Annotated in this window: 39 protein-coding genes and 4 pseudogenes (1 of these 43 cut by a window edge); 35 read left to right on the top strand and 8 right to left on the bottom strand. The window is 41.8% G+C overall.

The window, feature by feature from the left end:
- From MHB80_RS26440 to MHB80_RS26405, 8 genes are all read left to right on the top strand, one after another.
- Positions 1 to 1,081, top strand: partial view of a CdaR family protein gene (locus tag MHB80_RS26440; protein WP_341279755.1) — the 3' portion only. 368 nt of this gene lie to the left of the window's left edge; only the last 1,081 of its 1,449 coding nucleotides appear in the window; its start codon lies beyond the left edge, outside the window; its stop codon occupies positions 1,079 to 1,081.
- A 75-nt stretch (positions 1,082 to 1,156) separates the two neighbouring features.
- Positions 1,157 to 2,497, top strand: a complete 1,341-nt coding sequence (gene glmM, locus MHB80_RS26435) for a phosphoglucosamine mutase (protein ID WP_341279754.1) — start codon at positions 1,157 to 1,159, stop codon at positions 2,495 to 2,497.
- A 528-nt stretch (positions 2,498 to 3,025) separates the two neighbouring features.
- Entirely contained in the window at positions 3,026 to 3,295 is a 270-nt protein-coding gene (locus tag MHB80_RS26430) for a hypothetical protein (RefSeq protein ID WP_341279753.1), read from the top strand.
- 80 nt (positions 3,296 to 3,375) lie between these two features.
- The gene (glmS, locus tag MHB80_RS26425) at positions 3,376 to 5,208 is read left to right on the top strand and encodes a glutamine--fructose-6-phosphate transaminase (isomerizing) (RefSeq protein WP_341279752.1); all 1,833 of its coding nucleotides are present in this window, start codon (positions 3,376 to 3,378) and stop codon (positions 5,206 to 5,208) included.
- Between the two features lie 180 nt (positions 5,209 to 5,388).
- A complete protein-coding gene (locus tag MHB80_RS26420) occupies positions 5,389 to 5,736 on the top strand; it encodes a helix-turn-helix transcriptional regulator (protein WP_341279751.1) in 348 nt (115 codons plus the stop codon).
- Between the two features lie 122 nt (positions 5,737 to 5,858).
- A protein-coding gene (locus MHB80_RS26415; RefSeq protein WP_341279750.1) for an IS630 family transposase occupies positions 5,859 to 6,898 on the top strand; the annotation gives its coding sequence in 2 pieces (ribosomal slippage) (positions 5,859 to 6,356 and positions 6,359 to 6,898; 1,038 coding nt in all).
- A gap of 724 nt (positions 6,899 to 7,622) precedes the next feature.
- Positions 7,623 to 8,729 carry a UDP-N-acetylmuramoyl-L-alanine--D-glutamate ligase gene (gene murD / locus MHB80_RS26410; RefSeq protein WP_341279749.1) on the top strand — a complete coding sequence of 369 codons (1,107 nt, stop codon included), beginning with the start codon at positions 7,623 to 7,625 and terminating at the stop codon, positions 8,727 to 8,729.
- 352 nt (positions 8,730 to 9,081) lie between these two features.
- Positions 9,082 to 9,882 (top strand): hypothetical protein, encoded by an 801-nt coding sequence (locus MHB80_RS26405; RefSeq protein ID WP_341279748.1) that lies wholly within the window; start codon positions 9,082 to 9,084, stop codon positions 9,880 to 9,882.
- A 1,253-nt stretch (positions 9,883 to 11,135) separates the two neighbouring features.
- Here the strand turns inward: MHB80_RS26405 and MHB80_RS26400 are convergent.
- The gene (locus tag MHB80_RS26400; RefSeq protein ID WP_341279747.1) at positions 11,136 to 11,624 is read right to left on the bottom strand and encodes a DUF1153 domain-containing protein; all 489 of its coding nucleotides are present in this window, start codon (positions 11,622 to 11,624) and stop codon (positions 11,136 to 11,138) included.
- A gap of 397 nt (positions 11,625 to 12,021) precedes the next feature.
- On the opposite strand from MHB80_RS26400, the gene MHB80_RS26395 reads away from it, so the two are divergent.
- Positions 12,022 to 12,330: a hypothetical protein gene (locus tag MHB80_RS26395; RefSeq protein WP_341279746.1), complete on the top strand. Its 309-nt coding sequence runs from the start codon at positions 12,022 to 12,024 to the stop codon at positions 12,328 to 12,330.
- Here MHB80_RS26395 and MHB80_RS26390 read toward each other — a convergent pair.
- Positions 12,322 to 12,816: a helix-turn-helix transcriptional regulator gene (locus MHB80_RS26390; protein WP_341279745.1), complete on the bottom strand. Its 495-nt coding sequence runs from the start codon at positions 12,814 to 12,816 to the stop codon at positions 12,322 to 12,324. The two genes, MHB80_RS26395 and MHB80_RS26390, sit on opposite strands and share 9 nt — an antisense overlap.
- A 259-nt stretch (positions 12,817 to 13,075) precedes the next feature.
- Between MHB80_RS26390 and MHB80_RS26385 the strand changes: the two genes are divergently transcribed.
- The 18 genes from MHB80_RS26385 to MHB80_RS26300 all read left to right on the top strand — a co-directional run bounded on the left by MHB80_RS26385 (position 13,076) and on the right by MHB80_RS26300 (position 45,216).
- A complete protein-coding gene (locus MHB80_RS26385; RefSeq protein WP_341279744.1) occupies positions 13,076 to 13,912 on the top strand; it encodes a TnsA endonuclease N-terminal domain-containing protein in 837 nt (278 codons plus the stop codon).
- 74 nt (positions 13,913 to 13,986) lie between these two features.
- Positions 13,987 to 16,074 carry a Mu transposase C-terminal domain-containing protein gene (locus tag MHB80_RS26380; RefSeq protein ID WP_341279743.1) on the top strand — a complete coding sequence of 696 codons (2,088 nt, stop codon included), beginning with the start codon at positions 13,987 to 13,989 and terminating at the stop codon, positions 16,072 to 16,074.
- Positions 16,067 to 17,818, top strand: coding sequence for an ATP-binding protein (locus MHB80_RS26375; protein ID WP_341279742.1), 1,752 nt, complete (start codon positions 16,067 to 16,069; stop codon positions 17,816 to 17,818). Before MHB80_RS26380 ends, MHB80_RS26375 begins: the two co-directional genes overlap by 8 nt.
- Before the next feature lie 63 nt (positions 17,819 to 17,881).
- Entirely contained in the window at positions 17,882 to 19,606 is a 1,725-nt protein-coding gene (locus MHB80_RS26370) for a TnsD family Tn7-like transposition protein (protein WP_341279741.1), read from the top strand.
- Positions 19,607 to 19,749: 143 nt separating this feature from the next.
- Positions 19,750 to 21,696: a TnsD family Tn7-like transposition protein gene (locus tag MHB80_RS26365; RefSeq protein WP_341279740.1), complete on the top strand. Its 1,947-nt coding sequence runs from the start codon at positions 19,750 to 19,752 to the stop codon at positions 21,694 to 21,696.
- Between the two features lie 391 nt (positions 21,697 to 22,087).
- On the top strand, positions 22,088 to 23,011 hold the full coding sequence (locus MHB80_RS26360) for an ATP-binding protein (RefSeq protein ID WP_341279739.1): 924 nt from the start codon (positions 22,088 to 22,090) through the stop codon (positions 23,009 to 23,011).
- 36 nt (positions 23,012 to 23,047) lie between these two features.
- Positions 23,048 to 29,350, top strand: coding sequence for an ATP-binding protein (locus MHB80_RS26355; RefSeq protein WP_341279738.1), 6,303 nt, complete (start codon positions 23,048 to 23,050; stop codon positions 29,348 to 29,350).
- Positions 29,316 to 29,966 (top strand): hypothetical protein, encoded by a 651-nt coding sequence (locus MHB80_RS26350; protein ID WP_341279737.1) that lies wholly within the window; start codon positions 29,316 to 29,318, stop codon positions 29,964 to 29,966. The genes MHB80_RS26355 and MHB80_RS26350 overlap by 35 nt, the downstream gene beginning before the upstream one ends.
- 30 nt (positions 29,967 to 29,996) lie before the next feature.
- Positions 29,997 to 30,299 (top strand): hypothetical protein, encoded by a 303-nt coding sequence (locus MHB80_RS26345; protein WP_341279736.1) that lies wholly within the window; start codon positions 29,997 to 29,999, stop codon positions 30,297 to 30,299.
- Positions 30,300 to 30,517: 218 nt separating this feature from the next.
- Entirely contained in the window at positions 30,518 to 31,996 is a 1,479-nt protein-coding gene (locus MHB80_RS26340) for an AAA family ATPase (protein WP_341279735.1), read from the top strand.
- A complete protein-coding gene (locus MHB80_RS26335) occupies positions 31,989 to 33,290 on the top strand; it encodes a hypothetical protein (protein WP_341279734.1) in 1,302 nt (433 codons plus the stop codon). The genes MHB80_RS26340 and MHB80_RS26335 overlap by 8 nt, the downstream gene beginning before the upstream one ends.
- A gap of 702 nt (positions 33,291 to 33,992) precedes the next feature.
- Entirely contained in the window at positions 33,993 to 34,886 is an 894-nt protein-coding gene (locus tag MHB80_RS26330) for a GyrI-like domain-containing protein (RefSeq protein ID WP_341279733.1), read from the top strand.
- Between the two features lie 15 nt (positions 34,887 to 34,901).
- Positions 34,902 to 35,792 (top strand): alpha/beta fold hydrolase, encoded by an 891-nt coding sequence (locus MHB80_RS26325; protein WP_341279732.1) that lies wholly within the window; start codon positions 34,902 to 34,904, stop codon positions 35,790 to 35,792.
- A gap of 282 nt (positions 35,793 to 36,074) precedes the next feature.
- Positions 36,075 to 36,338 carry a helix-turn-helix transcriptional regulator gene (locus MHB80_RS26320; protein WP_341279731.1) on the top strand — a complete coding sequence of 88 codons (264 nt, stop codon included), beginning with the start codon at positions 36,075 to 36,077 and terminating at the stop codon, positions 36,336 to 36,338.
- Positions 36,339 to 37,338: 1,000 nt separating this feature from the next.
- Positions 37,339 to 39,870 carry a LuxR C-terminal-related transcriptional regulator gene (locus MHB80_RS26315; RefSeq protein WP_341279730.1) on the top strand — a complete coding sequence of 844 codons (2,532 nt, stop codon included), beginning with the start codon at positions 37,339 to 37,341 and terminating at the stop codon, positions 39,868 to 39,870.
- A gap of 125 nt (positions 39,871 to 39,995) precedes the next feature.
- On the top strand, positions 39,996 to 43,946 hold the full coding sequence (locus MHB80_RS26310; RefSeq protein ID WP_341279729.1) for an InlB B-repeat-containing protein: 3,951 nt from the start codon (positions 39,996 to 39,998) through the stop codon (positions 43,944 to 43,946).
- Between the two features lie 291 nt (positions 43,947 to 44,237).
- Positions 44,238 to 44,732 carry a hypothetical protein gene (locus MHB80_RS26305; protein WP_341279728.1) on the top strand — a complete coding sequence of 165 codons (495 nt, stop codon included), beginning with the start codon at positions 44,238 to 44,240 and terminating at the stop codon, positions 44,730 to 44,732.
- A gap of 334 nt (positions 44,733 to 45,066) precedes the next feature.
- Positions 45,067 to 45,216 (top strand): hypothetical protein, encoded by a 150-nt coding sequence (locus MHB80_RS26300; protein WP_341279727.1) that lies wholly within the window; start codon positions 45,067 to 45,069, stop codon positions 45,214 to 45,216.
- A 232-nt stretch (positions 45,217 to 45,448) separates the two neighbouring features.
- Here the strand turns inward: MHB80_RS26300 and MHB80_RS26295 are convergent, their stop codons facing one another.
- The 5 genes from MHB80_RS26295 to MHB80_RS26275 all read right to left on the bottom strand — a co-directional run bounded on the left by MHB80_RS26295 (position 45,449) and on the right by MHB80_RS26275 (position 48,804).
- Positions 45,449 to 45,874: a hypothetical protein gene (locus tag MHB80_RS26295; protein WP_341279726.1), complete on the bottom strand. Its 426-nt coding sequence runs from the start codon at positions 45,872 to 45,874 to the stop codon at positions 45,449 to 45,451.
- Positions 45,874 to 46,074 (bottom strand): ATP-binding cassette domain-containing protein, encoded by a 201-nt coding sequence (locus tag MHB80_RS26290; RefSeq protein ID WP_341283086.1) that lies wholly within the window; start codon positions 46,072 to 46,074, stop codon positions 45,874 to 45,876. The genes MHB80_RS26295 and MHB80_RS26290 overlap by 1 nt, the downstream gene beginning before the upstream one ends.
- Before the next feature lie 44 nt (positions 46,075 to 46,118).
- Positions 46,119 to 47,141, bottom strand: a complete 1,023-nt coding sequence (locus MHB80_RS26285) for an iron ABC transporter permease (protein ID WP_341279725.1) — start codon at positions 47,139 to 47,141, stop codon at positions 46,119 to 46,121.
- Entirely contained in the window at positions 47,125 to 48,108 is a 984-nt protein-coding gene (locus MHB80_RS26280) for an ABC transporter substrate-binding protein (RefSeq protein ID WP_341283085.1), read from the bottom strand. Before MHB80_RS26280 ends, MHB80_RS26285 begins: the two co-directional genes overlap by 17 nt.
- 78 nt (positions 48,109 to 48,186) lie before the next feature.
- Positions 48,187 to 48,804: a DJ-1/PfpI family protein gene (locus MHB80_RS26275; protein ID WP_341279724.1), complete on the bottom strand. Its 618-nt coding sequence runs from the start codon at positions 48,802 to 48,804 to the stop codon at positions 48,187 to 48,189.
- A gap of 254 nt (positions 48,805 to 49,058) precedes the next feature.
- Here MHB80_RS26275 and MHB80_RS26270 point away from each other — a divergent pair.
- The 4 genes and pseudogenes from MHB80_RS26270 to MHB80_RS26255 form a co-directional block, all read left to right on the top strand.
- Positions 49,059 to 49,892 (top strand): annotated as a pseudogene (locus MHB80_RS26270) (HAMP domain-containing sensor histidine kinase); the annotation flags it as partial.
- A 170-nt stretch (positions 49,893 to 50,062) separates the two neighbouring features.
- Positions 50,063 to 52,216 carry a serine hydrolase domain-containing protein gene (locus MHB80_RS26265; protein ID WP_341279723.1) on the top strand — a complete coding sequence of 718 codons (2,154 nt, stop codon included), beginning with the start codon at positions 50,063 to 50,065 and terminating at the stop codon, positions 52,214 to 52,216.
- A gap of 57 nt (positions 52,217 to 52,273) precedes the next feature.
- A complete protein-coding gene (locus MHB80_RS26260) occupies positions 52,274 to 53,215 on the top strand; it encodes an alpha/beta hydrolase (RefSeq protein WP_341279722.1) in 942 nt (313 codons plus the stop codon).
- A 238-nt stretch (positions 53,216 to 53,453) separates the two neighbouring features.
- Positions 53,454 to 54,914, top strand: coding sequence for an IS1182 family transposase (locus MHB80_RS26255; RefSeq protein WP_341277701.1), 1,461 nt, complete (start codon positions 53,454 to 53,456; stop codon positions 54,912 to 54,914).
- 319 nt (positions 54,915 to 55,233) lie between these two features.
- Here MHB80_RS26255 and MHB80_RS26250 read toward each other — a convergent pair.
- Positions 55,234 to 55,506 (bottom strand): annotated as a pseudogene (locus MHB80_RS26250) (transposase); the annotation flags it as partial.
- Between the two features lie 518 nt (positions 55,507 to 56,024).
- Between MHB80_RS26250 and MHB80_RS26245 the strand changes: the two are divergent.
- From MHB80_RS26245 to MHB80_RS26230, 4 genes and pseudogenes are all read left to right on the top strand, one after another.
- Positions 56,025 to 56,120 (top strand): annotated as a pseudogene (locus tag MHB80_RS26245) (nucleosidase); the annotation flags it as partial.
- Positions 56,121 to 56,226: 106 nt separating this feature from the next.
- Positions 56,227 to 56,352: a hypothetical protein gene (locus MHB80_RS26240; protein ID WP_341279721.1), complete on the top strand. Its 126-nt coding sequence runs from the start codon at positions 56,227 to 56,229 to the stop codon at positions 56,350 to 56,352.
- Positions 56,353 to 56,473: 121 nt separating this feature from the next.
- Positions 56,474 to 56,620 (top strand): annotated as a pseudogene (locus MHB80_RS26235) (transposase); the annotation flags it as partial.
- 361 nt (positions 56,621 to 56,981) lie between these two features.
- Positions 56,982 to 57,635, top strand: a complete 654-nt coding sequence (locus MHB80_RS26230) for a nucleotidyltransferase family protein (RefSeq protein ID WP_341279720.1) — start codon at positions 56,982 to 56,984, stop codon at positions 57,633 to 57,635.
- The last annotated feature ends 36 nt before the right edge of the window (positions 57,636 to 57,671 follow it).

The following is a 57,671-nucleotide window of genomic DNA, read 5'->3' as shown; positions in this document are numbered from 1 at the left end:
GCGCACGGTGAAGGTAGATATCGAAGAAATTCAGACGAGGTCCTTTGATCTCGGGCTGAAGACTTCAGGCACGCCTTCAAGCGGCTATATTGTCGGCACACCATTATTGGTGGGCAAAGAGACAGCCGCGTCCGTTAAAGTGACGCTTCCGAAGGATGAAATGGAATATGTCGGTTCGGTCAGCGCGACTGTTAGTGTGGAAGGCGCCAAATCAACGGTTGAGGATAAAAAGGCGAGTGTTGTTGTTTATGATACGGAAGGTAAAGTGATGGAGCATGCCATTACCAATCCGAAGATCGTTGATGTGGAGGTTCCCGTCACTCCGCCAATCAAGATGGTTCCGCTCCAGATCAGCTACACAGGCAGCTTGCCGGAAGGTTTAAGCATTGCTTCGATTAAACCGGAAATCGACAAGGTTGCCGTTTATGCGGATCAGAAAACGCTTGATGCCCTCGAAGTATATAATGGGGTGACGATTGATCTTGGAGCTGTAGAGCAGTCGGGCACAGTGAAGGCGAAAGTAACGAAGCTGGACGGCATCGTGCTCGTTGAGCCTGCTGAAATTAATGTTGAGGTTAATGTCGTTTCATGGGAATCGCTGACTTTGACGAGAGCGATTCAGCTAACGAACGTTGGCGAGGGTCTTTTCGCCGAAATCAGCAAGCCGCAGAGCGGCGAGGCGAGCCTGAATATTCACGGTGCGCCAGATGTGCTATCGGCGATTAGCGACAAGGATTTGCAGCTGACAGCTGATTTGCAGGGGCTAAAGGCAGGCACGCACACGATCAAGCTCACGACAACAGTGCCGCGTTTTGTGACCGTAACTAACGAAGAAGCGGCATTTAGCGCAACGGTAGTTATTGGTGAGAAGTCTGATCCGGTAACGGCAGATCCAGATGCAAGTGGTGGTACGACCGAACCAGAGCCGAGTCCGACGCCTGAGCCATCGGCAACGCCGGATAGTGGAGAGAGCACGCCTAGCGCTGGAGCGGGAAACGATGGCGGCAATGAAGGCACTGGAGCTACGAATGCTGGTGGCGGCGAGCCGAGCAATGGCAGCGCCACAAATGCAAATGGCTAATGTAATGTAAAGAGCAGCAACAAATATTTGGCTGGTTCAGCCAATATCGACATCATAAAAGGGGCTAGAACGATAATGGGGAAATATTTTGGTACAGATGGCGTGCGCGGTGTCGCGAATCAGGAACTGACACCAGAGCTTGCTTATAAAATTGGCCGCTGCGGCGGATTTGTATTAACGGGAGAGGCAGATAAGCCGGTCGTCGTTATCGGACGGGATACGCGTATTTCCGGCCCCATGCTGGAATCGGCGCTAATCGCTGGTTTGCTGTCCATCGGCGCAAGCGTGGTTCGTCTAGGCGTTATATCTACGCCAGCAGTCGCTTATATCACGCGTGAGCTCAAGGCGGATGCGGGTGTGATGATTTCCGCTTCGCATAATCCGGTTGAGGACAATGGCATAAAGTTTTTCGCGGGCGACGGCTTCAAGCTGTCGGATGAGACGGAAATTCGCATTGAGCAGCTGATTGATGCGGAGCAGGATGAACTGCCGCGCCCTGTAGGCGGCGACATTGGCACTGTAACCGACGATGACTCGGCGAAGAAACGTTATCTGGACTTTTTGAAAACGACGATTACAGGTGGCTTCAGCGGCCTTAAAATCGTGCTCGACTGCGCCAACGGCTCCGCCTATGAGCTGGCACCTGCTGTATTCCGCGAGCTTGGCGCGGAAATCATTACGGTAGGGGCGGAGCCGGATGGCCGCAACATTAATGCGGGCGTCGGTTCGACGCATCCGGAATATTTGCGTGAGCAGGTGCTGGCGCATAAAGCGGATCTGGGATTATCCTTTGACGGCGATGCCGACCGCCTGATCGCCATTGATGATCAAGGCGAAGAGGTCGATGGCGATTATATTTTGTGCATCATTGGCGATGCAATGAAACAGGCTGGAAAGCTGAAGCATGACACGGTCGTTACGACGGTTATGGCGAACATTGGCTTCTTCAAGGCTGCGGGGCAGCTAGGCCTGCAAACCGCACAAACCGCTGTTGGCGACCGCTACGTGATGGAAGAAATGCGTCGCGGCGGCTTCAATCTGGGCGGCGAGCAGTCCGGCCATGTTATTTTTCTAGATTATATTACGACGGGTGACGGCATTCTGACCGCTTTGCAGCTGGTTGATACGATTAAAGCTTCCGGCCGTAAGCTCAGCGAGCTGAAAACCATTATGCGCAAGTTCCCGCAAGTGCTCGTTAACGTACGCGTGGAAGACAAGAGCAAATACCTGGGCAACCAAGCGATTGAAGCAGCAGCGGAAGAAGTGTCCCGTGAGCTTGGCGACAACGGCCGTGTGCTGGTTCGTCCATCAGGTACGGAATCGCTTATTCGCGTCATGGCAGAAGGCCCAGACAAGGATCAGGTTGAAGCATACGTCGCAAAGATTGTTGATGTGGTGAAAAAAGAACTCGGTTAATCATTAATGGTCTGAGTATTTAGCGGCAGCAATCGTAAACGATAGTACACGTTAACGACCGAAAACGTCGAAGGAAATTCATATTAATAGCAGTAATCTTAAACGGGACTTATTTTTAAGGTTAGCAATTATAAACGTCAGTAATGTTAAGCGATATAAAAGATTGGTGCCCTAAATGATTAATGCCGCTTGCATTCGGCGATTCAATATAAGCATGTGCGCTAAAGCTTCAGCACAGGCTGAGAGGATTGGCAGAATGCCGGCGGCTAGGCACCGATACGCTTTTTGAGACATAGAATGAAATAGGCAGTGGTGGCAATCGGTGGGTATAGCTGCTTATGAATGGATACGAGCCCGATGTTGTTGCATATTTGCCTGAAAATGAATACAATAGAGATTATGATTTCATTCCAGAAGGAAAGCGAGGATCGAGGTTATACTGCAATATAAGCGCCAGAGCTTGCGTGATGATTCGTTTCGACGCTCTACGTAACCGATGAATGGGCTGCAGGATGGATGTGCAGACAGTTGGTTATGGAAGCAGTCGGGGCGATCATACGGGAAGCTGACGAGGTGGAGGTGTTCGAAATGTTCGGCGGGGGCCTCCCGGTTATAGCATGCCAACCGAAAGCTGAGACGCAAAATGATTGGGCGACCATTCATACAAACGTTCAGCAGGCATCAACAGACGAAATAATTGAACTTTTATTCCCGTATGTCTATGGTGCCGCCTGTGGGGCTGGTACGGGCAGAGGGTTACACAACTTCTTTGTACAAAAGCTAAAGCTGAATTTGTGACAACCGAATAGCGCCTGTGCCGCATATAGGCAGGCATCCGTCATAAGGGCATTATACCTATAACGGAGGTCTATTAAATTATGTGTGGAATTGTAGGATATATTGGTAAACGTGACTCGCAGGCAATTTTGATCGAAGGGCTGAAAAAGCTGGAGTACCGCGGCTATGACTCGGCAGGCATTGCTGTATTCACGGACAACGGTCTTGAAGTATCCAAGGCAAAAGGACGTCTTGCGAATCTTGAAGGCAAGCTGCAAGGCGAGCCTTTGCACGGTTCCGTGGGCATTGGGCATACACGCTGGGCGACTCATGGCAAGCCATCTGATGTGAACTCGCATCCGCATACGGACAATTCGGCTAAATTTTCGGTCGTTCACAATGGCATCATTGAGAACTACTTGGATCTGAAGGATGAATTGACTGTGAAGGGTCATGTATTCGTATCGGAGACGGATACAGAAGTGATCTCGCATCTCGTAGCTGATGAGTATGACGGCAACATCATTGAAGCGGTGCAGCGTGCGGTTAAACGTATGCGCGGAGCGTTCGCGCTTGGCGTATTGACGGAGTTTGAACCGGAGAAGCTGGTAGCGGTTCGTTTTGCAAGCCCGCTTGTAATTGGCGTAGGCAAAGGCGAAAACTTCATTGGCTCGGATATTCCAGCGATTTTGGAGCATACGCGTGACGTTTATATTTTGGACGACGGCGAAATGGCTATTTTGACACGTGATGGTGTCGAATTGATGACGACAGAAGGCGCAGCTATTTCCAAGGAAATATTCCATGTCGACTGGGATCTGGTAACCGCAGAAAAAGCCGGATTTGATCATTTTATGCTGAAAGAAATTTATGAGCAGCCAAAAGCATACCGCGACACAATGCTCGGCCGCGTTGCAGACGATGGCAAATCGGTACAGCTATCTGAGCTGACGATGACGAAGGATTATATTAAAACGATTCGTAAAGTGCATATCGTTGCTTGCGGAACAGCTTACCATGCTGGCCTTGTTGGTAAAACGGTTATTGAGTCCATTGCCCGCATTCCGGTTGAAACGGATGTAGCTTCGGAATACCGTTACCGCTCGCCAATCATTACGCCGGATACGCTCGTTATTGTAGTCAGCCAATCCGGTGAGACAGCGGATACGCTTGCTGCTTTGCGTGAAGCGAAGCGCAATGGTGCTCACGTACTGGCGATTACGAACGTAGTGGGCAGCTCGATTGCCCGCGAAGCGGATGATGTATTGGTAACGTTGGCAGGACCGGAAATTGCGGTTGCTTCGACAAAAGCTTACACGTCGCAGCTCGTAGTATTCTACCTTCTCAGCTTGTACTTTGCAGATACATTGGGAACTAAAAATACAGCTGAGGTGAGCGAAATCCTTGCTGCGATGCAAGAGCTTCCTGAGCAAGTGGAAAGCATTTTGGAGCAAGCGCCGGTGTTGCGCGATATCGCTGAATCGATCTCCTCGCATCCGAGCCTGTTCTTTATTGGCCGCGGCATTGACTATCCTGTGGCGCTGGAAGGCTCGCTGAAGCTGAAAGAAATATCGTATATTCACTCGGAAGCTTACCCAGCTGGCGAGCTGAAGCACGGTACGTTGGCGCTGATCGAAGAAGGCGTTCCCGTTATCGCATTGGTCACGCAGGAAGAGCTGTACGAGAAAACATTGAGCAACATTAAAGAAGTGAAAGCGCGTGGTGCAAATGTGCTCGGTATTGGCAATGTTGGCTATGAAGAAGAAGTGAGCAAATCGGTCGATACGTTGTTCTCGATCCCGCGCACACTGCCGATTCTGACAGCTGCCCTGTCCGTAGTACCGCTGCAATTGATCTCTTACTACGCGTCGCTTGCGCTCGGACATGATGTTGATAAACCGAGAAATTTAGCGAAGAGTGTGACGGTGGAGTAGGGGAGAGTAATAATTTTCCCTTTTTGTCTGGTGATAAAAAAGTGTGGAACCAGTAAAAAAAGTCTGGAACCTATGTTAAAAGTGTGGAACTAGTGACAAAAGTATGGAACCGCTTGAACAGTCCCGATGATGCTTTGTTTAGATCATCGGGGCTTTTTTATATAAAGGGGGTTGTCACCAATGCTTGGAGAGAGAATACGTGAAATTAGAAAGAAAAATCAGATGAATCAAATGGAATTTTCTAATCGTGTTGGTGTGTCTCAAGGAACTCTAAGTGAATTAGAGCAAAACAAATACAATCCGTCACTAGAGACATTATTAGCAATTATAAAGGAGTTTAACGTACACGCCACATGGCTTTTATTCGGAGATATGGCAAGCCAGGACGAACACAAAGAAGTGGTGGGGGAGCTTAATCAGGTGGAGAACAGTCTAATTATCTGCTTCAGGAAGTTGTCTGCTCGAGACCAGCGGGAAATTGTAGAAATTATTGAATTAAAGAATGATCGTAGAGTAGATAAATTTTAAATGTGAAAAGAAAATAAAGTACTATATAAGTTGAATCAAAGTTCTTAGCAAACCTTGGCAAGGAAAAAAGAACCATTTGTCGAATAAGAAACAGATCAATATACAGACAAGTGGGGACTGACATGGACAAGCATACCGAACTGGAAAAAGTAACAGTAGCTATGAAACAAGCGAAAGAGCGGCGGATGTATGAACGCTACCAAGCCATTTATTTATACTTAAAGGGTACTTCGATGTCAGCGATTGCTGACATTCTAAATCGAAATCGAATGACGGTGAGCAGTTACATTCATACCTATGAAAATGGTGGATTGGCAGCCTTGCAGTTCAAGCACTCATCTGGCGCACCTACTCGGTTAACGAAGGAACAGCAAGAACAATTGATACAAACCATCGCCTATTCGGTTCCCGATGAGGTCGGCTTTACGGCCAAGCATAATTGGACGCTTGAGCTTATTTCTGCGTATGTGGAACGAGAATGGGGCCACCGCTACTCGCTTCGTGGCGTTTCCAAGGTCATGGAACGATTAGGGCTTAGCTATACAAAACCAACCTACACGCTCGCGGCAGCAGATCCCGAAAAGCAACGCCAATTTGCCGAAACGACCTTTCCTGACTTGAAAAAAAGGTACTGAACGACGAGATTGATCACCTGCTGTTCGAGGATGAATCGATGATTCGGGATTATCAAGCGATTCAGAAAACCTGGTTTCTTCGCGGAAAGCAACGAATCATTCCAACCACAGGTAAACATCGCGGGGTCAAACTACTCGCGACACTTGACTATGAAACGGGACGAATCGTTTGGCAAGAAGACGAACACTATACCGCCGAAACCTTTTTGATCTTTCTACAGAAGGTCCTGGGTGCCTATCCAGCGGGGAACATCGTCATCGTATTAGACAACGCTCGAATTCATCATGCGAAGCTGTTACAACCTTTTCTGAACGAACAGAGAGATCGGCTTGAACTCGTGTTTCTGCCACCTTACAGTCCTCAGTTGAACATTGTGGAAGGACTCTGGCAATGGCTTAAATCCAGCGTGATCAACAATGTGTTTTATTCCACTGTTGCTCAAATTCGACTGCGTGTCAGGAAATTCATGGAAGAAATAATGAAGCATCCTCATGTAATCATTGATCGCCTATGTGTTCGTCTTTGATTGTTAGTTTCTTTCGTTCAACTTATATAGACTGAAAAATAAAGTGTGAGACTTGGAAAATAAAGTTGTAGACTGAGTTAAATAGAGTATCGTAAATAGAGGATAGTTAGTTCATTATATGAGCTAATATCCTCTATTTTTGTTTTAATAAAAAGATAAACTATAGATTTTAAGGTAAGTATAAATTATCTAGTATATAAGGGAACTAATGTTTAGAAGGGAGTGCCGATGTGAGAGTACAAGAAGTAATTCTGAATGATCGTTGCTTCGCTAAAACGTAAGATGAAGAAGCTCGAAAAAGAAAATAATAAGTTGCGAGAACAACTTAAGTTGTCCTATGCGGAAATCTATCAAAGGTATTTGAGAGATTGTCTATTACCCTATTCAACTACCATGAAAATTCATCCTCTGTGGTGAGCGCTGATTATTGCACTGCATGAATGGCTAACGGGTAGGCAGAATGGTACCAATATGTGGTATATTTGATTTAATGACATTCTCTAAGTAGAGGTGCTTATGAATCCTGCTTTTGACACCTATATCCAATCGCTGGCCGGTCGGTACGTGACCATCATCGGCGCTGGCGTCAGCAACTCACCGCTGATCCGCATGCTGTGCTCAGCAGGAGAGCGCGTCACCGTTCGCGACCGGGGAGGAGTGGGACGATCTAGGCGTCGGGTTGTGCCTAGGGGAGAATTACCTGGATCAGGTTGGGGGAGATATTGTGTTCCGTACTCCGGGCATGCGCCCAGACCATCCGGCGCTGGACTCGGCCCGCGCTGACGGCAGCCGTGTGACCAGTGAGATGGAGGAGTTCTTTGCGTTGTGTCCTTGTCCCGTTTTCGGTGTGACTGGTTCAGATGGTAAGACCACTACCACATCGTTAATTGCAGACATGCTGGCAAACGGGGGGCATACGGTACATCTGGGCGGTAACATTGGCACACCGCTGCTGACGCGCGCGGGCGAGATGTCGCCGCTGGACGCATGTGCGGTCGAGCTATCCAGCTTCCAGCTGATGGACATGACGCGCTCTCCCCATGTGGCGGTCATTACCAACCTCTCGCCCAATCACCTCGACTGGCACCGCGACATGAATGAATATAGCGCTGTCAAGCGCCGCTTGCTGGATTTTCAGAGTGCTGACGACCTTGCCGTCCTTAACGGCAACAACCCGACGACAGCAACACTGCGCGGGCGGGGGCGGACCAAGTATTTCGGCGGGCACACAGTCCGCGATGGAGTAATCGATGGTCTGGTACCTATCCGTGATATTCGTTTACCGGGGTGGTATAACGTGGAAAACGTTATGGCTGCCATGACCGCTGTGAGAGGGACCGTGCCGGACGAGGCAATTCTGGAGACGGTACGCACCTTTGTCGGCGTGGAGCACCGAAACCAGTGGGTGGCAACTGTGGATGGCGTGCATTACTACAACAATTCAATCGGTTCTAGCCCCACCCGTACCATCGCCACGCTACACGCGCACGTGGGCCGAGTGCTGCTGATCGCCGGAGGGAGAGATAAGAAGGTACCGTTTGACGAGATGGTGAGGCTACTGCCTGATCATGTCAAGGTTTTGTTGTTGATCGGTGAAGCGGCCAGTCAAATCGAGGATGCAGCGCGCAGAGTGCCAAATTGCCCGCCTATTTTTCATTGCGAAGACATGGTCGAGGCCGTGGTGCAGGCGCACAAGCTGGCCACACCGGGAGACACGGTGCTACTGAGCCCTGCTTGCACTGCGTTTGACCAATACCACAACTTTGAAGAGCGTGGGCGCCACTTTGTAGAGCTGGTCGGGACGCTGAGCCGGTCGGAGGGAAAGGTTTGAATAATACATGGCGTTTTCTGGGAAACCCTGATTGTCCGCATGAGTGACTAACGGGGAAAAATAGTTAAGCTTAAAGGGTTCCACATATTAGTCATGTATAATATGTAGAACTCTTTATTTTATCTGATTTTTTATATTTAGCTCTTGATTAACTCAGAAAATAAAGTAATTAGACTGAGGATGCTTCATTATGCTAACGGGCAGGATAGTTACAAATAAATTGCCCGCCATTTTTATAGCCGATTATACTAATTATATCTTTTGTATCTGCGAAGTTCGTGAAAAACTGTTATGCGAAAGAATCTATTAGTATAGTAGGGGAAATGTAAAGGATATTAATGGAGGAAATATAATGAATAAAGAGATACCACTAATTGTGCCCATTGCAGCAAGTTATTTCAAAAAGGCAATGACTTCACAAAATGAGACGTATTATAGAAGTTTAGATATTAGAATATGTCTTGAGAAAATTGCTAATTTAATGATATATGAATTTGTTGAGTCACATATTAAAGAAAAATGGGGTAGGTATGATTTACACGAAAAGTTATTAGCTTCCAAAACTTTTCTTAATAACAAAGTTGTAACAGATTTAATTGGTGCAAAGAAAATAGGAAATAAGGCCGTTCATGAAGGTTTAGAAGCCAATATTACTGAAAATAATATTGAAATTTCATTGGAGGCTGTATCGAATTTCTCAATTGAGATGTTCGTATCATTTTTCAAGGTAAATGGTTTTCATAATAATGGACCAAGTAAATGGGCACCAACAATATTAAGTGTATTACCACCTAAATATCGAATACAAATACTGAATAAATATTTAGAATACGATAAATCATACTTAGTTATAAGAAAGCTAACAATGGCATACTTGAAGAATGGTCAAGACAATGAGTGCTTTCAGTTCATAGAAAAAAGTTATAGTGATAATTTGATTTCTAGAGAGGAAGCAGAAACACTTAATTATGATATGGTATCCTTAAAGCATAGTATTAAATTGTTGCCTATATCAGGAAATCTAGAGAAGGCAAAAGATAATTTTCAGGATTTGGTGAAGTTTATTCCAGTTAATGATATAAATAAATTTGCTCTATTGGTTTCTATGATATTGGGAATTGATTTGGTTGCTTCCACAGATTCCATCTCGTAACACCATATTCACGCTGCAAGCGACCCGATAGTTCTCTAGTAAGAGTACCAGGCGGATAACCCTTCGGTCACTTAAGATCATTACGCTAACTGTGAACGTTAGTTGAACAAGAACAGCGGCAGTCTAGGACTGAACTGCACCCTGTCAAGTAGACAGTATAAATAAACGAAATCATTTAAGCGGCCTTGGTCCTAAATTCCATTGGACTAAGGCCGTTTAATTTTGCTTGTAACCGTTCGTAATTGTAAAAGTGAATGTAGGCTTCAATGGCTTTTTTAAGCTCTTCAAAAGTAGGGTACTTGTGCAAATAATACTTCTCGCATTTTAAGGTCCCCCAGAAGGATTCCATTGGACCGTTATCAATGCATCGCCCAACCCGGGACATAGTTTGAACCATTTTGTTGCCATCCAGAAGCTTGTTAAAGCCCAATGAAGTGTTACTTGGTAGCCTCTATCGCTATGAAGCATAGGACTACTTTCTGGAGCTGCTTGCAAGGCGAGTTTCAACGTTTTGAATTCAAGTGGATTGTTATTTGAATGCCCTAATATATAGGATACGATGGATTTATCATGGAGATTGAGAATAGCGCTTAAATACGCTTTCTGACCATTGCCATACTTGAATTCTGTTACATCGGTGAGCCACTTTGCATTCGGCGTATCCGCATGGAAGTTGCGGTTTAGGACGTTCTCCGCGACCTGTTGTGGAGTGGCGTTGGCATACTTTTTCCTCTTCCTTCTCGAATAACGGACTGAATTCCCATGACCTTCATTAGCCGCTTTATGCGCTTATGGTTAATGGTTTTTCCGGTTTGTCTGCGCATATGCAGAGTTAACTGACGGTACCCAAAGATGCGCTCCACTTTCTCATAGATGGTCATCATCACTTGAATCAGCTGCTCATTCTCATGCTCACGAGAACGGGGTTTGCGATTTAGCCATTTGTAATAGCTTGAGCGTGCAATTCCTGCAATTTCGCATAGAAGTTGAATGCTAGTAGGCTAGTAGGCGCGTCCTTTTGAAGTGCTTGAATGGCAAGGTAAATCGTTTCCTGCCGTGTTTGATTTAGCGTCGCCTTCTTTCTATTTCCTCTAACATTTTTAAAAATACATTTTCTGCCCGTAGTCGCTCCATTTCGCACTCCATCTGCTTCATCTTGAGTTTCTGCTGGTCAGCCTCCGTTAGCGTTTCCGGGGCGTTCTTTCTCCCCTGGCCATCATTTAAGGCATCCTGGCCGCCACATTCGAACTTCTTTACCCATTGGTATACTTGCTGTAGGAGACCTCAAACTGTCCAGTTGTCTTTTGGTAATCACATTGATTGGTCAGACCGTACTGGACGATTTCGATCTGTTCTTGCCAAGTCGTAGTGTGCCCTTTTGTCATAACTGTTGCTTCTCCTTTATTGGCTGTTAAGCTGCTATGACCATTATACTTGTTAATCCAATTGAAGAGCATCCTCATACTTGAAATTTTGTATTTATCTATGATCTGGTACTGAGGCAAGCCTCCCTCAAGGTAGTCTTTTACCGCCTCGTGCTTAAGCTTAGCACTGTACTTTTGCAGATGTGTAGGACGCTCCAGCCCTTCATATCCATGTGTCTTGTATCGACGTTGCCATTTCATTAAAATCGTTTTGTTAATTCCATACTTCTTCGCAGCTTCTAGAAAACCAATCTCCCCGTTCGACACCTCTTCGAGGATGGTGAATTTATCAAAATTGTTATATTTCTCTCTAGACATGAAAAGGCTCCCCTCACAGTAGACAGGCTTTTATTATTTCACCTGTCAACCGTATGGGGAGCATATCAGACTTTATTTTCTTGTCTTTGGCTGCCGCTGCTTTATATTAATGCCTCAGTCTAAAACTTATTACGCAAAAGCTGACGATTCTTCGATTCAAAAACCCCGCTAAATCAACTACCCAAGTCTAATACTTTATTTTCTCCATACAATATGTACTCTCATGGAATATCCTTCCTTTAAAATTGTCTCAATATATCCTGTAAAAACAGTTTAAATAAAGATGTTTTTGTCTCAATTGATGATAGAACTTAAAACTGATAAATTAAAAATCAAAATGTTTAAAATATCGATAAACGGATAAAAATAATAGCATAACGATTATCGGAGTGATTGAATGCAACAATACAATAAAAGAGATGCAAAAGTAACAGGACGGGGGATTCAGGTTAATGAAAAACTATATTCGTGTTCCTTAGCTATTAGAGATGGCTGGTTTGAGAGAGCAATAATAGAAGGGGAATGGGGAGTAATAGCCTTCCAATACCCGTTTTGTAATGAATTTTATTTTATCCAACATGACAATGAAATGATTACCTGCCGTCCTATTGAAATTAAGTCGGTTAATAGCGAAGATCTTGAAGCATATTACGAAATTATTAGAGCATTAAAAGAGTATCGAAGGCATCGTAGGAAACTACAATAATGAGTTGTCCGAGGTAGGCTCATCCGAAATTTGTGTATTAAGCAATATTTTCGTTCTTTCCTCTGTTTCTCTAGTGACCTCTTGAAGTCTATTGAAGATTGATGAAATTATTTCGTTAAGAAGGCGTTTATCTTGGTTGGTTATCACTTTGTTGTTGATAATCAATACTATTCCGGAATCAATTAGTTTTAACAAATCCCATGAAGCTTCCTTGACAAAAGAGTAATCGACTTGAGGGAATAAGCTCAATTGGCCAAATGAGTCCTGATAATAAGGAGCTGCTACGTCTATAATTCCGAGTAAATAATCAGCGGACACATTTAGGGAGTTGCATAAAAGAACAATTTGTTTGTGATCTGGATTTGCAATCCCCCGTTCCCAGTTAGATATTACATACTTAGAAGTACCAATCTTTTGAGCGAGAAGATCTTGTGTCCACTCCAGCTTTATTCTCAAATCCCTAATTCTTTCTCCGATTTCAGACATACACAAAACCTCCGACCTTTTTATTCATTATATATTATAATAAAATTAATTATATAATTATTCAATTATCTAGTTAATTAATATTTAATTAGCTATTCATAAAGCTGAATACATATGGAATCCTGGTGGGATAGTAACATAGTTGAGTGAATTTTCACAATTGCAATTGACAAGTTAAATGTTATTCGTATATTATTTTTGTTAAATAAAAATTTACTTTATTTTAAATGAGTTAAATAAATATTTACAAGGAGGGCCAATGTCTAAAACTAGAACAAGAACTACTAAAGCATCGATAGCGAGAAGACTAAGGGAAGGACGAGGATCGGGACACTTCGCTGATTATAAGCCATGGCTCACGATTCATGATGTCCCGTCAACAGGTATTGTAACAAGAATACCGGGATGGAAGAGTGGGCGACTTCATCATTATTTATCAGAGCATTTTGAATTGGCGCATCATTATCAGCTGGAATGGTCGGAAGCAGTTATTGATATTAGGGAGCAGTTTCCATTGTTGCCATTAGAGAAGACATTATTTATTTCAGAGAAGCTAGGTATACGTCATCCAATTGATCCTAAGACTAAGCATCCGATCGTAATGACAACAGATATGTTGCTTACGGTCAGAAAAGGAGAGGATATAGGTTTTATCGCACACTCGATCAAGCCAATCAATAAATTGAACAGACGAACACTTGAAAAATTGCAAATAGAGAAACATTTCTTTAAGGACATGGGGATTGAATGGTCATTAATCACTGAGCAACAAATTAATTATGATTTGGTCAAAAATGTCGAATGGATACATACTGCTAAGTCACTTAGTTGTCTAGGTCATATTAACAGAGATATGGTGAACAAAATGCAATTAGTTCTTTATCAAGCACTCAAACAGATGGATGTCCCTCTGGCCAAAGTAACTCTGGCTATGGATGAGCAGTACGCTCTGCCCAAGGGAACTTGTATTCAAATTGTGAAGCACCTAATTGCAAATCGTTTTTGGGTCATTGATATGAAGCAACGGGTAAAAGCAACCTTGGATCCTTTAATAATCAAAGAAAATAATTATTCGATTCGAGGTGGGCTTGCTTGAGTTTATTTGTTAATAACGTTCTGAAAAGTGAATCTCTAGATGGGAAGCTACAGAGTTGTGAGAGAATCCTTTGGATGGATCGCAAACAAGATACTGTTATTACGATTTCCATTATTGACAAAAACGGACTTCCCAAATGGGGTCATCTTTCAGAACTCCAAAATGAATTGGATGCAGGCAAGATTATGAAGTTACCCTATGATCCCTATGCCAAGTTCATGATACCTGAGGAGAAATTAACTCCCAAAGAAATCGAAGTTAGGGATCATGCCTGGTCGTGTATTTCTGACATCGTAGATCGAGAGCCAAGTATCTATGCTAAGAGTGAACGTTTTCAAATGATTAAGGATGTTTGTAAGCGGAAAAATAAAGGGAAAAAGTTTATTTATAAGTACCTGCGATATTACTGGATGGGAGGCAAAAAGATAAATGCTCTGCTTCCCCGCTATAGAAATTGTGGAGGGCCCAATAAGAAAAAAAATCCTACCCAAAAGATGGGGCGAAAGAGGATCACAACTATTATTGCGCCAGAGTTAAATGGTGTTTTAGTAAATGAGGATACAAGAAAGAATTTCGACAAGTACACTAGAACGATCTACTTAAAAGTGAATAGAAGGGATTCCGTCAAGCATACGTACATTGAAATGTTAAAAGAATGTTACGGCATCGAAACCAAAATCGAGCATGGGGTTGAGGTTCCTATTATTCCACCTTACCACAAGATTCCAAGCATTGCTCAATTACGCTACCACATTCGTACTAGATTCACCCGGCAAAAGAGAATAGTTGCTCGAGAGGGAAAAGTTAATTTTGATCGTGATTTTAGACCTTTACTAGGATCGGAGACTCTCAAAGCAACGGGGCCGGGGCAAATATTCGAGATCGATGCTACCGTTGCAGATGTGTATTTAGTCAGCGGTGATGATTCGAATCAAATTATTGGCAGACCGGTAGTCTATGTTGTTGTCGACGTTTGGACGCACATAGTCACAGGAATGTATGTTGGTTTAGAAGGTCCATCTTGGCAGGGAATGATGATGGCTATTGAGAACACGTGCATGAACAAAGTGGAATTCTGTGCGCAGTATGATCTTGAAATAACGGCAGACGAATGGCCTTGCCACCATATGCCACAGCAATTTTTTGCAGACAGAGGGGAAATGGAGAGCAAAAATGCTGATTCGTTGGGCAAGGTTTTGGGAATTAAGCTGAAAAATGCGCCGCCATATCGGGCAGACCTTAAGGGGATTGTAGAGCAACAGTTCAGAACATTGAATCTAACGTTGCAACCTTGGATGCCTGGTGCCGTGAAAAAGGAGTATATGAAGCGCGGAGGACCAGACTATGTGTTGGATGCCAAATTAACGCTAAAAGACTTTACTAAGATGATGATTGAATTAATTTTACATCGAAACAATTTTCACTATATGGAGCACTATCCATTAGATAAAGCACTATCGAAAGATCAAGTTAGGCCGATTCCCAGAGAATTGTGGAACTGGGGCATCGCGCATGATCATTTCCTTCAGGAAGTACCTCTTGATATTGTAAGGCTGAATGTTTTGCCCGAAGCTGAGGTAACAGCAAGTTCTGAAGGCATCTATCTTAAGGGGATGTTTTTTGGTTGTGAAGAACTCGCTAGACAAGGCTGGTTCGTACAAGGGAAATCGATAAAAACAGTAATAGCCTACGACAGGCGCTGTATGAACTATGTCTATGTGAAGGTAAAGGATGGACGTAGCTTTATTAAGTGTCATTTGTTAGATAAATCTTCTCGGTTCTCTAATTTGAGCTTGGAGGAGATTGAAATGAAACGTTTTGAGGAAAAGTTACAGAAAAATTTATATAAATCTACGCTACTTCAACAAGAAGTCAGTTTAAGCGCAAGGCTGGAAAAAATCAAAGCTCAGGCGGAAAAAAGGGCAGATATTCAACGTGATCATTCATTAACTAAAACGGAGAAGAAAGCGAATATTCAGCCTGGAAGGAAAATAGAGCGGGATAAGCTGAGAATAGAGCAGAGCTTTGAACTAGAAAGATTAGTAGAGGCCGAGCTGGAAGAAAATGAAGCAAATACAAATAATCAAGTGGTAGAGACTTACAGACCCAAGTCCAAATTTGATATTTTATCTATTGCCAGGAGGAAGATAGAAAATGACTAAGAAAGTAAATGAGGATTTTATGTATCACTATACTCCGAGTTTAATTGGTAAGCAGGAAGAAGCTAAGTACAAACCACAAGTAATCAGCAGCTACAAGGATAACCCATTTATTGAAGCATTGCCTCCCATTTTTGAGGAAGAGCACGTTGCAATTCATGTTGGTAAATACCCTGATTATAACGAAGAGCAAAGGAAATTAGGGAGTCAAACAAGGCTCCATCTTGTTCAGCAAATCTGTGATTACGTAGAGCCATTGCCTTCTCATTTATTAGTAGAGCAACGTCTTTCCAGATTAATGCGACATGGCTATAAAGCGAGGAATCCTTTTTTTCCTGAAACAATTCGGCAGTTCCATATTGGTTTTAAAGAAATATTGAATGCGGGAGTTGGAATGGATGATGCAAATATAGCGGGAGTACGCTCTACAGCAACTGGGTTTGCCATTTTAGGAGTAAGCGGTCAAGGGAAAACTACGGCTATTGAAAGCTCTTTGTTGTTGTACCCTCAGGTGATTCATCACTCTGTCTATAACGGGCAGCCCTTTATTCGTAAGCAATTAGTTTGGTTAAAATTGAACTGTCCGTTTGATGGCTCACTAAGAGGGTTATGTTTAAATTTTTTTCAAGCGGTTGATTCTCACCTAGCTACGGATTATTTTCGGAAGTTCGCTTCTAAAGGCTCATCCGTGGATATATTGATTCCAATCATGGCGCATATCTCAACCTTACATGGACTCGGCGCGTTGGTCATCGACGAAATTCAAAATCTAAGCTTTATGAAGAGTGGCGGAGCCGAGCGAATGTTAAACTATTTTACTCAACTAATTAATACGATAGGTGTTCCGGTGATTCTTATTGGCACTTTTAAGGCAATGAAACTGCTATCCGGTTCTTTCAGCCAGGCACGCAGAAGTACTGGTCAAGGTGACTTGATTATGGATCGATTAACAGATGGAGAGGAGTGGGATTACTTCATTGAGCGGCTTTGGCGCTTTCAATGGACGTCAAATCCGACAAAGCTTAGTGAGCCAATTAAGAAGACAATGTATGAACTATCACAGGGTATTGTGGATATTGCAGTGAAATTGTATATGCTCTCTCAATGGGAAGTTATTATGTACGGAGATGAAAAGGAACGAATTACAGTCAGCGTTCTTAAGGATGTTGCAAATCGGCATATGCGGCTCATTCAGCCATTGTTAAAGGTACTGAAGCGGAATGATCCTTCAGCAATGATGCTTATAGATGATCTGCGGCCAACATGGGATACGCTAGATGAATTTCTGCAAAAGGCAACAGAGAAAGTGTGTCTACAAGGTGAAATACGTACATTGGAGAAACGAAACGATAAAACAGCGATTAATCAAGAAATGTTCTTAGAACTGGTTAAAACAGCAATTGATTTTGGTGCGACTGCAGATGTTTCGGAAGTAATTACTGAACGTGTGCTACAACGGAATGAGTCTGAAAAGAGTATTGTTACTTTGAGAAAAGAGCTTCTGAAAGAATTGGAGCTCCAAGAAACAGCATCTGATATAGTCAATCCAGACGTAACAATGAAAACGAGCAGCGGTACAGCTACTAAGAGCAGGAAATCTACAAAGAAGGAACAGCCTATTCTAGAAGTGGATGATCTCAGGAATGTAACAAAAAGCACTAACATAAAAGGGGAAGAAGTTTACGAAAAGTTAGTGGAACAGGGCATTGTTCCTTCGGAAGAAGATCTATCCAAACTGATTATTTAAGAGTAATAGATTGTGAGGGAGAAGGGAATACTAACCAAATAAACTCTAAAAAGGGTGATTGTATTGTTAGCGTATTTCCCCTCTTTATACCCAGATGAAATTATATACAGTGGAATTGCTAGATATCATCTGATGTCGGGTAATAGAACGCAGAAACAAACGATATTTGATTTATTTGGTAGCAGATTGGTATGTGCAACTGCAGATTTACCTAGTCATTTGAGTGCTTTGGCTGCTAGGAGCGGAACTGTCTATACCACAGAGGAACTTATCAAAAATCACACCCTTTATCCGTATTATACGTCCTATGGATCAAAAGATAAGGCAAAGGAATTGTTTCGCTTAATGGCAGAAGGGAGTAACAGGGGAGAATCTCATGTATTAATGGGGATTCCTGCTTGCAAAATCAAACTGCCGACCAAGTTGAAATATTGCAGTAGTTGCTATCAGGATGACACCAAGAAATATGGTGAGCCTTATTGGCATCGTTGTCATCAGTTGCCCGGTGTACATATATGCCCGATGCATAAGTCCATATTAAAGGTCAGTACGGTAGAATATTCAACTCTTCATCACAAATTTTCATTTGTTTCTTTAACAAATTATAATGAATCGGATTATACCGAACCTGTTGTTGACTCCAGTTGGTTGGATTATCTAACATTCATTGCTGTTCAATCGAATCTTCTACTACACTCCCAGCAAATAATTAAAGAGGAGAGCGCATCTTATAGAAAGCTACCATCAATGGAAGGCTACCGAACAGTAGGCGGTCGGGTAAGGATTAATCGCCTTATACAGAATTTTCGGAATAGCTACACGGATAAACTGCTGGAATATCTAGACTGTGGTATCGACTCAAATAGCTCTGATACATGGTTACATAAAATAATCAGGAATCAAGAAGAAATTACGCATCCACTAAGGCATTTATTAATTTTCGGCTTTCTTGAAAAATCTGTTGCTGGTTTTTCTGTCACCACCAATAATTTTCCATTTGGTAACGGCCCTTGGCCATGTCTCAATAAAGCGGCTGATCATTACAATCAAATGGTTATTGATAAATGTGTCGTTACTCGCTGCTCGACAACTACAAAGCCAGTTGGGACCTTTCATTGCAATTGCGGATTTATATATTCAAGAAGAGGTCCAGATACTTGCGATGAGGATATGAACCGAATAGGTAGAATTAAAAATTTTGGTTCGATTTGGTTAGATAAATTAAAGTGTCTTAATGAGAGCAGTATAACTCTTCGTCAGAAGGCAAAAATTCTGGGTGTTGACCCGGGGACTGTAAAGAATCAAACGGAGCTTCTCAATAGCAATAAAGCAGCTTTACGTACGAAGAAAAATCAAAATTATCTTGCCAGATCGAAAAGAAACAGAAATAACGAGAAAGGATTCTTACAAACAAAGGTTAAACGAAAAGTGGATTGGAATCAGCGAGACGAGATTTTGTATGTTTTGGTGGTAGAGACAGTTGGACAGATGAAACGGTTACCTAATCCGGAAAGAATATCGTTGGCCTCAATAGCTAGACATACGGATTTGGGACAACTGAAACAAAAACTTATAAAGAATTTAAATAAGCTCCCAAAAACCAATGAATTTATTAATAAGCACATAGATTCTACAGAGGCATATCAAATTCGTAGGTTAATTTGGGCTGCAAATAGGCTTCATGAGGTGGAAGGTAGGATGTCAGGGTGGAGAGTACTGAAGTTAGCTGGTTTAAACCATCCCCTGCGAAAAGAAGTGGAAATAAAATTCATGGAATTACTCAGATAATTATTTTTGATTTGCATAGAAAAAATTTAATAGAAGGTTAACCGGTGTCTCCTTGTTAAATACTCGATTGAAAATAGTTTGTCAAACAAGCAGAAAATTTTAAAAACTTCAATAGACGAATCACTGAAAAAGGAAGGATAATATTGTCGAGCTTAGCATTTTTTCCACCACTGTATCCGGACGAAGATATCAGAAGTATTATCTATAGATACCACCTTATGTCACCTAATCCAGCATTGCGAGACACCAAGGAGGAGCTATTTGAATTAATTTCTCACAAAAATCCAATGTTTCCTACTAACTTGATTAAGTTGTACGAAAAATTACCGTATGGTCATCCGTTTGAACCAGGTTATTTTATTAGCCATCACACTTGGGGAAGACTCATTAGTTGTTTTTTAACCAAGGCAGACCAAGACAATGAGAATGAACTTGTTCGTATTCCCAGTGGAAATTATAAAGCTCACATATATCATGGGACATACCTATTTTCAAAACAGGTTAAATATTGCTCTACATGCCTACACGAAGACTATGAGAAATACGGCGAATGTTACGTTCATCGCGCACATCAATTCGATTTTATTGATTGTTGTCATTTGCATCATGTTGAACTGATAGATGGTTGCCCTAATTGTATGTGTCCACTTAGTAAGGACTACGCAGAAGCCTTGTTGTCGACGCCCAGATGCCCTAGATGCCTAAGTGAAATTAAAATAAATAGAATTCGTAAACAATATTCTATATATGACTATCAGAATACTCTACTTGAAGATCTTTATACATTAAACTCTCTGTCGGACATCATTCATGCTGAATATATACAAAGTAAAATTATGATGAAAATGTGGGAGCTTAATTTTATCCATTATCGAGGTCGGTTTATGCGCTCCGAGTTATTGAAAAAAATAGTAGATAACCATAGTCCTGCACAACTAGAGGTCACAGGATTAAATGCTAGTACACTACTATCGAAACATTTTACCGCACGCTTTTTAAACCCGCATCATATGAAGGCGCACATTCTTTTTTATGTCCAGATAATAAGGTATCTTTTCGGTTCAGTAGCAATTTTTTTGAATTATGAGCATCCTATTGCAAATCCAATTCCATTTGGTCATGGTCCATGGGAATGTCTAAACTCTATATGTATTCAGAATGGAAAGAAAACAATTCAAAGATGTGACCGTAAGTTGAAAATCTCAGGAGGGAGTTCAGTTACAACAACATTTCAATGCGTAGTATGCGGGTTTACTTATTCGAAAAGATGGATGCGTGGAAGACAAGAAACCAATAATCCATTTATTGTTTCGATGGGTCATTTATGGTATGAAAAAGTATTATCTTTATATGCAGAAGGATTCAACTCATATCAAATTCATAAGGAAACCGGATTTTCTGAAACCACAATCTCAAGTTATATTAAAAAGCTAAAAAAATCTAAGTTCATTCTTTCTAATGAAAATCTACTATTAATTCCTCCAGACACCGTAAAGAGCTTTGAACAGATGGTCGATACAACTTCTGATGAAACAAAGGAAATATATCGATTGACTCTGTTACAAACTTCCCAGATTAATCAAACAAATAAGCGACTTTTCCTGCTGCGTATGCATCCTCGAGAGTATAATTGGTTATGTAGAAACGATAGCGCATGGATGGATGAGTGTTTTCCAAGGAAAAAAGCAATTAGAGCAAAGATAGATCTTCACTTTTTTGATGAAATACTATCACAAAAGATACATACAATAGCAGCAGTATTAAAAGAGGATTCAAATTTTCAAATTAGGAAATATACAATACTTAATCGGCTATCTCCTTTAGAAAAGTCACGGTTGCAATCATTTAATGAAGATCGATTGCCTGCAAGTCACAAATCACTAATTGAATCCATCGAGGATATAGATTCCTATCTAATTAGGAGTGTAGAAAGAGTTGCCACAAAGCTTAGGAGCAAATCCAGCTATCAAAATATTTCATTTGATGCATTAATAAGTTATTCAAAATTATTTGAGTCATGTAGTCCCAAATTGAAAATAAAAATAGAGGATTTCCTAAGACAGTACAATGAGGATATGAGTGATATTTAAATCATGGATATATGGGTTGAATGTTCTTCAGTTGAGTCTTAGGAGATTTAAAAGAGGGGGCTCAGCTTGCCGAGAGATAACAAATTGTTTAGGTAATTGGGTAATTTCATTAAATAAAGATCTTGTATTCGTAAAAACGTTATATCCATGCACAGTGAAAGTACAGAAAGCTAGATTAGAAGCTAGCTATCCAAATAAATGATTAGATTGTAGAAAAAAAGGATGAGCAGCATGTGTATTAACACAATCGCCACTCATCCTTTTTAACATACTGCTATAGGCTTATTATTTGGTGAAATTTTGGGTATGAAGTAGGATTTTCTCGTTAGATGTCGAATTTTTACAGTTAACATATAATCCGTTGAGCATAATGTTAGAGCGAGGTGTGTCTATGGATAAAATTATTGAATTAATCGAATACGGATATGAGTGCGATTATCTGGATTTCAAAGAGAAACAGTACCATAAAGACAAGAGTATGGATTTACTAATGGATATAATGGCTATGGCCAACTCTCGGCATAATGGAGATAAATTCATAGTTGTTGGAGTCAAGGATCGACCAGAAGGTAAGGAGATAAAGGGAATAAATCCGAAAGAATTTATAGATTCGTCTAATTATGTTCAGCTAGTTCTAAATAACATCGAACCTGAAATACAGTTTGATTATTTCAAATATGAATACAAAGGATCAGTGTTAGGCATTTTTAGAGTTTTTGAAACAGACAATAAGCCGTATATGATGAGAAAGAAATACGATAGACTTAATGAGGGATATTGCTTAATACGTAAAGGAAGTACGAATATGGTGGCTAAACGCAGCGACTTTGATTATATGTATTTAAACAAAGGACAGTTCGAGATAAGATTCCTAGAACAGGCACTACACGCTGTATACGATGCAGAAGGTTGCGCATCTATTGAAGTTGCGTTTGCTAATACAAAAGAATTACCTATTACGATAATCGGTGGCATATTATATGTTCACAATAATCAAGGAAAAGAACTATCTAGGCACCATGTATATGGATTGGATAAATTTATGGGTGCGGATTTCAAATTAGCGGTACCGCCAAAAACAGAAATAGTTGGCCACTTGATGGTTGGTTTTGAATCATCAGATCCATTTAGATTAAATATTGATGAGCACGGAATATGTGCTGAGGAGTACGTATTCGAACTTCTGCTAGTGGATACACGAGAGAAACGATATTCCGCAACTATGAATAATGCAAGAGTTTTTGTGATCGGCGACTTTCTTTGGAAGGTGAAAGAACAGAAGGGGATTCCACATAAGTTTCGGACGCATAGATGATGAAAGTTGATTCTGACTATAGTTGGGGGATAATTAGTGGAGAACGAACTTGTTAGGTATTCAAGAGCCGGTGACATTTTTCATTACCGTTGGGCTGCCCGCCGGTGTCTGCGTTTAATCTCACCTAAGTCTCGAATAAACCAAATTGTGATTGAGGGTTCTAAGGAGAATAAACTTGCAGGAGAATATGTTATTGATGTTGCTGAATACGCTGATTCGCTAACTAGACAAGGATTTCAAGATGTAGCTTATTATCAGTTGAAACACACCACTGTTCATAAAAATAACCCTTTTGATCTTAGTGATCTTAAGGAAACATTTGAGGGCTTTTCAAAACGGTTTCAGAAGCTTATCAGTGCCAATACTCAAGTCGATAGTGCCATCTTTACTATAGTCACAAATAGACCAATTAATCAAAATCTTAAAGAGAATATTGAAAAATTATCTATTGGTGCGAAAGCTAATGCAAAGTATAAAAACACATTATCAAAATATACACAGCTGCCCGATGAAGATCTAAAAAAGTTTTGTGCTTGTATAAAATTCGCAGATGGTGAAGGGGACTATAATGCACAGAAGTATAGGCTTCATGTAGAAATATCTCAGTTGGTTGCCGGAAGCATCGATAACCCTGAAATAGAAAGCATTACTGGACTAGTTCGTGACAAGGCTTTACCAGATTCAAATGGTGTAATTGTTCGCGAAGAAATACTTGAAAAGTTTAAAGTTACGTCTGAACGTGATCTCTTTCCTGCCCCACCTGAGTTCGAAAAAATTGGAACTCTTGTACATAGAGAGCAGCATAATGACTTGTTGAAAACCATTTTAGCATCAACAGCCCCGTTGATCATACATGCTCCTGGAGGAGTAGGAAAGACGGCCTTTGCTCGACAAATAGCCAAATCATTACCTGTTGGATCTTTCGGCGTTGTATATGATTGCTTTGGTGGTGGACGTTATCGTAATCGGAGCGAAGTGAGGCATCACCATCGCCAAGCATTTGTTCAGATTGTTAATGAATTGGCTGTACAAGGCCTTTGCGATCCACTACTAGTGAGTTCCGGCGCATCTGAAACAGATATATTAAGAAAGTTCTTCGACAGAATTGAAACTGCAGTTATCGCTATGAAGAAATCAAATAGCAATGCAGTCCTAGTGATTCTAATAGATGCAGCCGATAATGCTGAAATGGCCGCGGCGGAGTTCAATCATCATTGCTTTGCTCATGAACTTCTCCGTGAACGTATAATCGAAGGTGTTAAAATAGTTGCCCTTTGTAGAACCGAGCGTATACATTTACTCCAGCCGCCTAGTAACATCCAACAGTTTGAGTTGGAACCATTTTCGGAGAAAGAGTCTTTTGATTATTTAAGGTCTCATTATACGCAAGCGTCTAAAGAGGATGGAGTAGAATTTCATAGACTTACTAGTGGCAATCCACGTGTACAGTCAAATGCTTTAAGTTTAAATCGTAGTACGATTACTGACGTATTCTCCAATCTTGGAAGTGTTGGAACCACTGTCAATGAACAAATAGAAGGACAATTAATGTCAGCAATTGATTCAATAAGTGATAAATTTCATGGTGATTACAAGAAACAAATCGACTCTATCTGTGTAGGTCTTGCGACATTACCTCCCTTTATTCCGTTGAAGATACTAGCTAGGACTGCTGATGTTGAGGAGTCTACTATAAGAAGTTTTGTTGCAGATATAGGACGTCCACTATGGCTTTCTGATTCCTCGGTTCAGTTTAGAGATGAGCCTACGGAAACTTGGTTTAGGGAAACTTATGCAGCATCGAAGGAACAAATTGAGTTTTTTATTGATCAAATCAAACCATTAGCTAACGAGTATTCATATGTGGCTTCTGCTATGCCTTCTCTGTTATTGCAAGCAGGGAAGAACATTGAGCTTGTTGAATTAGCATTATCCGACAATTATCTTCCCGATAATCCCATTGATAAGAGAAATGTTCGAGTGTACCGTCTTCAATTTGCATTTAAGGCTTCTTTGAAACAAGAAAGCTTTGTCGAGGCAATAAAGTTAGCTTTACGAGCAGGTGAAGAGGTAGCAGGTGATAAACGGCAGTTCGAACTCCTTGCAAGCAATATTGATCTAATCGCGCCTTTACAAGATGAACAACGTGTACAGGAATTTGCTTTTCGTCGTTTGTTTAGTGGTTCTTGGAGAGGATCAGAGAATGTTTACTCAGCAGCATTGTTATCAACAGTCATGAATTTTAGAGGGGAAGCCAGAAGCTTTCTTAGGGCTGCTGAGAATTGGTTGAGTTTATACTTTCAGGATAGAGATAAGGAAGAAGAAGTTATTCCATTTCAGCATGAACAATTAAAAAATGAAGAAATTGTGGAACTCGTATACACATATTTTAATTTATATGGGATAGAAAAGGCCTTTGAATTTCTTATTAGTTGGCACCCGGAGAAAGTAATCTATCATATTTCTAGGCAACTGTTTAGACGGCTTATGGACCTAGGGGAAGTATCTGCTGCAACGCAATTAGCAAAACTTGGTTCACGTAATCAGTATTTAATAATTGCTTTTGCACATGAGTCCTTAGATATCGGACATATTCCTAATTCGGATTTACTCTGCTCTTGCCTTGATTTACTAACTACAAAACGGGCTAGAATTTCAAAAATACAAAATACCTTTCAAGACACCACACCTCAATCACTTATCTCATTTCTTGAATCTTGCGCAGCAAACAAGTTACCGAAGGGGAAAATCATCCGGGTTCTAAATCATTATTTTACTCAAAGTGCTTCACGGTCTATTACAAGCGATTATGATAATAAAGATCGTGCCATTTTTATGCGTGCCCTAGCATTAAAAAAAGTATTACTTTCAGACCTTGAATTCGATATTAATGAATTGCTTCCAATGGATTTACAACAGAATAGAGAATATAAGGACGAACAAAAGGTAACAGAAATAAAAGAGGTAATTGGCGGATTATTACCTTGGTATATGCTGCGGATACGCTGTTTAGTAGGGGATATTCTTGATTTTGATAATGAAGTAGCGGAAGTGAAAAAGAAATCAGGATCAGCAACAGCGAGTCGATATAGAGACTATGATAGTTTACCGACGGAAATAGCTAGAATATGTTGTGACATTTTGATGTTTCATAAATTTTCTGGACAAATTTCAATCAAAGGTTTTTATGAAAATTATATAAAGAGTAACGGGATGTTTCTTCCTGATCATCTAAAATTAGTTCGTTCTGCTTTCCGATTAAGCCACTTAGCTGAACAGAAGCGCGATTTTGAACAATATGCTTATGACGTAATCCGTTCTGCTACAGACATTGGCCCAGAGGAACGGGCAAACTGTTACATTGATCTTGCACGAGCATTGATTAATGTAAATCGTGATGATGCCGCGGTTTACTTCAATTTTGCAATCGATGCCGTTTCGAAATTTGGCGATGAAATCGTCGAGAGATGGGAAGCAGTTATTCCCCTAGCCAACCAAAGAAAAGTAGATGAATTTGCACCTTACGATATAGCTTACAGATTTATACGTTGTGCAGAGCTTATAGGAGAAAATGTAGCTCGAGAAAAGTATTGGGACAGAGACGAGGCTGTTAGGACTTGTATTCGATTGTCCCCGGTAACTGGAATCGCTGCACTAAGCAGATGGCGGGACCGCGAAATTGGTCGATTTAATCGTCAATTAATTGCTATGTCCGAGGAAATAGTAAGAAGCGGCTACGTTGTACCAACGGTAGCATGGTCCCTTTCTGCGTTTATGACGGAGTTCGAAATATGGGATTTCTCAAGATTATGTATAGAGAAGGAAACATCACATGAAAATCGGAAGTATATTTTTAAATCAGTCATTAAAGAGCTTAGAATAAACGGAGTTGAAGGGGAAGTTTGGGAAAAGATTGCTGAAACGGCTAAAAAGTACTCTTTACAAAGTAATCTATTGGATGAAGTTATTGCTTATAATCGCGACATTATTGATGAAGAAGGGAATATTCTTAACCAAGAAAGTACTCCCTCGCTTCGTGTACAGTTGGAAGAGAGTGCGATTGATTGGAACGATCTGCTGCATGATTTGAACTTGGTTTCATCTAATGGATTAAGACAAGCTATCCTACGCTATGATGGACTTCCTCGGACTGTGCGAAACAGCGAGTCCTTATGGCGTGAAGTCTACAATCGAATTTCCGATAGTGAAGCGAAGAAATTTTTGTATGAGCTTATTAAAGTAGATGAAGCCGATTTTTATGATATACAGAATGCGCTTTTGCTAGTGCCGGAAGAATGGCATCGCAAAATGAGCATTAAATTAGAGTGGCCCCAAATCATGCAATACGTAGGGAAACGATTTGCTACGTTTTTGCTGGAAAGGGGATCAATCTCTTTTTTCACTAGGAGACTTCATTTAGGGGCGGAAAATATACCTTTTATTCAAAAAGGAATAATCGAAGGATTAGCAACCCAGGGAGATTTGGTTCATGCAACTACATTTTTTGGCTTTGTAACTGTTGCTTCGAAACATATCTCAACACAGGAAGCAACTGATTTACTTGACTTCGCATTATCGAGATTCGAACTACATATTGATTCTGAGTACGCTGATGGACCATGGTCTCAATTGTTGTTACCGCTGGTTCACATGGATAGTGCTTTTACAGGTTTTGTTTGGTCTGCTTTAGGTTCTCCAAGATCTTCAACACGCTGGTGTGCCGTTCACTGTGTTCGTAGACTCGCTGAAGCTCAATGCAGGGATGAGATCGATGCTTTAATTGATTGGATGGAAAGGGATACTGTTGATGCATTTGGGGCTAATAAATTTCCGTTCTACAACTTACATGCAAGATTATATTTATTAATTTCATTTGCTCGAGCATCAATTGATAATCCGCACATATTGCTGCATCGTAGTGATGTTTTCTATAAATATGCCGTACAATCTTCTCCTCATATGCTTATTCAAAAATATGCAGCTGATATTGCACTCAATATCGAGAAGGCTCATCCAGGGACTTACTCGAAAGAAGTAGTTGACGAACTTCAAAAAGTGGGGAGAAGTCAATTTGATAAGGTTGAATTAGAGGACAGTTGGGAAACAAGAGATAGTTATTGGCATGCTAACGAGACGATTGATACTAGTTTGAATTTTCATCATGGATACGATTTTGATAGCTACTGGTTTGAACCATTAGGGAGAGTATTCGGAATTTCCAGTGAGCAAGTGGAGGATATTGCTACTGAAGTTGTTGTTAGTGAATGGAAAATGCTGCTGGATGGTGGATATAAAAATGATCCGCGCCACTCTTTGTGGAGATCGTCGAGAGAACAACAAGGAACTTATCATAGTCATGGGAGTTACCCAAGAATAGACGATTATAATTTTTATCTATCATATCATGCCATGCTTGTTGTAGCTTCAAGGCTGCTAGAGAAAATACCTGTTGTCCACAACTCAGATTGGTATGAAGATGAGTGGCATGATTGGTTACAACGACACGTATTGACTCGCAGTGATGGTTATTGGGTATATGACCGTAGAGATCCTATTCCTTTGTATAGAAGGGAATGGATTAATGAAGTGAGAAATCCAGATTGGCGTGAAGAGATATCAAATAATGATTTTCTTGATGGCATATTGTCTGAAAGAAACGGAGAACTATGGCTAAACGTGCGCGGAGCTTGGGAGGATGGAGATAGTGAAAGATCGGAAAGTTTCTATATTGTAAGCTCTCTCGTATCATCGGACAATGCTCAATCTCTTTTGCATGCATTAAGCACATGTTCGAATCCTCATGATTTTAAGTTGCCTGATTACGAAGAAGATGAAATGGAAATAGACGTGGATACTTTTAAACTTAAAGGTTGGGTATATCAAGAGGAAGCATATAAGCGTCTGGATGAGTTCGATCCGCATTCTGCTAAAGTAGATTACCCGCCTTATAAAATTGGGAACTTAATCGCCGAGAAAATGAAAATATCCTCTGATTATGAGAAGCGGGAATGGACTTTGGCTGATGAGAGGAGAGCGTCAGTAATTTGTGAAATCTGGGCGCCTATTCATGATAGTCATGAAGACGAGGAACTACGCAGTGGTAATCGACTAACAGCATCGCTCTCATTTCTAAAAAGACTTTGTACTGAATTCCAAAGTGAATTAATTATTGAAATTCAAATTAGAAGAAGATTTAGGCAGAAATCATATATGAGAGGTGTGGAGTCAGATGAGTATAAGCCACCGCTTAGCAAATTATTTATCTTCTCAGCCGATGGAAGACTCAGAGATTCAGAGACGCACTATGAACTTAGGCAAAGCTCTAGTCAAAGAGCTTAATTTGGACCCCGGTGTAGATACCACTGCTCGATGGATGGCGCATTATATCGCGGAACAAATTGAGATTGCCGAACACAGTTCAGGTATTCAGAAACAAATGGCGGAAGAACGTTGTTTTGAAACGATACTAAAATTATGGAATCACAAATTATCATTCCCAAGAGGCTCAAGGCCTTTTGAAAACTTTGAGCCTATACTTCGTACACTTGCACGACTTGATCCTGAGAATGATCGCCATTTCTTCTTTGAAAGTAAAGAGGATGCAACGGAAAATGTTCCGGAAGAAGTTCAAAAGTGGATGGATATAGCAAACGAAATAGATGAAGCGGCACGTGTCTGGCTGAAGTATGTTTTTGAAAAAGCTGTAATGGCTGCAACTGATAATTCTACAATTGAATGGTTAGAAAACTCAGTAGCACTTCAGGAAGAAGACAAATTCTCAGTGATCTTTAGAGATTTGCATAGTGATATTGATGATATTTGGGGAGAAGGCCAAAAAGAAAATGAAAGGAAGCGAAAGATTATAATTTCGAGGATTAAGAAACTGGAGGCTTTCGCAGAAATGAACCAATTGTTATTAACGGAATATGGGGATGAACTTAAGAAGTATGAGTAAGCAGCCGCGGCAAACCAGTGGTGCATTATTATGGTGTCTGAACGGTTCTCATTTTACAGCAACATGGGTAAACCGAGAGCCATGACAGGCGGTTCAGAGGAGATAAAGATTTTGATTTCTTTTCTAGAAAATTTATTGAAGGCTTATATTGCTCAAAATGAAGATGATTCTCCTGCGCTAAGCCGATTTACCGGTTTATCATGTGGTTTTTTATTGGAACAACATGAGAATTTAAAGTATCACTCGAAAAAGGGGATATTTTACTATTTAATGGTTAACCGAGTGATTCTTGACGGCTATTATGAGAAAGATTTATATACGGATGTGAAGTAGCTGAAAGATTGGGAGGTTGTTCTGTCTCGGCAGGATCGCTAAAGCGGGTTCACGATCGAAGAATTCAATAGGAAGCGTCTACCGGTTCCGAATTACGTCTCTTGCCATTGAAATTGAAATTACACTACGTATAGCGGATGAGTTTAGTGTTCATAGGTAGATCAGCAAGCTGAAATGTAGCGGTAGGTTCTGCAAATATGATAACAGAGGAGTTTATAATGAGTGAATTTCGATTGGTTTGCTTCAGTTCGGAGATTCTATATGGAAATGATGTTATTGTAGATTTCATTAATCCCAATAAAGAATTTGATAAAAATCTTTTAAGCACTTTAATCATTGGTCCAAATGGAACTGGAAAAAGTCGGTTGTTATCCACAATTTGCGAAGTGTTTAGAAGTCTTGAAAGACTCAAAAATGAGACTTCAAATCTTCAAAATGATCCGTTTAAAGCGGAATTCTATTTAAGTTATTATTATAATGAGAATTACTTTGAGGTAGAACAAAGAAACAATAATTATAAATTTAAATGTAACAGTAAAATTATTGAGCCTAGAGATTTATGGTTACCTCAAAAAGTGCTCGCTGTATCTTTTATGGTAAATGACAAATTCCTTTATAATAAAACTGAATTTGGTGAAGACAAAATATATGAATATTTAGGAGTAAGACATACATCAAATGCTACTTTTGTTAATACAGTAGTTAGAAGAATTATTGATAATATTATTGAGTTATCTGTAAATAATGAATTTATAATAAATCTAAAATCAATATTAGAATTTCTGAAACTAGATAATAAAATTAGGATTTACTTTGGGGCAGGTAAAAGAAAGAAAACAGTGTTTAATAAAAAAATTAACGAAAAGGAAATAGAGAATTTACTAGAGAAAATAAGTGAGAGATCCGATTATAGATCAGATGGGTTAAAAAAATATTCGCGAGAAGATGTATATGAAATCGTTGAGTTTTTAAATAACCGTATTCTTCATTCCAAAAATATAAAGAGAGATAACGGATCTTCTTTATATTATGATATTGATTTGGATAGTGCAGAGAATAACATCGCAATTAATAAAGACTATGATGTTCTGAATAAACTAATAAAATTAGGATATATTCAATATCCTACTTTGCATATTGGGAGAGAAAGTTCATTTGACTTTGAGTTAGCAAGTTCAGGAGAAAAACAGTTTTTATTCACAATGATCAATATTTTATCTAAGATCGAACATGGCTCGATTGTATTAATAGATGAACCGGAAATAAGTTTGCATCCAAACTGGCAAATAAATTATATCAACTATCTTAAAAGTATATTTTCTCATTATAGGTCTTGTCATTTTATTATAGCAACTCATTCACATTTTATGATTTCTGACCTTGAGCCTAATTCATCATCTATTGTTTCCTTGAAAATAAAGAATAATTCTGTTAGGGCACAATTACATGATGAAGATACGTTTGGTTGGTCTGTAGATGACATTTTGTATAATATCTTTGATGTATTTACTACACGGAATCTGTATATTGCTCGTGAGATAGATTCCTTTCTTGCTAAAATTAGTAAAGGTGTTGAAAATAAAGCGCTCAAAAAGGAATTAAGCAAACTTATAGAGATTCGTAGACATTTAAAAGAAAATGATCCATTGAGAGATGTTTTGAATATGATAATAAGTAGGGTTGATGATAATGACTAATCCATATACTTTTACACAGGATGAAATCGATTTAGTAAGAAATAACTTTAATTTTATTGATTCTAAGTTATGGACAAAAGAGATATTTACCGAATTGAAAAGAAAAATAAGACTTTACTTATTGACTCTAAATGATAAGAAATGTTTCTATTGCAAAACTGATTTAGTATCTGGGACCAATACAATACCAATTGAACATATAGTTGATAAAGGGAATCATCCTTTATATACGTTTGAACCACATAATCTTACTATTTCATGTAACTTGTGTAATTCCGGTAAGGGGACAACTGAAGTACTATTTAATCCAAATACAACAGTCTATCCCTTTAATAACAAAGATGCTTTTAAAATTATCCACGCATATTATGATATATATGACTTACATATACGTATTGATAGTAATGTTTTACACGTTGGATTGTCAGAGAAAGGCCATAGTACTATTGAGATTTGTAAGTTATTCCGGAGTAAGCTCGCCGAAGAAAAATTGCTGGATTATAGATTGAGCATCAGTCATGAAAGTGAATTACTAATGGAAAAATTAACTCGAACAAAAGATCCAAATGAAATGGCTAGAATTATTAACTTGGTTTCAAAAATTTTAGATAGGTTTTCTGTAAACGATGATTCAGTTAGGCTAATTTCATTGATGCAACAAGAAGAGAATATACTATTATCTGTAGAGAAGATTAGATCTAAAAGAGTTATCGCTCAAATTATCGATAACATTACAGACATGCAGTTATCATACTTTGAGATGTTCATCAGAAAAATAGATATAATGAAATTTTTGAAAAATCTAATTTCCGATCGTTCCATTAAAAAAATATTAGATGAATTAATTTCTAAAGATGGAATTAATAATATAAACCACTCTCATAGATTGAATAAAATAAGAGATATTATTGAAAATAATTTTAGTAGTAATGATTGTGATCAAATATTTTTGGTGATTAAAAATAAATACTCTTATGAGAAACATGAAATTCAAGCTGAAATAGTAAATTCCCGTGACATATTAATTAATTTGTTTGAAGTTGAAAAAATGTTAAATTTAATATTTAAAATTCGTCAAAATACATCTATTAGACTCGTGGATATTACTGAACAACAAAAAAACCTTATAATTCCATTAGTTGATAAGGTGTTAGATCGACAAAACGTACCGGTATCAGAAAAATCTCTTGCAATCTTACTAAAGAAAATTTTTCTCATTAGAGATTTAATGATTAGGTTTAGTTCTGAAAATTTGCTTGATTATAGAGATGTTGTAGTGAAATTAATTTCATAGTTTCTTAATTGACCGTGTGACAAATTCATAATCTAAAGCTGCAATATGACTCAAACAGTTCGACTTGGCATTTGAGGATTTGGTAAGATATTTTTAGTCTCCCTTGACTATGGTTCCCAACTTTTATTACATGGTAATGTCTAGTGGTTCCAGACTTTTTATTTTGCGTGTTTATCACATGTCGCTGTAAACCCAATAAAATCAACAAAATTAGTTCCAGAGATTTTTATCACCTGACACTTTTTGTCCAGTGATAAAAAAGTGTGGAACCAGTGACAAAAGTCTGGAACCGCTAGAACAGTCCCGATGATGCTTTGTTTAGATCATCGGGATATTTTTATTCAGAAGGGATTGTAGCTAATGCTTGGGGAACGAATTCGTATAATTGTAGAAAGAAAATGAAGTATTAGACTGGAAAATAAAGTTGTAGACTAAGAAAATAAAGATGTAGACCAGGAAAATAAAGTCTTAGACTAACGATACATCATTAACCGAGGGACGGGCAGATTTGTTTAAAACCAGCGAGACTGAGCAATTGCCAGAGGTCGCTCTTTTGGCGAGCCGAAGAGTGTGGCTGATCAGGAAACTATCTACGCTTGGAAAGTAGTGTTAGTTATTGAGTAAAGTGAAATTCCGCAAAAAATATCAAAACAGAGCGTTCCATCTGTCGTAAAGTGAGTATATCGATATGGAGGCATTAAAGTGGATTATAAGGATTTGGTAATCAAGGCCATTACCTATATTGAGGATCATCTGACCGATGAGAGCTTAAGCACCAAGATTATGGAGGCTGCGGGCTATTCGCCGTACCATTTTCACCGGATCTTCCTATCGGTTACGAGAAACTCCGTCGCGGAGTACATACGCAAGCGGAGATTGACACAAGCAGCATACGATTTATTTTATACCAACCAAAGGATCATAGATATTGCCATCTTGTACCGGTTCGAGTCTCAGGAATCCTTCGCCCGAGCCTTTTGGAAAATGTTCTCCATCTCGCCTGGACAATTTCGAAAGCAAAGGGACATGAAGGACACGCTGTTCCGGGCAATGGAGAAGCTTCCTTTGGATGAAGTGGGGCTACAGCATTTGAATAAGAGCGTCTCCCTCGTGCCAGCTTTTGTCTGCCTGAATAAGCTGAATCTGGTCGGTATGTCAATACCGGGTGTCAATTCGGACGAGGTCGGAAAGCTATGGCGGAGCTTTAGGCAGCGTTTGTTTGAAATTGAGCGAAAGCCGGATACGGAAGACATATTTTATGCAGTCATTGAACTTACAGGTAGGAAATGGGAAATCACGTATATCGCTTGTGTCGAGGTCGCTAGCGAGGAGAGTGTAGTTCCCTTGGGAATGGTCGCTAAGCTGCTCCCAGTGGTAACTTATGCGGTTTTTACTCATAAGGGGACATTATCGAGACTCAACCATACGTTCCAGTACATTTATGAAACGTGGTTACCCCAGTCAGGCAGCGTTCGTACTAATTGCCCGGAGTTTGTGCGTTACGACCATCGATATCTAGGACCGATGAACGAGGATTCGGTATTAGACATATATATTCCCGTTGGCTCGCCATATCAGGAGCATGTAGCTCAATGAGAGGAAGAGATCAAGATGAACAAAATAGAAGACATTGTTGAAGTATATGCAGGTTGCTGCGAGGTGCAAATTACCGACAACACATTGAGGGTGACCGTTCCCATGATCGTGATGTATCCGACAGATGCACCGGAACAGACTGATAGGATAGGGCCGTACTCGTTGGAGGTGTCCAGAGACGCAGCACCGCTGGATGGAAAATTTAGGCTAGTCCTCATTTCACACGGTACAGGCGGTTCACCGCTTGTGTACCGGTCGCTCGCTCGGCATTTGGCGCGCAGCGGCTTTATCGTTGGCCTGCTCGAACATCCATTCAATAACCGCAACGATAATAGTTTGGAAGGTACTGTCCAAAACCTCACCTATCGCCCCCGGCACCTTCGCATGGCAGCCGACTGGTTTTTTGAAGATGAGAGGTTTAAGGGGCTTCTCCAGCCGGGAGGCCATTCGGTCATCGGGCATTCCATGGGGGGCTACACCGCGCTTGCAGCAGCTGGCGGCATCCCGACCTCCTTCCCTACTGAGAGCCCGGATGGGAAGCCGCAGCAGATCGATGTTCCTTATGATTCACGCATCCGGTCCCTGATTTTGCTAGCCCCGGCGTCCGTTTGGTTCCGTAATGAGGGAGCATTAAGCAACGTTCGACTCCCCATTCTCATGTTGGATGCCGAGCAAGACCCTTACACACCTCCTTTTCACGCGCAGATCATCATGAATAGTGTTGCTGAACCGCAAATGATTCGCTATCGGACGGTGGAGAATGCCGGACATTATTCCTTCCTGACTCCTTTCCCAGCTGAGATGATTTCACCATCCTTTCCCCCCTCGCAAGACCCGCCCGGCTTTGATCGCGTGCAATTTCACGAAACGCTGAAGGCCGAAGTAGTAGAGTTTCTGTTGACTTAACATTAGGAACAATCACTTTCCGTCGAAATCAAATGTTAACTGAGAGTTCGATTAAATAATCGTTACGCTAACTGGGAAATGTTAGTTCAAAAACAGGCTGAAACAGCAGCGGCAGTCTAAGACTTTATTTTCACGTCTTAGTCCGCCGCTGCTTACTTTATTGGAACAGTCTAAAACTTATTTTGCGAAGGCTGCCAAATTAATATTTGAAAAACCACATTAGATCAACAACTCCAGTCTAGAACTTTATTTTCAACGAACAATAATTAGAAAAAAAATCAGATGAATCAAATGGAGTTCTCGAACCGAGTTGGTGTGTCTCAAGGAACTTTAAGTGAACTGGAGCAGAGCAAATACAATCCGTCACTGGAGACAATATTGGCAATTATAAAGGAGTTTAACGTAAACCCCACATGGCTTTTGTTCGGAGATATGGCAAGTGAGGATGAACTTAAGGAAGTGGTAGGGGAGCTTAATCATGTGGAAAACAGCCTAATCATCAGCTTCAGGAAGTTGTTTAGTCGCATTTCACAACTCACCACTTAAAGTTAGCACCTCATCATTTTATATTTATTGCTGAGTCGACGAATTTCAGGTATCCATTTTTGATTTTAGTTTGGCAGCTGCTCAATCATTGTTTGGGCTAATTAGCAAAATAATTGACGATATTAGCTGAACTTTTCATTGTGGACACAAAACTTTTGTTGGGCAAAAAAGTAGACAAGGAGAACCTATTGTAGACTTGAAACAAAGTTTGATAATTTGGAATAAAGATTGATAATATATCCATAGACTGAGGATGCTTCATTAGGCTAACGAGCAGGTGTCAGAAGAAAATAAAGTACTAGAATGAAACGGAGGCGGGGCTCCGGCTCGTGTGACAGGTTACCCTTTCGGAAGCCGATTCGGTGCGATCGACACACTGGGGATGGCGGATGCTGCCGGCGCTTCTGGTAGCTTCGGTTTGGCGTGGTCTCTTTGTCTCTGACTGCCCAGCCGAACAGTAGTGTTGCAATCAACCTGCCAGTCTAATACTTATTTTCCCTGGGCTGACGATTCTCTCAGCTAAAAACCGTGTAAAATCAACTGCTCTAGTCTACAACTTTATTTTCTTTATACAGCAGGATATTTAGCTCGCTTCTACTCCTAAATCCCGCTTTTGTATGCTGTATTGTAAAAGAACGATAGAAAAACGGGGATGATTTAGAAAACGATAGACCAATCTTTGCCTGGCAATGAGCCGCCTCGGCCACTTTCCAGCAGTCGAGACCAATTCTTCCCCTCAAAGACAAGCGAGAATAGCAGCTGAAAGACAGCGAGCGCTGAGAGGCCAAAAGACTTGTGAATGCCAACCGCCAGAAGCAGTTTGCCGACTTTCAAAGAAGTAAAAACAGACGAAAAACGAGACTGGTCAGACAGGGAACGATGGTGTACCATAGATTACACACCGATTTATCCCTACAGCCACAAGGGATTCAAGCTAATTTCGCGTTGCGAAAGTTGAGTTATTAATTAATTTAGAGCTTTTTTTGTGGAGGAATCAACAGTGATTGTAAGTACAAAATTTAAGATCCCCCATATAAGAAATACTATGGTATCCCGTCCGAAGCTGATGCGCAAGCTTAATGAGGGGATGGAAACCAAGCTGATGCTTGTTTCCGCGCAGGCTGGTTATGGAAAGACAACAGCTTTATGTGAATGGGTGAAACAATGCAGCGCGCTTGTTGCATGGGTCTCTTTAGATAAGCATGATAATGAGTGGATTTCATTTTGGAGTTGCGTAACGGCCTCCATTCAGGAGAGAATCCCTAGCTTTGGCCAAACGATTGGGTGTCTTCTTGAGAAAGGTCCTTCGGAATCTTCAGAGCCTATGATTAAGGAACTTTTGAATGAATTGAATCATATAACCGGTGAACTGGTAATCATACTCGACGATTATCATTTCATTGAACTCCTCGATATTCACCAATCATTGAGCTACCTACTGGAACATTTTCCTCCACATATTCATCTTTATATCGCTAGCCGTACCGATTTGCCGATCCCTACTACCAGACTTCTGGCGAAGGGTGAATTGCATTTTATCCAAATGCATGATTTGCGCTTTGAACTGGAAGAGGGGTTTGCATTTTTTCGAGATACGACGGATTTATCGCTAACGAAAGGGCAAGTAACCGAGCTGTTCCGTCGAACTGAGGGTTGGGTCAGTGGATTGCAGCTGGCGGCAATCTCTCTGAAACGCAGTACTAATATAAAGCAGTCCATCCAGCAATTTTCGGGTCAACAGCATCATATATCCGATTACTTGTTGGAAGAAGTGTTCCTGCATCAGTCGGAAACAATGCGGTCCTTTTTATTGGAAACGTCCATTTTAAGTAGAATGAACCATTCTTTATGCCAAGCAGTAACGGGTCAAATGAACAGTCAAGAGCAATTGGAGAGACTGGAGCAGCTAAATTTATTCATTATACCCTTAGACGAGGGGCGGAATTGGTATCGATATCACCATTTGCTTTCCGATTTCTTGCGACAGCTAGGGTCCAAAACGGATTCGGACAAATGGATTCAAGTGCACATCCGCGCGGCGAATTGGTTGGAAAAACATGGGTTTAATGAAGAGGCGACGGAGCATTATTTAGAAGGCCAACAGTTTGCGGATGTTATTCGTTTGATCGAGAAAAATCCCCCTGCCTTGATGCAATCGAAGAGTGCTGCGTTGATGAGGTGGGTAACTGTTTTACCTGAAAGCTCCTTTGCGGAGAAGCCAATGATCGAAATGTTTTATATAGCCGTAATGATGCTAGGAGGTAAGTGGGAGGCCGCTTTTCAGAGAATGGAGCAAACCAAAGTCCGATTTGAAGCACTGCAAGGGAAATTACCCGATGTAGACTGGAACAAGGTTATGGGTAATATCTATTTCTATTGTGGCATAGCCTCTTATATCCAAAATGACTTTGTGCGAGCATCGGATTATTTGGCCCTTACAGAACGATATATGCCGGAAGGAAGCTACTTTCAGGTGATGGGGGTAAACCGGTATGAAGGGTACAGTAGGAATTATGATCAATTAACTTTAATCAAAGATCTGTATGCGGCGGAAGACTTCATTTTGAAATGGATTAAAGTATGGGAGTATAAAGAAAATTATCCTTTTATTGGATATATGTACTTGGCATATATCCATTTGCTGTATGAGTGGAATCGGTTGGAGGAGGCAGAATCTTACTTCGGTCAGTCATTGGGGCGCATAGACCAACAGCCTCTTGCACGAATTATGATCCAATTGGGCATCGCTGCATCGCGGATTGAGCAAGCCAAAGGAAATCCAAAGCGAGCGTCCGAACTATTGGTGCAATTGAAGTCGAAAATTGATTCACCCGATTATGCTTTATTTATTGAGAAAATCGAAACGGAACAAGCTTATCTATCTTTGCGGCAAGGCTCGCTCCAAGATGCGCTTGATTGGTTGCAAAGGTGCGGTCTTACGCACACGGATGAGGTTTCATTGAATCTTATGGCAGAGCATCTGATTTTGGCTAGAGTGCTTGCGGCGTGCGAACGAATAGAAGAAGCGCTGTACCTGTTGGAAAGATTATATCTATTGGTGTGCAAGGGAGACTGTCTCCGTGATCACACAAAAGTATTAATTGTGCAAAGTGTGACGCTATGGCATTCGGGTCAAAAGGAGGCTGCGCTCATTCAATTGGGCACTGCTTTGGATTTGGCCAAGCCAGATGGATATATTCGTAGTTTTATTGACGAGGGTTTTGTAATGGCGGAGATGCTTAACGCTTATTCAAAGGTTCAGCAAGATAGCAATTCTTCTTCGGGTTACTATATAAAGCAACTGTTGCGTGCTATGAATGATACACCAGAGGTTGATCAATCACCGAAAGGAATACTGACAAGCCAGGAATTTAAAATTTTGCTGCTAATCATGGATAGATTGATGAACAAGGAAATTGCCGAGCGTCTGAATATTACGGTAGATACCGTGAAATTTCATATTAAAAACATCTACAAAAAGCTTGAAGTAAACAATCGTAAACAAGCACTGGAACTTGCAAAGCAATTATAGAGACTTGGTTAAAATGCCTATCCTGTTTTTAAAAACCTACCCCAGGCGGGTAGGTTCTATTTTGTTTATTTTAATTTATAGTAGAGGAGAATGTCGAATCTAGACAAAGGTGAGTGAAACAATTTATGAACAAACGTTGGATTTCTTTATTAATGGTATTAATTATTCTATTGGGGATGGTCCCTACTTTTGCTACTGCTGCTTCTACTGATAATTGGGTTAATCGGAAACCTAATAACCTTGTTACCAGTAATCAGGACGTCTGCTACGGTAACGGCAAGTTTATGGCGGTGACTGATGAGGGAGGCATCTTAACCTCGAGTGACGGAACGAGTTGGACGTATTACGAACCGGAAAATACACTCAAGCTTTCTAGTATCAGTTGCGATAATGGCCAGTTTGTGGCTGTGACTAGAGCTGGACTTGCATCGTCCTCTAGTGACGGAGTGATCTGGAAAACGGGCCATACCCTCAATAATTATTTATCCCTTTGGGGCGTTAGTTACGGCAACGGCCTTTATGTGGCGGTGGGGAACAAAATTGCTGGAAATATAGGAGCCATATACACCTCTACGACGAGCGAGACGCCGGACTTATGGACGGATCGCAATGTAAGCACCACGTCAGTACTTAAGGGCGTCACCTACGGCAACCAAAAGTTTGTGGCGGTGGGGCAAAATGGAACGATACTGACCTCCAGTGACGGAGTGAGCTGGACGAGCCAAAATTCGGGCACTGCGGCAGATCTTAAAGGCGTCAAATACCTAAATGGTAAGTTTGTGTCCTGGGCAGTAGACGGAACAACGATATTGACCTCCGTTGACGGAGTGAGCTGGAGTAAGATCACCACGTCGGGCCTTATCTGTGAGAAATGTGCGTTGGTAAATTCTGGCGTCCTTCATAGTGTCTCCTACGGAAATGGTACGTATGTGGGTGTGGGATCATTTAATTCTATCTATACCTCCAGTGACTTAGTGAGTTGGACGAAAAGCTATGAGGCTGCGTTCGGGTCTCTTAATGGCGTCACCTACGGCAACGGCACGTTTATCGTGGTAGGTAACAGAGGAGACATATTTCAAAACATTGATCTCCCGACATACACCGTAACGTACAACGGAAATGGCAGCACGGGAGGAACCGTGCCAACGGATAGCAATCCGTACGAGCAACATGCAACGGTAACCGTAAGAGGAAACACGGGAAGCTTGGTGAAGACGGGCCACACCTTCGCAGGTTGGAACACGGCGTCCAACGGAACAGGAACAGCCTATGCGGCAAATGCAACGTTCGGCATGGGAGCGGCAAACGTGACGCTGTACGCGCAGTGGACGGCCAACCCGACATACACCGTAACGTATAACGGCAATGGCAGCACGGGAGGAACCGTGCCAACGGATAGCAATCCGTACGAGCAACATGCAACGGTAACCGTAAGAGGAAACACGGGAAGCTTGGTGAAGACGGGCCACACCTTCGCAGGTTGGAACACGGCGTCCAACGGAACAGGAACAGCCTATGCGGCAAATGCAACGTTCGGCATGGGATCGGCGAACGTGACGCTGTACGCGCAGTGGACGGTCAACCCGACATACACCGTAACGTACAACGGAAATGGCAGCACGGGAGGAACCGTGCCAACGGATAGCAATCCGTACGAGCAACATGCAACGGTAACCGTAAGAGGAAACACGGGAAGCTTGGTGAAGACGGGCCACACCTTCGCAGGTTGGAACACGGCGTCCAACGGAACAGGAACAGCCTATGCGGCAAATGCAACGTTCGGCATGGGATCGGCGAACGTGACGCTGTACGCGCAGTGGACGGTCAACCCGACATACACCGTAACGTACAACGGAAATGGCAGCACGGGAGGAACCGTGCCAACGGATAGCAATCCGTACGAGCAACATGCAACGGTAACCGTAAGAGGAAACACGGGAAGCTTGGTGAAGACGGGCCACACCTTCGCAGGTTGGAACACGGCGTCCAACGGAACAGGAACAGCCTATGCGGCAAATGCAACGTTCGGCATGGGATCGGCGAACGTGACGCTGTACGCGCAGTGGACGGTCAACCCGACATACACCGTAACGTACAATGGTAATGGCAGCACGGGAGGAACCGTGCCAACGGATAGCAATCCGTACGAGCAACATGCAACGGTAACCGTAAGAGGAAACACGGGAAGCTTGGTGAAGACGGGCCACACCTTCGCAGGTTGGAACACGGCGTCCAACGGAACAGGAACAGCCTATGCGGCAAATGCAACGTTCGGCATGGGAGCGGCAAACGTGACGCTGTACGCGCAGTGGACGGTCAACCCGACATACACCGTAACGTACAATGGTAATGGCAGCACGGGAGGAACCGTGCCAACGGATAGCAATCCGTACGAGCAACATGCAACGGTAACCGTAAGAGGAAACACGGGAAGCTTGGTGAAGACGGGCCACACCTTCGCAGGTTGGAACACGGCGTCCAACGGAACAGGAACAGCCTATGCGGCAAATGCAACGTTCGGCATGGGAGCGGCAAACGTGACGCTGTACGCGCAGTGGACGGTCAACCCGACATACACCGTAACGTACAATGGTAATGGCAGCACGGGAGGAACCGTGCCAACGGATAGCAATTCGTACGAGCAACATGCAACGGTAACCGTATTAGGAAACACGGGAAGCTTGGTGAAGACGGGCCACACCTTCACAGGTTGGAACACGGCGGCCGACGGAACAGGAACACCATATGCGGCAAATGCAACGTTCGGCATGGGAGCGGCGAACGTGACGCTGTACGCGCAGTGGACGGCCAACCCGACATACACCGTAACGTATAACGGCAATGGCAGCACGGGAGGAAGCGTGCCAACGGATAGCAATCCGTATGCGCAAAATGCAACGGTAACCGTATTAGGAAACACGGGAAGCTTGGTGAAGACGGGCCACACCTTCACAGGTTGGAACACGGCGGCTAACGGAAGTGGCACAAGCTATGTGACAGGCGCTACTTTCACCATGGCAGCGGCAAATGTGACGCTGTACGCGCAGTGGACGGCCAGCCCTGGTGGCGGTAGCGGCGGCAGCCCAACACCACCAGATGACAGCAAAGTAATCTCAGTGAATGGTGATTTATCGCTTCCCGCAGGCAAAACGGGTAAGGTTAGTTTGGGAGATGCAATCACAATAGATATTCCGGCAAATGCAACGGACAAAGAACTGAAATTAACGATTGAAAAACTTACTGGAACTCAAGATCTTCTAACGGATGAAGACGTTCTGGCTAGTCCGATCTTCGAGATTCTGAAAAATTTCTCAGAGAACTTCAGTAAACCGGTAACACTGACTTTTAAGTTTGATCCGACAAAATTGAGCGGTAATCAAAGAGCAGCCGTGTTCTATTATGATGAAGTGCAGAAGAAATGGGTGGAAGTTGGCGGTGTTGTTAGGGGTAATCAGATTACCGCAGAAGTAACCCACTTTACAAAATTTGCGGTAATGGTTGTAGGGCAAGCGGCAAGTGAGCCAAAACCAACGATTAACTTTAGCGATATATCCGCACACTGGGCGAAGGCAAGCATCAAGCAAGCGGTAAGCAGCGGAATCGTCACTGGTTATCAGGACGGCACGTTTAAGCCGGACAAAACCGTGACTCGTGCGGAATTTGCCGTCATGCTGATGAATGCGTTGAAGACGCAAGGAGCGGGAGCGGTGCTGACGTTCACAGATACAGCGAAGATCGGAAGCTGGGCGCAGAAAGCGGTCGCGCAAGCAGTACAAGCAGGCATTATTAATGGCTATGAGGACGGTACTTTCCGTCCAACTGGGGAAATTACACGTGCAGAGATGGCAGCGATGATTGCGGGTGCTTTGGGTAAATATAGCGAAGCGAATGCCACAGCAACTAGCTTCGCAGACGACAAGGACATTCCAGCGTGGGCAAAAGCTGCGGTTGCCTATGTAAAGCAAGCAAGCATCGTGCAAGGGAAAGGCGACAACCAATTTGCCCCTGGGGACCATGCAACAAGAGCGGAGGCCGTAACGGTTCTGCTGAACATGCTGGCTCAAATGAGCAAGTAAAGTGAAAATCGTCAACCCAAACTTATTTTAGATGTAAATAACAAGGGTTATCCTTAAAGCGGTAAAATTAACTGCTTAGGGGATAGCCCTTGCCTTATTTCAAATAGGAAGTCTCGACACATGTGGAGTAATGTGTGTTGATAATAAGGGAGTATTATTATTGGAGCCGCATTACCTAAATATATTAAGCAGGGCAAGCTCTGAATGGATTTGAAAATAGATTACGGGCAACTAAATTTGTTAGCTTCGTACTAAACATTAATATTAGAATAAGCAGAAGCGCTAAACGTTTTGAAAGTATCTGGGGGGATGATATGCACTTGGCTAGAGCAATTAGGAATAGCTAATGCTAACACAAAGCTATTGACAGACCCGGAGCTTGCAAGTAAGCAAATGCATCGGTGGTTCGGGGGAGCAAAAACAAAGAATAATTATTACTGTCCTAGTACAATTAATTCAGTGTTTAGATGGAGAATTTTCATAAAAGATTTTTTAGAGGGATGTTTGGCTTTTTCTGATTTAGTAAATTTGGATGGGATTACTTATTCAACTTGGTATAAGAAGTTTAATGATAATTTTTTAGAAATAATACAAAAGGCATATCAGGGACTCTCTTCATCGGATAGTGAGGAAAGGGACTTTAAGACCACGAAAATGATAACCCCAAAAGGTACTGCGAAAGACATTATTAAGGTGTTCAAAACAACTGATACGATAAACCTTGTTTCAATTAATCCTATACATTCAGTTAAGGGTAAGGATTTCAATAGTGTGATGGTAGTCTAGAGTCTACGTAACACGGGTAGTGGACACTGGAAGCAATGGATTGAAAAAGAGCTCGAATCAGGACGTATTGGATACGTTGCAAATACACGGGCTAAATATTCTCTGGTTTGGGCGGTGCCGACGTTAAAGCCAGAGGAACGCGATATGCTTGAATCTTATGGCTTTAAAAACGCGTTGGAAAATTTGAAATGCTACTCATGCTGATGAGGATTGTTTCCCAAAGGAAACAACTATAATGTCACTGAACATGTTGTTAAAAGAAAATAAAGTATTAAACTGAAAAATAAAGTTGTAGACTGGCAAAACTCCGCTGACACGAGCCGGAGTCTTCCGGATGAGTCGGTTCCGGCCGATTGGTGCGCCGCTGCTTAGGAGCGCTGCAGCACAGGTTCATGGTTATTCTTCTGACTTCGGCAGTTTGGTGCAGTCGGTCAAGCCGGAGGCACTAGCCGTCAGCTGCTCGGTGCAGCAGCTGGCGTGCTAGTTTATCAGCAACGTCAGTCAACAACTTTATTTTCTTTCGACATCCGTACTCTCCACTACTCCCTTCCATTTGCAAAAAAATAGCAGACGACTGTCTGCCATTTGTTAGAAATTGCTAAAAGAAAAGTAGTGTATAAAGGCAATGGTTGAGCAATCGCAGTCTAATTATCATATTCTATGCAAAGTGCTCTTCTGAATTGCTCCCGATCTTTGTATTATTGATCACACCCAGCTCAATACTCGAGGTCCTTACTTGCCCACTCCGAATCTTCAGCATCAGTATATTCAACAAATTCCGTTACATCGAATCCGCCAAGTTGAAGTTTTACGGTATTCTGCTTGATTTTGTCCTCTTTATTATCAGCATCAAGCTCAAATTGCACGTTAATCAAGCCACTCACCGTTACTTCGCCTTTTACTGGTTGATCACCGTACTGTTTGATGGTGACCTCCGCCCCAATAGAAAAAGTACCAGCCAGCGAAGCAATTGTTCCGTCATATTCAACACGCTCAGTGTCGAGCACACCTTGGGTAAACTCTATCACTTCAACATCTGTCAATGAGTTGCCGACTGCAAATTGCAGATCGCCGCTATGGATAAGATAGCTGATGAAATTCTTATTTTCGTCCAGCGTTTCCTGCCACCCTGCAGAAGTCATCAGATCATCGACGAGTTCCTCTGCATTAAGTTCGAGATAAGCGAGTGAGTTTTTACATATTTTACGTCAATATAGAAAACACCGCTTTCTCCCTGAAGCCGGCGGGAGAGCACTTTTAACAACGTGCTTTTCCCGCAACCGTTCGGACCAAGTATGCTGTGAATAAGTCCCGCTTTAAATTCAATGTTAACATGATCCATGACCGCATTTCCGCGATATTTGACAATTAGATCTTCTCCGCGAATCACTCTTGCATCCCCCTCTTTCTAAGTAAATATAGGAAAAAGGGAGCACCCACGGCACCCATAATAATTCCTACGGGCAGCTCAATAGGAGCAAAAAGTATTCGGGCGAGCGTATCGAATATGGTAAGTACAGCGATACCAAGCAATGCCGTGGCAGGAAGCAAGATTCGATAGTCGTTGCCAATTAGCAGTCTTGCAGCATGAGGGACCACCATGCCGATGAAAGCAAGCAAACCGACAACGCTGACTGCGCTGGCAGCCAGGAGCGCCGCGACAGCCGTTACGAGCAGTCGCGTCCGCTCGACATGTAGACCCAGCCCTTTCGCATATGAATCGCCAAGCATCAGGATATTCATTCTCGGGGCTGCCATTTGTGCGAAAAGGACGCCGATTATGGTATAAGGAAGTAGGGTCTGCAGTTGAGGCCAGCTCTTCGCCGAAAGTCCGCCCACAAGAAATAGCAATGCTCCATGTACCCGATCGCTATAAAAGGTGAGTAGACCCGTGGTACCCGAACTGAAAAAAGCAGAAACGGCCACCCCCGCCAAAATGATCCGACCGGGATTTGCTCCGTTCTTCCAAGCAAGTGCATAAATAATCAACGCAGCCCCAAGCGCTCCCAGGAAAGCGACAGGTGTCATCAGGTAGGCATACGCCGGAAACATGACAAGCGTGGTGATGCCGAACAACCCCGCCCCTGAAGATACGCCAATAATATGCGGATCAGCCATCATATTTCGCATGACTCCCTGCAGCAAAACACCTGCTAGCGAAAGATTGAGCCCAACAAGACCGGCAATCAGCGTTCTTGGCAATCGGACGTTCCAGATGATATCCCGTATAGAACCTTGCTCGCTGCCTGTAAATACGTGAATAATTTCCATCAAGCTTACTTTGACGGCTCCGCTGACGAGGCTGAATATTACCCCTGCCACAGCCAATAGGATTAATATCAAGAAGACGGTAATTCGCCAGGATGCGGTTTTTCTAAAATCCGATGCCGACTTATTTTCCATATTCATCGGGATATACCAGCTTTGCGAGATATTCGAACAACTGATCGATTTTCAAGCCTGGTGAATTGACAAAATCTGATGGTAAAAACACCATTCTATTTTCCTTTACAGCCCGCAGTGAAGCCCATGCGGGGTTACTTTCAAAATCATCTTTGATCTTCTGGCGGCCGTACTCCTCCGTTCCATACACAATCATGAATAAATACTCCGGATCGGCCTCAATTAATTTTTCGATGCTGTAGGGAACGGAGTTCGGCATTTGACCAGACTGCATACCTTCGGCCACATTTTTCAGCTTCAGTTTATCGGCTATATCAAGCGCGAGACTGCCACTCTTTTGAATGGATAACCCTGTAGACGCGATTGAAATAAATGCAAATTTCGGCGTTGTATCGGGCACTTGGTTAATAATCATCTGGACATGGTTATCCGTTTCTTTCAGCACTTCTTCCGTCTCGGATTCTTTTCCAATAATTTGTCCGAATAGTTTTCCGGTTCTTTGAATATGATCATAACTATTGACATTGACTAAAGCGAGCGGGATATGACTGGTAGCAAGAGCCTCTTTCAAATTTGCATGAAAACGAGGATGCCCGATCACGAGATCCGGGTTCATGCTTGTGATTTTTTCCAGGCTTATCTGATTAATTTGCCCGACATCCTCTGCTCCCATGGCCACCTCTGGTACTGGTGTTCCCAGAGCGCTGGCTCTTCCGACCGCTTGGCCCCCAAGCTGGTAGAATAGATTAAGCGCCTCAGTATTCAAAATAACTACACGTTCGGGTTTTTTATTTAAAATAACTTCTTGTTCTACATCGTCCTCAAAGATCAAATACTGCTGCTGATTAAAAGATGATGTTTCAGAACTACTTGGATTCTCTGCCGCAACTGAATCCGGTGTATTAGCTGAATGATGGCTTTGGTTCGTATGAGAACTACAGCCCATCAAAGCGAAAATGAAAATAAGGCTCATCACAGCATATGTTATCTTAGTTATCAACTACGTTCCTACTTTCTCTGATTTTAATGGTTTGAAGAATTAACAATGATGTCAACGTGTCGCCTGCCCATCAAAATAAATATCGTATTGCATGATACGCGCAGTTCTCTCTGCAACTGTCGTACCGAGCAATCGATTTATCATATGAAAAGCCATATCAATACCCGCGGAAATACCTGCAGAAGTAACGATGCGATCCTCATCAACAAATTTGACGCCTTCAACGACGGTTACTTTGGGATAATCGTTTCTCAACCTTTCCAGACTCGCCCAATGCGTTGTCGCACTTTTATCGTCAAGCACTCCTGCCTTAGCCAGCAGGAAAGCTCCCGTACAAACCGATGTCATCCATTGCACTTCTTCATAGCGCTTACGGATCCAATCGAGCAATATAGTGTTATGGATCTCACGCCTTGTTCCTATTCCTCCAGGAATGACCAGTAAATCATACGCAGGAGCGTTATTTAAACTGTAATCGGGAATTACTTTCAAACCGTTCCTCGCTGTAATAAAATGACCAGATTCCGAAATCGTGGTCACTTCGAACGGCTTATATTCATCCGCTTGACCTCGATTCAATGCCGTAACGGCAAATACCTCAAAAGGACCGGCAAAGTCAAGTACTTCTACATCTTCAAACAACAAGATACCAACTTTCCAAGTTTGCATATATTCTCCTCCTTAACCGCATGGGTTCAAAAATTCTTAAAATCATTAAATATTCTCTTGACCTCCACTATGAAATAGAAAGTAATGATTGTAATGAAATTCTATAATATGACCAATACAGAAGGAATGACTCATTAGAGCTATAGTTATAACAATTGTGTGGAATTCGTTCACCTCGACGGGTTTCTCTGTGTTGTGACGTCAAAGTCGTTTCTTCACTTCAAAGCAAATTAGCTGCTCGTTCATTCATCCAATTGGTGAGACCGATCAAAAAGCTGACTGAAGCGACCCGGCTTATAGCTGCTGGAGATTTCAACGTCAAGCTTAATATTAAACAAAAGGGTGAGATAGGTACTTTGGCTCGCAGCTTCGAAGAAATGATGCACGATCTACAGCAGCTTGAGCAGATGCGCAGGGAATTCGTGACAAACGTGTCCCATGAAGTTCAGTCTCCGCTCACTTCCATTTCCGGTTTTGCTATAGCGCTCAAGCAGGTAGACCTCCCGGATGACGAACGAAGCTGTTATCTCGATATTATCATCACTGAAACTGCACGAATGTCCAAAATGAGTGATAGTCTGCTAAAGCTGAGTTTGCTTGAATCTCAGTCCTTGCAAATGCGGCTCGCCACACTCAGTCTAGATGAACAGATCAGACGAGTAATCGTCGCTATTCAACCCCAATGGTCAGCCCGCAACATTCAGTTCGATCTTGATTTGCAGCCCACCAAAATCACGGCCGATCATGACCAGTTAAATCAGGTGTGGATCAATATCCTCGGCAATGGCATCAAATTTTCCAAAGATGGTGCCCGAATTAGCGTCAGGATGAAACAGAATATCAAGAACGTGACAGTCCGCATATCCGATTCGGGTATTGGTATTCTTCCGGAAGACCAAAAGCGTATATTTGACCGCTTCTTTAAAGCTGATCGTTCCCACAGCCAGAAATATGAAGGCAGTGGTATGGGACTGGCTATTGTAAAGCAGATCGTATCGCTTCATCAAGGGGACATCCGGGTGGAGAGCGAATACGGACGAGGAACGACCTTCATAGTCATCTTGCCAATCACAACACCTGCAGGATGATTGGATTTCATGCCTTCTCTAGGCTACGACACCATGTATAAACCTTCTTGTATGTGTTGATGCAAACTTTTTTGGCCTGTTCATTCTCCGTTCATCTTGTAGTCATTAGGGGGACATCTTGGTTGGTTATACTGTCTTTAGCACCTCCGTTAAGGTGGCCTAACACAATTATGAAGACAGGAGTAGATGCTAGAGTGAAACCAAGAGAGGAAACAAAAAAGAAGATGAGTATGAGGACAGCAAGAAAAAGGAATACTTTAGCTGCTGTGACTCTCATACTGACGATACTTGCTCCAATGTCTGCAATGGCCGCACCGACTGCCATGAATAACAACAGCAACCTTACGTATGAGACAACGAAGAACACCGTGATCGAAAAAGCCAAATTACTAACCGAGACGTACGGCACGACGAGTCTGCAATATGCGCTCATCGATGGTGGAGAGATTGTGGTGTCCGGTCAAACCGGCAAGAACGATATAAACGACAAGGTACCACTTACTTCGAACACGATCTATGGCATCGGTTCAACCAGTAAAATGATGCTTACAGCCACTGTAATGAAGCTGGTTGACGAAGGCAAGATCGATTTGGATGTGCCTGTTGTGAATTATATCCCTGACTTTAAAATGAAAGATAACCGTTACAAGAAGATTACCCCCCGTATGTTGCTGAATCATTCCTCCGGTTTTCTGGGCGGCTCATTCAGCAATGCCACCTTGTACGGAGATAATGACACGTATTCACATGATACGTTTCTGGAGCAATTGGCGAATCAAAACCTGAAGGCAGATCCCGGCGCATACTCAGTCTACAGCAACGATGGCTTTACGTTAGCCGAGATTCTGGTCGAAAGAGTTAGCGGCATCGCTTTTACCGCATTTATACACAAATATTTTACAGAGCCTTTGGATATGAACCATACCAAAACACCACAGGATGTGGTTGACCCGGCAGAAATGGCGGGAATCTATTCCCCTTTTTATGAGGGACAACTTCCAAAAGAGAATTATAATATCATCGCTACTGGAGGTATATATTCCACCGCTGAAGATCTTGTGAAATTTTCACAAATCTTCTCAGGACAGGTCGAAGGCATTCTTTCCAGTAAGTCGGTAGAAGCTATGGCGCAAGAAGAGTATAAAAGAGGCATGTGGCCAGAGGATAGCGATACGTTTATGTCTTACGGGTTAGGGTGGGATAGTGTGAACATGTTCCCATTCAACGAATACGGCATTAAGGCTGTTATGAAAGGTGGAGATACGCTATCTTATCAGTCTTCATTAGTGGTACTCCCGGAATACAACATGGCTGCAGCAGTTATCTCTTCAGGCGGGTCAAGCTTAACCAATCAATTCATTGCGAATGAATTATTACTCAGCGCACTTGAGGAAAAGGACATGATTACAGAACGGAAATCGGAAAAATCATTTGGCGTACCAGTGAAGGCAGATATACCTAAGGGAATGTCCAAGTACGCTGGTATATATGGCGGCAATAATTCGGTTATGAATATCAAAATAAATACGGCAGGACAAATGACTGTATCCACACTTGCAGCTCCGAATAATCCGGCTCAAAAATACACATATACAGCAGATGGTACTTTTGTTAACGACGAGGGTACAGAAAAGCTGAAATTCGTTGTGGAGAAAAATGGGAATACCTACCTGTGGTCTCGATCTTATATATCCATTCCAGGACTTGGACAGCTGGCTTTCTCAGAATATAAGGCGGAGAAGCTTAAAGCCAATGAATTATCCAAGGAGACTAACGCCTCATGGAAAAAACGCGACGGTAAAAAATATTACCTAGTGAATGAGAAATACACATCAATGGTCTATCTCAATGCTTCATCGATCCTGGCTATTCATATTAATAAAGAGAATCCAGGGTATATGTCCAATAATAAGATTATTGGAGCAAACGAAGCAGTCAATCCATTGCAAATTCCAGGTACTGCCGGACGTGATACGATGGACATTCATTTTTCTAAAAAGAACGGAGGAGAGTATCTTACAGCCTTAGGTTATGTATACGCCAGTGAGGAACTTGTGAAACCACTCCATTCGGGTAAACAATCCGCAACAACTATTCAAGCAGATGGATATGCCAAATGGTTTTCGGTACCAACGACTGTGAAAGGAAAAGTCATGACAGTGAAAATGCCTGCAAATGGCGCCTTTGCTGTATATGACCAGACGGGTATTTGTATTAATCACACCGTGGTCAGCGGTAAGAATGAGGTTGTCTTACCAGAAAATGGCCGCATTGTATTTGCAGGTGAGGCTGGCTCCAAATTTGAAATTTCATTGAAAAAGTAAAAATAATGAATGTCCAAACGACTGTACAACAAACAAACTCAACAGGAGACAACCATCATGATGAAAAAAATATTAATCATTTTGCTCAAAATATTCGGAGCCATAGTTATCGTTTTTGCATTATTTATTGCCACTGTTTTTATTATTAATGCATTTAGCAACAAATCGGAGGAAGGGAAAATAAAACCCTATGGCCAGTTTGTAGCGGTTGACGGGAAAAACATGAATGTGCTGATTCAAGGAAAAGGCGAAGAAACGGTGGTATTACTTCCTGGATATGGAACGCCAGCCCCGGCCCTTGATTTTAAACCGCTAATCGATGAGCTATCTCCATTTTACAAAGTCGTCGTAATTGAGCCTTTCGGTTATGGTTTAAGTGACGTAACTGAAAAAGAGCGTACCACTGAAAATATGGTTAGTGAAGTTCATGAAGCATTACAGCAACTTGATATTCATCGTTACACGCTCATGGGTCACTCTATTTCAGGGATTTACGGACTGGATTATGTGAACAAATATCCAAACGAAGTAAGTGCCTTTGTCGGGATTGAAAGCAGCGTTCCAACGCAAGGCGGTACGGATGATCCATTCCCGACAGAAACGTATAAACTGCTTAAAAAATCAGGGTTCTACCGATTGTTAATGAAATTGGCCCCTGACCAACTGCTTGCACCCGACGTTGATGATGAAACCAGAGAACAAATTAGAATGCTTTCACTCAAAAATACGTTTAATCCGAACAACCTGAATGAAGGCGAAAATTTCGGGCCTAATTTCAAAGCAACTGAGAGCTTGTTCTTCCCCAAAGATCTTCCTGTTATTTTCTTTTTACAAGCAAATGATACTGAAACGAAAAATTGGATACCTCTTCATGAGGAGCAAATAAAAAATTCGGTACATGGAAAAGTGATGACATTTGAAGGAGAGCACTATTTGCACTATACCCGATCAAAAGAAATCGTGGAAAATTTCAGGGGATTTATGAATGAAATAAAATAAAAGATATCAATGAGTGCCGAAAAAAGATACTTCGTCCATGGATTTGGATAATCTGGACCCTTAGTCAAGGACACTTTGAAAAAAAGAATTAAGCTGCACGTAAGAGATGATTCCTGTACTGCACGAGGCCACTGAAAAAGTCCACACCTTAGAAATAGAATACCTTTCCTCGATTTTGCGAGGAAGGGTATTCTGTTTTGCTGTATAATAGCTGTAATAATTCTAGGCGGTGTCTCGGATGATTTCAAATCAACAAACTCTTAACCTCAGCCCGTATGTGGGAATTTACGATATAGTTGTACCTAAAGATAATATGCTCCGCCAAATTATTGACCTTGTTGATTTTTCTTTTGTCCATGAAGAATTACAAAATAAATATTGCCTTGATAACGGTCGCAATGCAGTACCTCCTATACGTATGTTCAAATATTTATTATTGAAATCTATTTTCGATGTATCCGATGTGGATGTTGTAGAACGATCGAAATATGACATGTCTTTTAAATATTTCTTGGATATGGCGCCGGAAGATGGCGTCATTAATTCGAGTTCTTTAACGAAGTTTCGAAAACTTCGTTTGAAAGATGTAAACCTACTAGACATACTTATTCAAAAAACAGTAGCGATTGCATTGGAAAAAGAAATCATAAAAAGTACCGCGATTATTGTAGACGCCACACATTCAAAAGCGCGTTACAATCAAAAATCACCCAAAGAGATTTTAATGGAGAAGTCCAAGCTGCTACGAAAAGCCGTTTATCAAATGGATGAAAAGATGAAAGATAAATTCCCTTCAAAAACAACAACAAACAAATTGGAAGATGAATTGGACTATTGCCGAAAAGTCATTCAGGCTGTGGAAAAGGAAGAAAAGATTCGCGAATACCCAAAAGTAAAAGAAAAGCTGAACTATTTAAAAGAAATCGTAGAAGATCACGAAGAGCATCTTCAATTCGCAAATGATCCGGATGCACGTTTAGGTCACAAAACAGCCGACTCCTCTTTCTTCGGATATAAAACACATCTTGCAATGAATGAAGAACGAATCATTACAGCAGCGGTGATTACGACGGGTGAAAAGAATGATGGAAAACAACTTCAAACTCTCATCGAAAAAAGTCATGACACAGGTATGAAGATCGATACCGTTATTGGAGATGCAGCCTATTCTGAAAAAGATAATATTCAGTATGCCAATCACAACGAATTACAATTAATATCAAAATTAAACCCTAATATCACACAAGGAACTCGTAAAAAAGAAGAGGAATTTGAGTTTAATAAAGATGCAGGTATGTACGTTTGTAAAGCTGGACATATGGCGATTCAAAGAGCGCGCACAGGTAAGAAAGGTATGAATAATAACCAAAAGAATACCTACATGTTTGACATTGAAAAATGCAAAGTATGTCCAATGAAAGACGGGTGCTATAAAGAAGGTGCGAAAAGTAAAACCTATTCTGTAACCATCAAATCCACCGAACATAAGGAACATGAGGCATTTCAAAATAGTGATGATTTCAAGGAGAAATCGAAAGAACGTTATAAAATTGAAGCGAAAAACAGTGAACTCAAGCATAGACACGGGTATGATGTTGCATCGTCCTCGGGTCTTGTTGGCATGCAAATGCAAGGTGCCATGGCCATATTTTCTGTTAATCTCAAGCGAATCATTACACTCATGAAAGATTCAAAGTAAAAGAATAAAGAGAAAGGCGATATTCCGTTCCAATGTGAACGAAATTTCGCCTTTTTGATTTAAAACAAATCTTAACAAATTATAAACGTAAGTTTTTCAGTGGCCTCGTACTGCACAGGAGTCATCTTTTTAAATCCACGTGTCCGTTGCAAGAGGGAGGTGGAGGGTAGCGGATAAGTTATGAGCTAAGAGTTCACCTGTGGAGGCATCCAGAATGGTTGACAAATAAGCCATCTGGGAGTGGCCATACGCCGGTAGGGAGGGACTGGCTTTTCGATGTGGACATACGAGGTTAAAAGTTCTCATCAACCTACGAATTTGGAGAGACGTCTATTCCGTACAGATGCTGGAGGTGATCTTGGATATCCCTCGTACTGACACCTTTCGCGTACATTGCGATGATTTGATCCTCAATACCGGTGACGGTTGATTGGTGCTTCTTATAGCCGAGCTCCGTATCCAGCTCAGCCTCCAGCATAGATTGCAGTGTCTCTGGAAATAGCATCTTCACGGCTGACTGTACATCTTCCATCGTCTTGAGGTTGTTTTTCTTCACAAACGCCTCCACTTGTTCCTTATTATATCTCGCCATAGGTGCCATCCTCTCAAACCAGCCTTTCTTCTATTGTAATAGGATTTGAGAGTTTACATAGAATGTTATACAGACTCGAAAATCCCGAAGATCCTGTTTTACTAGACATTATTAACTTAACATTGCTTAAAAAATCTGAGGAGAGAGGATTTTCTTTGGGAAACTGGTAGCGAGGCTAACTGGATGGGCTATCACATTGCAACCCTGCTCGCGTTACATGATCATTTTGCCGGGCTTGATTGGAATGCGCTCCCTAAATTTCAAGTAATTGATTAACCAAATCAAGTTTGTTTTCCCGATAAGTTTCAAAAACTATCAGAAGTAGAATATACGCCGGAGGATATCCTCAAGGTACAAAAGATATTTACGGCATTCAACAATCACTTAAGTTTGCGTAAAGAAAATCCAACTCAAATCATTCTTATCGAACACGCAGATGAGATTACCTGGGCGTCACATAAAGATATTGTTCACCTTGTTAAGAGATGGAGGGAAGATGATTCTTCAGAGGATGTGCAATAACGCTTACTGATAAATATCGTGAAATTATGGGAGTATCTTCACTAAAAGTATGGGAGGCACTGTTAGCTAATCATTCAAATGAAATAAGAGGCTAAACGGATGCATACTTTCTAGGTTACTACTTAGGCTCCCTCTATGAAATAAATGGAAAATTTGATAAAATACAATTAGAGTAGAGAATAGAAAAGAGGTCAGCACGTGAAGCTAAGTTCAGAACAGATTCTATCGATTAGCAATGGAGATCCGGAGATAGCAGCGTTCATCACGTTGCTGACGAATCGGATGGAACAACTGGAAGATCGTGTGAAAGATCTGGAAAGATAACTCGGTCAAAACTCAAAAAATAGCAGCAAACCGCCCTCCAGTGATGGGCTGGGTAAACCTACCAACTTGCGTAAATCCGGCGGCAAAAAAAGGAGCGCCTGCTGGTCATGAGGGGCATACCCTTCGCTTTATTCGTGATGCGCGCGTTCCCTTCGACAATAATCAGGCCGAACGCGATATCCGGATGGCCAAAGTCAAAGTGTCAGGGACATTTGGAGCGTTGGGTTATGCCAAGCACTTTGCACGCATTCGCAGCATGACTTCAACGTTTAGAAAACTATGGTCATAATGCAGAGCCAGAAGAGTTCTACAGGTACTCAAATGATTGATCTTTATGTGATTCATTAATGATAGTGATATAGATGTCTGAATTAATTATGCTAAAACCAGGTATTCACTGCTGACGGCATAGTTTAGCGTACAATATGAAAGTAATCAATTGATCAAATGCCAATATTCCCGATTGATTACATAAACGCTGGGGGCGAAGTAAGGATGTTTATACAAATGCGAGAGATCCGATGCGATAGAGCATATGATCGATTTGTGGTAATTTTTTCGAAAATGGAGAGTAGAGAGTGGATCTCCTCTGTATTCATGTGGCGAAATATAAATAGCTGTTGCCCTTGGTGAGTGATGTGAAGAAGAAGGTTGTTGGTGTATATTTGGCGGCAGGTAGCAGCAAGCGAATGGGGACGTCGAAGCAGTCGTTGGATTTAGGTGGAGGAATTCGCCTTGCCGGCGTTGCCTTGATGCAAGCACTTAATGCCGGACTGTATTGTGTGGTTGTTGTAGTACGTAAAGCTGATGAACTGGATTGGTTGACTGAAGAAGCTTTTTTGCATATTGAAAGGGGACGGTGTCGGATTGAGGTATGTGAGGATTCTGAATTCGGCATGGCACATTCATTGCGCAAGGGCATCCAAGTGGCTGAAGAGATGGACGCAGATGGTGTTTTAGTCATTTTGGCGGATCAGCCTTTCATAGATAGTGAAATGCTAGCTCACCTTACGGATGTGTTTAGTAAGGAAGATGACTATGATTATATAGCCAGTGGGGATAAGGGGATACCGAAGCCTCCGGTTATTTTGGGGCGAAGGATGTGGGCAGCGGTTGCCTCTTTGGAAGGGGACGTAGGGGCACGCTCTTTGTTTCGCTTACCGATGTACCATGGACGAATCTTGGCAGAGGAAAACCTATTAAAATTTATGGATATAGACACAATGGAACGATATGAAAAGGCGAAAAAAATCTTCAGGGGTAGCATCAATAAGTTTGAGTAAGGCAGTAGTATAACCTCAACTATGTGGCAAAATATA

The organism is Paenibacillus sp. FSL H8-0537, from assembly GCF_038051995.1.
Classification (GTDB): Bacteria; Bacillota; Bacilli; order Paenibacillales; family Paenibacillaceae; genus Pristimantibacillus.
This window is presented reverse-complemented; position numbering and strand designations above follow the sequence as displayed.

What these genes read in the sequence shown, in the direction of transcription:
- glmM (WP_341279754.1), top strand. Translation starts at nt 1,157, where the DNA reads ATGGGGAAATATTTTGGTACAGATGGCGTGCGCGGTGTCGCGAATCAG.
- glmS (WP_341279752.1), top strand. Translation starts at nt 3,376, where the DNA reads ATGTGTGGAATTGTAGGATATATTGGTAAACGTGACTCGCAGGCAATT.
- MHB80_RS26420 (WP_341279751.1), top strand. Translation starts at nt 5,389, where the DNA reads ATGCTTGGAGAGAGAATACGTGAAATTAGAAAGAAAAATCAGATGAAT.
- MHB80_RS26405 (WP_341279748.1), top strand. Translation starts at nt 9,082, where the DNA reads ATGAATAAAGAGATACCACTAATTGTGCCCATTGCAGCAAGTTATTTC.
- MHB80_RS26400 (WP_341279747.1), bottom strand. Translation starts at nt 11,624, where the DNA reads ATGTCTAGAGAGAAATATAACAATTTTGATAAATTCACCATCCTCGAA.
- MHB80_RS26395 (WP_341279746.1), top strand. Translation starts at nt 12,022, where the DNA reads ATGCAACAATACAATAAAAGAGATGCAAAAGTAACAGGACGGGGGATT.
- MHB80_RS26390 (WP_341279745.1), bottom strand. Translation starts at nt 12,816, where the DNA reads ATGTCTGAAATCGGAGAAAGAATTAGGGATTTGAGAATAAAGCTGGAG.
- MHB80_RS26385 (WP_341279744.1), top strand. Translation starts at nt 13,076, where the DNA reads ATGTCTAAAACTAGAACAAGAACTACTAAAGCATCGATAGCGAGAAGA.
- MHB80_RS26380 (WP_341279743.1), top strand. Translation starts at nt 13,987, where the DNA reads ATGGATCGCAAACAAGATACTGTTATTACGATTTCCATTATTGACAAA.
- MHB80_RS26375 (WP_341279742.1), top strand. Translation starts at nt 16,067, where the DNA reads ATGACTAAGAAAGTAAATGAGGATTTTATGTATCACTATACTCCGAGT.
- MHB80_RS26360 (WP_341279739.1), top strand. Translation starts at nt 22,088, where the DNA reads ATGGATAAAATTATTGAATTAATCGAATACGGATATGAGTGCGATTAT.
- MHB80_RS26350 (WP_341279737.1), top strand. Translation starts at nt 29,316, where the DNA reads ATGAACTTAGGCAAAGCTCTAGTCAAAGAGCTTAATTTGGACCCCGGT.
- MHB80_RS26345 (WP_341279736.1), top strand. Translation starts at nt 29,997, where the DNA reads ATGGTGTCTGAACGGTTCTCATTTTACAGCAACATGGGTAAACCGAGA.
- MHB80_RS26340 (WP_341279735.1), top strand. Translation starts at nt 30,518, where the DNA reads ATGAGTGAATTTCGATTGGTTTGCTTCAGTTCGGAGATTCTATATGGA.
- MHB80_RS26335 (WP_341279734.1), top strand. Translation starts at nt 31,989, where the DNA reads ATGACTAATCCATATACTTTTACACAGGATGAAATCGATTTAGTAAGA.
- MHB80_RS26325 (WP_341279732.1), top strand. Translation starts at nt 34,902, where the DNA reads ATGAACAAAATAGAAGACATTGTTGAAGTATATGCAGGTTGCTGCGAG.
- MHB80_RS26320 (WP_341279731.1), top strand. Translation starts at nt 36,075, where the DNA reads ATGAATCAAATGGAGTTCTCGAACCGAGTTGGTGTGTCTCAAGGAACT.
- MHB80_RS26310 (WP_341279729.1), top strand. Translation starts at nt 39,996, where the DNA reads ATGAACAAACGTTGGATTTCTTTATTAATGGTATTAATTATTCTATTG.
- MHB80_RS26300 (WP_341279727.1), top strand. Translation starts at nt 45,067, where the DNA reads ATGAGTCGGTTCCGGCCGATTGGTGCGCCGCTGCTTAGGAGCGCTGCA.
- MHB80_RS26295 (WP_341279726.1), bottom strand. Translation starts at nt 45,874, where the DNA reads ATGACTTCTGCAGGGTGGCAGGAAACGCTGGACGAAAATAAGAATTTC.
- MHB80_RS26290 (WP_341283086.1), bottom strand. Translation starts at nt 46,074, where the DNA reads ATGGATCATGTTAACATTGAATTTAAAGCGGGACTTATTCACAGCATA.
- MHB80_RS26285 (WP_341279725.1), bottom strand. Translation starts at nt 47,141, where the DNA reads ATGAATATGGAAAATAAGTCGGCATCGGATTTTAGAAAAACCGCATCC.
- MHB80_RS26280 (WP_341283085.1), bottom strand. Translation starts at nt 48,108, where the DNA reads ATGAGCCTTATTTTCATTTTCGCTTTGATGGGCTGTAGTTCTCATACG.
- MHB80_RS26275 (WP_341279724.1), bottom strand. Translation starts at nt 48,804, where the DNA reads ATGCAAACTTGGAAAGTTGGTATCTTGTTGTTTGAAGATGTAGAAGTA.
- MHB80_RS26265 (WP_341279723.1), top strand. Translation starts at nt 50,063, where the DNA reads ATGAAGACAGGAGTAGATGCTAGAGTGAAACCAAGAGAGGAAACAAAA.
- MHB80_RS26260 (WP_341279722.1), top strand. Translation starts at nt 52,274, where the DNA reads ATGATGAAAAAAATATTAATCATTTTGCTCAAAATATTCGGAGCCATA.
- MHB80_RS26255 (WP_341277701.1), top strand. Translation starts at nt 53,454, where the DNA reads ATGATTTCAAATCAACAAACTCTTAACCTCAGCCCGTATGTGGGAATT.